Origin of the sequence: Streptomyces sp. NBC_01381 (assembly GCF_026340305.1) — a bacterium.
Taxonomy (GTDB): domain Bacteria; phylum Actinomycetota; class Actinomycetes; order Streptomycetales; family Streptomycetaceae; genus Streptomyces.
This window is the reverse complement of the sequence record NZ_JAPEPI010000003.1, coordinates 1-53,262: the sequence shown is the minus strand read 5'-3', so window position 1 is coordinate 53,262 and position 53,262 is coordinate 1. Positions and strand designations below refer to the sequence as shown.

Annotated in this window: 60 protein-coding genes and 10 pseudogenes (1 of these 70 only partly in view); 34 read left to right on the top strand and 36 right to left on the bottom strand. The window is 69.2% G+C overall.

What is annotated here, in order from left to right; translation table 11 throughout:
- On the top strand, window positions 1-392 hold the 3' portion of the coding sequence (locus OG453_RS38300; RefSeq protein WP_266873342.1) for a hypothetical protein. Its footprint begins 304 nt before the window's first position; the window shows 392 of its 696 coding nt (coding positions 305-696); the start codon falls outside the window, past its left edge; its stop codon occupies window positions 390-392.
- Window positions 393-608: 216 nt separating this feature from the next.
- On the top strand, window positions 609-1,127 hold the full coding sequence (locus tag OG453_RS38295; protein WP_266873341.1) for a DUF2716 domain-containing protein: 519 nt from the start codon (window positions 609-611) through the stop codon (window positions 1,125-1,127).
- Between the two features lie 12 nt (window positions 1,128-1,139).
- On the opposite strand, the gene OG453_RS38290 is transcribed toward OG453_RS38295, so the two are convergent.
- A complete protein-coding gene (locus OG453_RS38290; RefSeq protein WP_266873340.1) occupies window positions 1,140-1,925 on the bottom strand; it encodes a transposase in 786 nt (261 codons plus the stop codon).
- A 331-nt stretch (window positions 1,926-2,256) separates the two neighbouring features.
- Here OG453_RS38290 and OG453_RS38285 point away from each other — a divergent pair, with 331 nt between their 5' ends.
- From OG453_RS38285 to OG453_RS38275, 4 genes are all read left to right on the top strand, one after another.
- Window positions 2,257-2,778, top strand: a complete 522-nt coding sequence (locus OG453_RS38285) for a GNAT family N-acetyltransferase (RefSeq protein ID WP_266873339.1) — start codon at window positions 2,257-2,259, stop codon at window positions 2,776-2,778.
- 28 nt (window positions 2,779-2,806) lie between these two features.
- On the top strand, window positions 2,807-3,073 hold the full coding sequence (locus tag OG453_RS45430) for a transposase (protein WP_353962308.1): 267 nt from the start codon (window positions 2,807-2,809) through the stop codon (window positions 3,071-3,073).
- Between the two features lie 151 nt (window positions 3,074-3,224).
- Window positions 3,225-3,524 carry a hypothetical protein gene (locus OG453_RS38280; RefSeq protein WP_266873338.1) on the top strand — a complete coding sequence of 100 codons (300 nt, stop codon included), beginning with the start codon at window positions 3,225-3,227 and terminating at the stop codon, window positions 3,522-3,524.
- Window positions 3,521-4,108: a hypothetical protein gene (locus OG453_RS38275; protein WP_266873337.1), complete on the top strand. Its 588-nt coding sequence runs from the start codon at window positions 3,521-3,523 to the stop codon at window positions 4,106-4,108. The genes OG453_RS38280 and OG453_RS38275 overlap by 4 nt, the downstream gene beginning before the upstream one ends.
- A gap of 104 nt (window positions 4,109-4,212) precedes the next feature.
- Here the strand turns inward: OG453_RS38275 and OG453_RS38270 are convergent, their stop codons facing one another.
- Genes OG453_RS38270 through OG453_RS38260 form a run of 3 tightly spaced genes read right to left on the bottom strand, consistent with a single transcriptional unit; the run spans window position 4,213 to window position 5,522 of the window.
- Entirely contained in the window at window positions 4,213-4,656 is a 444-nt protein-coding gene (locus OG453_RS38270) for a hypothetical protein (protein WP_266873336.1), read from the bottom strand.
- A gap of 24 nt (window positions 4,657-4,680) precedes the next feature.
- Window positions 4,681-5,079 carry a hypothetical protein gene (locus tag OG453_RS38265; RefSeq protein ID WP_266873335.1) on the bottom strand — a complete coding sequence of 133 codons (399 nt, stop codon included), beginning with the start codon at window positions 5,077-5,079 and terminating at the stop codon, window positions 4,681-4,683.
- Between the two features lie 56 nt (window positions 5,080-5,135).
- Window positions 5,136-5,522: a hypothetical protein gene (locus tag OG453_RS38260; protein WP_266873334.1), complete on the bottom strand. Its 387-nt coding sequence runs from the start codon at window positions 5,520-5,522 to the stop codon at window positions 5,136-5,138.
- Between the two features lie 281 nt (window positions 5,523-5,803).
- On the opposite strand from OG453_RS38260, the pseudogene OG453_RS38255 reads away from it, so the two are divergent.
- Window positions 5,804-6,132: pseudogene (locus tag OG453_RS38255) on the top strand (IS5 family transposase); the annotation flags it as partial.
- Between the two features lie 78 nt (window positions 6,133-6,210).
- Here the strand turns inward: OG453_RS38255 and OG453_RS38250 are convergent.
- Together OG453_RS38250 and OG453_RS38245 are read right to left on the bottom strand one after the other, a co-directional pair.
- Window positions 6,211-7,605: a VCBS repeat-containing protein gene (locus tag OG453_RS38250; protein WP_266873333.1), complete on the bottom strand. Its 1,395-nt coding sequence runs from the start codon at window positions 7,603-7,605 to the stop codon at window positions 6,211-6,213.
- Window positions 7,606-7,735: 130 nt separating this feature from the next.
- Window positions 7,736-8,083, bottom strand: coding sequence for a hypothetical protein (locus tag OG453_RS38245; protein ID WP_266873332.1), 348 nt, complete (start codon window positions 8,081-8,083; stop codon window positions 7,736-7,738).
- Window positions 8,084-8,578: 495 nt separating this feature from the next.
- Here OG453_RS38245 and OG453_RS38240 point away from each other — a divergent pair, with 495 nt between their 5' ends.
- The gene (locus OG453_RS38240; protein WP_266873331.1) at window positions 8,579-8,887 is read left to right on the top strand and encodes a site-specific integrase; all 309 of its coding nucleotides are present in this window, start codon (window positions 8,579-8,581) and stop codon (window positions 8,885-8,887) included.
- 173 nt (window positions 8,888-9,060) lie between these two features.
- Here OG453_RS38240 and OG453_RS38235 read toward each other — a convergent pair whose 3' ends face one another.
- Entirely contained in the window at window positions 9,061-10,296 is a 1,236-nt protein-coding gene (locus OG453_RS38235; RefSeq protein WP_266873860.1) for a cytochrome P450, read from the bottom strand.
- Window positions 10,297-10,564: 268 nt separating this feature from the next.
- Here OG453_RS38235 and OG453_RS38230 point away from each other — a divergent pair, with 268 nt between their 5' ends.
- The 6 genes and pseudogenes from OG453_RS38230 to OG453_RS38205 all read left to right on the top strand — a co-directional run bounded on the left by OG453_RS38230 (window position 10,565) and on the right by OG453_RS38205 (window position 14,895).
- Entirely contained in the window at window positions 10,565-12,028 is a 1,464-nt protein-coding gene (locus OG453_RS38230; protein ID WP_266873330.1) for an MFS transporter, read from the top strand.
- A 190-nt stretch (window positions 12,029-12,218) separates the two neighbouring features.
- A complete protein-coding gene (locus tag OG453_RS38225) occupies window positions 12,219-12,371 on the top strand; it encodes a hypothetical protein (RefSeq protein WP_266873329.1) in 153 nt (50 codons plus the stop codon).
- Between the two features lie 920 nt (window positions 12,372-13,291).
- Window positions 13,292-13,657: pseudogene (locus OG453_RS38220) on the top strand (DUF2867 domain-containing protein); the annotation flags it as partial.
- 54 nt (window positions 13,658-13,711) lie between these two features.
- A complete protein-coding gene (locus OG453_RS38215) occupies window positions 13,712-14,215 on the top strand; it encodes an isoprenylcysteine carboxylmethyltransferase family protein (protein ID WP_266873328.1) in 504 nt (167 codons plus the stop codon).
- Complete coding sequence (locus OG453_RS38210) at window positions 14,212-14,712, top strand: hypothetical protein (protein ID WP_266873327.1); 501 nt, start codon at window positions 14,212-14,214, stop codon at window positions 14,710-14,712. The genes OG453_RS38215 and OG453_RS38210 overlap by 4 nt, the downstream gene beginning before the upstream one ends.
- A gap of 42 nt (window positions 14,713-14,754) precedes the next feature.
- Complete coding sequence (locus tag OG453_RS38205) at window positions 14,755-14,895, top strand: hypothetical protein (RefSeq protein WP_266873326.1); 141 nt, start codon at window positions 14,755-14,757, stop codon at window positions 14,893-14,895.
- A gap of 621 nt (window positions 14,896-15,516) precedes the next feature.
- Here OG453_RS38205 and OG453_RS38200 read toward each other — a convergent pair.
- Window positions 15,517-15,862 (bottom strand): annotated as a pseudogene (locus tag OG453_RS38200) (DNA polymerase III subunit alpha); the annotation flags it as partial.
- Window positions 15,863-16,272: 410 nt separating this feature from the next.
- On the opposite strand from OG453_RS38200, the gene OG453_RS38195 reads away from it, so the two are divergent.
- From OG453_RS38195 to OG453_RS38185, 3 genes are all read left to right on the top strand, one after another.
- Window positions 16,273-17,049, top strand: coding sequence for a hypothetical protein (locus OG453_RS38195; RefSeq protein ID WP_266873325.1), 777 nt, complete (start codon window positions 16,273-16,275; stop codon window positions 17,047-17,049).
- A gap of 22 nt (window positions 17,050-17,071) precedes the next feature.
- Complete coding sequence (locus OG453_RS38190) at window positions 17,072-17,212, top strand: hypothetical protein (RefSeq protein WP_266873324.1); 141 nt, start codon at window positions 17,072-17,074, stop codon at window positions 17,210-17,212.
- A 301-nt stretch (window positions 17,213-17,513) separates the two neighbouring features.
- On the top strand, window positions 17,514-17,966 hold the full coding sequence (locus OG453_RS38185; protein ID WP_266873323.1) for an SDR family oxidoreductase: 453 nt from the start codon (window positions 17,514-17,516) through the stop codon (window positions 17,964-17,966).
- A gap of 15 nt (window positions 17,967-17,981) precedes the next feature.
- Here the strand turns inward: OG453_RS38185 and OG453_RS38180 are convergent, their stop codons facing one another.
- From OG453_RS38180 to OG453_RS38165, 4 genes are all read right to left on the bottom strand, one after another.
- A complete protein-coding gene (locus tag OG453_RS38180; protein ID WP_266873322.1) occupies window positions 17,982-18,992 on the bottom strand; it encodes a clavaminate synthase family protein in 1,011 nt (336 codons plus the stop codon).
- 41 nt (window positions 18,993-19,033) lie between these two features.
- Entirely contained in the window at window positions 19,034-20,020 is a 987-nt protein-coding gene (locus OG453_RS38175; protein WP_266873321.1) for a hypothetical protein, read from the bottom strand.
- A gap of 362 nt (window positions 20,021-20,382) precedes the next feature.
- Window positions 20,383-20,583: a DUF397 domain-containing protein gene (locus OG453_RS38170; RefSeq protein WP_266873320.1), complete on the bottom strand. Its 201-nt coding sequence runs from the start codon at window positions 20,581-20,583 to the stop codon at window positions 20,383-20,385.
- Window positions 20,584-20,594: 11 nt separating this feature from the next.
- The gene (locus OG453_RS38165; RefSeq protein WP_266873319.1) at window positions 20,595-21,449 is read right to left on the bottom strand and encodes a helix-turn-helix transcriptional regulator; all 855 of its coding nucleotides are present in this window, start codon (window positions 21,447-21,449) and stop codon (window positions 20,595-20,597) included.
- A gap of 706 nt (window positions 21,450-22,155) precedes the next feature.
- Here OG453_RS38165 and OG453_RS38160 point away from each other — a divergent pair.
- Complete coding sequence (locus OG453_RS38160) at window positions 22,156-22,350, top strand: hypothetical protein (RefSeq protein WP_266873318.1); 195 nt, start codon at window positions 22,156-22,158, stop codon at window positions 22,348-22,350.
- Window positions 22,347-22,685, top strand: coding sequence for a hypothetical protein (locus OG453_RS38155; RefSeq protein WP_266873317.1), 339 nt, complete (start codon window positions 22,347-22,349; stop codon window positions 22,683-22,685). The genes OG453_RS38160 and OG453_RS38155 overlap by 4 nt, the downstream gene beginning before the upstream one ends.
- Window positions 22,686-22,817: 132 nt before the next feature.
- On the opposite strand, the gene OG453_RS38150 is transcribed toward OG453_RS38155, so the two are convergent.
- The 3 genes and pseudogenes from OG453_RS38150 to OG453_RS38140 all read right to left on the bottom strand — a co-directional run.
- The gene (locus tag OG453_RS38150) at window positions 22,818-23,159 is read right to left on the bottom strand and encodes a hypothetical protein (protein WP_266873316.1); all 342 of its coding nucleotides are present in this window, start codon (window positions 23,157-23,159) and stop codon (window positions 22,818-22,820) included.
- A complete protein-coding gene (locus OG453_RS38145; protein WP_266873858.1) occupies window positions 23,156-23,410 on the bottom strand; it encodes a hypothetical protein in 255 nt (84 codons plus the stop codon). Before OG453_RS38145 ends, OG453_RS38150 begins: the two co-directional genes overlap by 4 nt.
- A gap of 387 nt (window positions 23,411-23,797) precedes the next feature.
- Window positions 23,798-24,121: pseudogene (locus OG453_RS38140) on the bottom strand (N-acetylmuramoyl-L-alanine amidase); the annotation flags it as partial.
- 695 nt (window positions 24,122-24,816) lie between these two features.
- Here OG453_RS38140 and OG453_RS38135 point away from each other — a divergent pair.
- Window positions 24,817-24,951 carry a hypothetical protein gene (locus OG453_RS38135; protein WP_266873315.1) on the top strand — a complete coding sequence of 45 codons (135 nt, stop codon included), beginning with the start codon at window positions 24,817-24,819 and terminating at the stop codon, window positions 24,949-24,951.
- Between the two features lie 59 nt (window positions 24,952-25,010).
- Here OG453_RS38135 and OG453_RS38130 read toward each other — a convergent pair whose 3' ends face one another.
- Window positions 25,011-27,050, bottom strand: coding sequence for a hypothetical protein (locus OG453_RS38130; RefSeq protein WP_266873314.1), 2,040 nt, complete (start codon window positions 27,048-27,050; stop codon window positions 25,011-25,013).
- Between the two features lie 436 nt (window positions 27,051-27,486).
- Here OG453_RS38130 and OG453_RS38125 point away from each other — a divergent pair, with 436 nt between their 5' ends.
- Window positions 27,487-27,699, top strand: coding sequence for a hypothetical protein (locus tag OG453_RS38125; RefSeq protein WP_266873313.1), 213 nt, complete (start codon window positions 27,487-27,489; stop codon window positions 27,697-27,699).
- A 44-nt stretch (window positions 27,700-27,743) separates the two neighbouring features.
- Here OG453_RS38125 and OG453_RS38120 read toward each other — a convergent pair whose 3' ends face one another.
- From OG453_RS38120 to OG453_RS38110, 3 genes are all read right to left on the bottom strand, one after another.
- Window positions 27,744-28,214: a hypothetical protein gene (locus tag OG453_RS38120; RefSeq protein WP_266873312.1), complete on the bottom strand. Its 471-nt coding sequence runs from the start codon at window positions 28,212-28,214 to the stop codon at window positions 27,744-27,746.
- Window positions 28,214-28,498, bottom strand: a complete 285-nt coding sequence (locus tag OG453_RS38115) for a phage tail tube protein (protein WP_266873311.1) — start codon at window positions 28,496-28,498, stop codon at window positions 28,214-28,216. The genes OG453_RS38120 and OG453_RS38115 overlap by 1 nt, the downstream gene beginning before the upstream one ends.
- 268 nt (window positions 28,499-28,766) lie before the next feature.
- Window positions 28,767-29,198: a minor capsid protein gene (locus tag OG453_RS38110; protein ID WP_266873310.1), complete on the bottom strand. Its 432-nt coding sequence runs from the start codon at window positions 29,196-29,198 to the stop codon at window positions 28,767-28,769.
- A 37-nt stretch (window positions 29,199-29,235) separates the two neighbouring features.
- Between OG453_RS38110 and OG453_RS38105 the strand changes: the two genes are divergently transcribed.
- Window positions 29,236-29,796: an HNH endonuclease gene (locus OG453_RS38105; RefSeq protein ID WP_266873309.1), complete on the top strand. Its 561-nt coding sequence runs from the start codon at window positions 29,236-29,238 to the stop codon at window positions 29,794-29,796.
- Here OG453_RS38105 and OG453_RS38100 read toward each other — a convergent pair.
- The 9 genes and pseudogenes from OG453_RS38100 to OG453_RS38065 all read right to left on the bottom strand — a co-directional run.
- Window positions 29,793-30,142: pseudogene (locus OG453_RS38100) on the bottom strand (hypothetical protein). The gene OG453_RS38105 and the pseudogene OG453_RS38100 overlap by 4 nt on opposite strands.
- On the bottom strand, window positions 30,139-30,852 hold the full coding sequence (locus tag OG453_RS38095) for a hypothetical protein (protein ID WP_266873308.1): 714 nt from the start codon (window positions 30,850-30,852) through the stop codon (window positions 30,139-30,141). The pseudogene OG453_RS38100 and the gene OG453_RS38095 overlap by 4 nt, the downstream one beginning before the upstream one ends.
- A gap of 4 nt (window positions 30,853-30,856) precedes the next feature.
- Window positions 30,857-30,979: a hypothetical protein gene (locus tag OG453_RS38090; protein WP_266873307.1), complete on the bottom strand. Its 123-nt coding sequence runs from the start codon at window positions 30,977-30,979 to the stop codon at window positions 30,857-30,859.
- 20 nt (window positions 30,980-30,999) lie between these two features.
- Window positions 31,000-31,857: a phage head protein gene (locus OG453_RS38085; protein WP_266873306.1), complete on the bottom strand. Its 858-nt coding sequence runs from the start codon at window positions 31,855-31,857 to the stop codon at window positions 31,000-31,002.
- A gap of 64 nt (window positions 31,858-31,921) precedes the next feature.
- On the bottom strand, window positions 31,922-32,602 hold the full coding sequence (locus OG453_RS38080) for a hypothetical protein (protein ID WP_266873305.1): 681 nt from the start codon (window positions 32,600-32,602) through the stop codon (window positions 31,922-31,924).
- Window positions 32,603-32,747: 145 nt separating this feature from the next.
- Window positions 32,748-33,047 (bottom strand): hypothetical protein, encoded by a 300-nt coding sequence (locus tag OG453_RS38075; RefSeq protein WP_266873304.1) that lies wholly within the window; start codon window positions 33,045-33,047, stop codon window positions 32,748-32,750.
- Window positions 33,048-33,240: 193 nt separating this feature from the next.
- On the bottom strand, window positions 33,241-33,468 hold the full coding sequence (locus OG453_RS45255) for an Rmf/CrpP fold protein (protein ID WP_323178730.1): 228 nt from the start codon (window positions 33,466-33,468) through the stop codon (window positions 33,241-33,243).
- A gap of 2 nt (window positions 33,469-33,470) precedes the next feature.
- Window positions 33,471-34,541: a hypothetical protein gene (locus OG453_RS38070; protein WP_266873908.1), complete on the bottom strand. Its 1,071-nt coding sequence runs from the start codon at window positions 34,539-34,541 to the stop codon at window positions 33,471-33,473.
- 170 nt (window positions 34,542-34,711) lie between these two features.
- Window positions 34,712-35,344: pseudogene (locus OG453_RS38065) on the bottom strand (phage minor capsid protein); the annotation flags it as partial.
- A gap of 794 nt (window positions 35,345-36,138) precedes the next feature.
- Between OG453_RS38065 and OG453_RS38060 the strand changes: the two are divergent.
- Window positions 36,139-36,450 (top strand): hypothetical protein, encoded by a 312-nt coding sequence (locus OG453_RS38060; protein WP_266873303.1) that lies wholly within the window; start codon window positions 36,139-36,141, stop codon window positions 36,448-36,450.
- An 11-nt stretch (window positions 36,451-36,461) separates the two neighbouring features.
- On the opposite strand, the gene OG453_RS38055 is transcribed toward OG453_RS38060, so the two are convergent.
- Window positions 36,462-36,728 (bottom strand): phage capsid protein, encoded by a 267-nt coding sequence (locus tag OG453_RS38055; RefSeq protein ID WP_266873302.1) that lies wholly within the window; start codon window positions 36,726-36,728, stop codon window positions 36,462-36,464.
- A gap of 110 nt (window positions 36,729-36,838) precedes the next feature.
- Here OG453_RS38055 and OG453_RS38050 point away from each other — a divergent pair, with 110 nt between their 5' ends.
- Both OG453_RS38050 and OG453_RS38045 read left to right on the top strand, forming a co-directional pair.
- Complete coding sequence (locus OG453_RS38050) at window positions 36,839-37,051, top strand: hypothetical protein (RefSeq protein WP_266873301.1); 213 nt, start codon at window positions 36,839-36,841, stop codon at window positions 37,049-37,051.
- Between the two features lie 132 nt (window positions 37,052-37,183).
- The gene (locus tag OG453_RS38045; protein WP_266873300.1) at window positions 37,184-37,435 is read left to right on the top strand and encodes a hypothetical protein; all 252 of its coding nucleotides are present in this window, start codon (window positions 37,184-37,186) and stop codon (window positions 37,433-37,435) included.
- 96 nt (window positions 37,436-37,531) lie between these two features.
- Here OG453_RS38045 and OG453_RS45250 read toward each other — a convergent pair.
- Window positions 37,532-37,867, bottom strand: a pseudogene (locus OG453_RS45250) (phage portal protein); the annotation flags it as partial.
- A 246-nt stretch (window positions 37,868-38,113) separates the two neighbouring features.
- On the opposite strand from OG453_RS45250, the gene OG453_RS38040 reads away from it, so the two are divergent.
- Window positions 38,114-38,431, top strand: coding sequence for a hypothetical protein (locus OG453_RS38040; protein ID WP_266873299.1), 318 nt, complete (start codon window positions 38,114-38,116; stop codon window positions 38,429-38,431).
- A gap of 22 nt (window positions 38,432-38,453) precedes the next feature.
- Here OG453_RS38040 and OG453_RS38035 read toward each other — a convergent pair whose 3' ends face one another.
- Entirely contained in the window at window positions 38,454-38,690 is a 237-nt protein-coding gene (locus OG453_RS38035; RefSeq protein ID WP_323178729.1) for a hypothetical protein, read from the bottom strand.
- 11 nt (window positions 38,691-38,701) lie between these two features.
- Here OG453_RS38035 and OG453_RS38030 point away from each other — a divergent pair.
- Window positions 38,702-39,343: pseudogene (locus OG453_RS38030) on the top strand (peptidase dimerization domain-containing protein); the annotation flags it as partial.
- A 62-nt stretch (window positions 39,344-39,405) separates the two neighbouring features.
- Here the strand turns inward: OG453_RS38030 and OG453_RS38025 are convergent.
- Entirely contained in the window at window positions 39,406-39,723 is a 318-nt protein-coding gene (locus OG453_RS38025; RefSeq protein ID WP_266873298.1) for a hypothetical protein, read from the bottom strand.
- Between the two features lie 274 nt (window positions 39,724-39,997).
- On the opposite strand from OG453_RS38025, the gene OG453_RS38020 reads away from it, so the two are divergent.
- On the top strand, window positions 39,998-40,411 hold the full coding sequence (locus OG453_RS38020; protein WP_266873297.1) for a DUF6086 family protein: 414 nt from the start codon (window positions 39,998-40,000) through the stop codon (window positions 40,409-40,411).
- 51 nt (window positions 40,412-40,462) lie between these two features.
- On the opposite strand, the pseudogene OG453_RS38015 reads toward OG453_RS38020, so the two are convergent.
- Both OG453_RS38015 and OG453_RS38010 read right to left on the bottom strand, forming a co-directional pair.
- Window positions 40,463-41,846, bottom strand: a pseudogene (locus OG453_RS38015) (ISL3 family transposase); the annotation flags it as partial.
- A gap of 164 nt (window positions 41,847-42,010) precedes the next feature.
- Window positions 42,011-42,301 carry a hypothetical protein gene (locus OG453_RS38010; protein WP_266873296.1) on the bottom strand — a complete coding sequence of 97 codons (291 nt, stop codon included), beginning with the start codon at window positions 42,299-42,301 and terminating at the stop codon, window positions 42,011-42,013.
- A gap of 117 nt (window positions 42,302-42,418) precedes the next feature.
- Here OG453_RS38010 and OG453_RS38005 point away from each other — a divergent pair.
- Window positions 42,419-43,422 (top strand): annotated as a pseudogene (locus OG453_RS38005) (IS5 family transposase).
- 251 nt (window positions 43,423-43,673) lie between these two features.
- Here OG453_RS38005 and OG453_RS38000 read toward each other — a convergent pair.
- Complete coding sequence (locus tag OG453_RS38000; RefSeq protein ID WP_266873295.1) at window positions 43,674-44,954, bottom strand: S9 family peptidase; 1,281 nt, start codon at window positions 44,952-44,954, stop codon at window positions 43,674-43,676.
- Window positions 44,955-45,932: 978 nt separating this feature from the next.
- Between OG453_RS38000 and OG453_RS37995 the strand changes: the two genes are divergently transcribed.
- From OG453_RS37995 to OG453_RS37980, 4 genes are all read left to right on the top strand, one after another.
- Window positions 45,933-46,121: a hypothetical protein gene (locus OG453_RS37995; RefSeq protein WP_266873294.1), complete on the top strand. Its 189-nt coding sequence runs from the start codon at window positions 45,933-45,935 to the stop codon at window positions 46,119-46,121.
- Between the two features lie 740 nt (window positions 46,122-46,861).
- A complete protein-coding gene (locus OG453_RS37990) occupies window positions 46,862-47,272 on the top strand; it encodes a transposase (RefSeq protein WP_266873293.1) in 411 nt (136 codons plus the stop codon).
- 1,166 nt (window positions 47,273-48,438) lie between these two features.
- Window positions 48,439-49,236 carry an SDR family NAD(P)-dependent oxidoreductase gene (locus tag OG453_RS37985; protein ID WP_266873292.1) on the top strand — a complete coding sequence of 266 codons (798 nt, stop codon included), beginning with the start codon at window positions 48,439-48,441 and terminating at the stop codon, window positions 49,234-49,236.
- A 38-nt stretch (window positions 49,237-49,274) separates the two neighbouring features.
- Window positions 49,275-50,216 (top strand): aromatase/cyclase, encoded by a 942-nt coding sequence (locus OG453_RS37980; RefSeq protein WP_266873291.1) that lies wholly within the window; start codon window positions 49,275-49,277, stop codon window positions 50,214-50,216.
- A gap of 72 nt (window positions 50,217-50,288) precedes the next feature.
- Here OG453_RS37980 and OG453_RS37975 read toward each other — a convergent pair whose 3' ends face one another.
- Window positions 50,289-51,239 carry an MBL fold metallo-hydrolase gene (locus tag OG453_RS37975; protein ID WP_266873290.1) on the bottom strand — a complete coding sequence of 317 codons (951 nt, stop codon included), beginning with the start codon at window positions 51,237-51,239 and terminating at the stop codon, window positions 50,289-50,291.
- 304 nt (window positions 51,240-51,543) lie between these two features.
- Between OG453_RS37975 and OG453_RS37970 the strand changes: the two genes are divergently transcribed.
- Window positions 51,544-53,115, top strand: a complete 1,572-nt coding sequence (locus OG453_RS37970) for a DHA2 family efflux MFS transporter permease subunit (RefSeq protein ID WP_266873289.1) — start codon at window positions 51,544-51,546, stop codon at window positions 53,113-53,115.
- Window positions 53,116-53,262: the final 147 nt, after the last annotated feature.

Sequence of the window (53,262 nt, the reverse complement as noted above, 5' to 3'; positions counted from 1 at the left end):
TCCTGGCCAGTGACGATCAGGACCGCATTGGTCCTGGGCTGTGCTGGCCCGAGCTCGCCGCCCTGCTGGAGGCACCACCGGGCGCAGCGGGTGTCACCGACCCGCACGCCCGTCTCCTCCTTCTTCTGCCGGTTCTCGGCGACGGTGCGGCTCCGGAGGAGGCCGTGACCGCGGTGGTCCAGGCGCTCGTCGCTCAGGGTGCTCTTGAGCCGAGCGAGTCGTTGGCCAGGCACCTGCTCCAGGGACACCCCATGTGGGGCGCCGAGCGCTGGTGGTTCGACGAGGAGGAGCGGAGCTGGATCTGTGAAGGCGAGCACAGCCCCCGCAAAGTCCCTCTGGGCGATCAGCTTCCTCCACACCAACGGGCGGACCTCGAAGCCTGCCTCACGTGAGCTGAGCGAGAGTCAGTTGCAGTAGCGGCAGCCCGGCTGCTTTCGACAGACGTCGGGGCGGACGGGGTGGCTTAGAGGGCCCGGCCGTCTTCCGTGAGGGGTTTCGCATCGCTGTGCAGCTGAACGCTGATGGGAATCCGTGAATGTGGTTCTGTCCGCACTTCGGTGAGAGATCTATCTCCGATCCTCACTCAGGGGACTCGATAGGATCGCGGCATGATGGAGGATCCCGTGGCCGCGCTGCCAGAGGCTGAGTACCGACGCGTTTGGGACCGCTTCTACGAGGACTTCAACTTCCGGCCGAGTATGAGTTCGTTCAAGTGGCCAGCCATCAAGGAGCCCGTCGCGTCGGTCACTTGGAGCCTTTCTGCGCTTGACGACGATCCGGGTTACGAGCGCCTGGACCGCTTGGTCGAGGTGGTCGAGGAGGGGCTGGCCTCTTGCGTTGGCCCGCAGGGCACGCTTCTCGCGCTCGACTGGCAGCACACGTCGTATCGCTTTGCACCGCAGGAGGTCGGTGGTCCTGGACAGCCGGCTTGGCCTCTGAGCCCGTACCCCGACGGGGATTACTACATCTACCTCTCGGAAGACTTCCGCCACGGCAGTTTTGGCCACCCTTGGGAAGAGTCCCTCTGCCTGTTCGGTGAGGAACTCCTCGACGCCGTATCCGCGGAGGTCGACAAGGTCCTTGGCTCACCGATCCGCAGGTCCGGCAAGGCAGTAGACCCCGCCTGAGCTCAGTCTGGCTCAGGGGCTCGCGAGAATGCGTGCCCGCAGCAGGGCGAATGAACCCCGGCCGTACATGCTTCTCTTCAACGACTTCACTCGGCAGACGTGACCTTCGACGACGCCTGAGCTGTAGGGCAGGGTCAGGCCGGCCGTCACCGCGTCGATGTCCTGCCGCAGGAAGCTGCCGAGCGCCCGGAGAGGACCGATTGTGGACCGTTCTGCCTCTCGGATCCATTGTCCGAGCAGTGCGCCGCGGCGATGCCGCACCAGATCAGTGAAGGCACGCGCAAGGTCGCAGGATTCGGTGATGCCGGGGTACGCGATTCGAACCTCGTCGAGCCGAGCGGCCTCGCTCGCCGACAGGTTTCCTCTGGGGCGCATGATCCACGCCGTAATAGATCGAGGGCTGGGATTCTGTGCCGGTGCCGCGACGGCCTTTCCTTTCCTTTCCTTTCCTTTGCGAAGAGACAGGACGTAGCGAGACAGGGTTGAGTACCCGCCTTGGAACCCCTGCGCGCGAATCTGGTCGTAGAGCTCCTTCGCGCTGGTTGTGCCCGGTGCGAACTGTGCCTGGAGGAACGGCTTGTAGCGGTCGAGTGGAACATTGCGTCGGTCTCGGGCGGAGGCGATCAGGACGTCGAACTCGGTGTCGCGATAGCGACGGGCAGTCTTGCGGTCCAGTCCGCCTCTGCGAGCCACCTCGCTCAGCGGGTAGCCGTTGTCGAGCATGCGGTTGATGAGTTCGTGTCGCTGCTGAACGCGATGCACGATGAGTGTGGGAGGCAGCGCCTCCAGCAAGGGCATGCGAGGTGTCGGGGAAGGCTTCTGCTCCGCGTACTTCCGCAGGTGGTTATGTCACTTCCCGTGGGTGTCAATTCGACGCGAGTTCGGGAGTCACCTCCAGTTCGTCTGCATGATCAATGTCGATGAGAATTGACGCCACTCAGTCTTGGGGAACATCAGTGACAGCAGCTGCCGGCAAGATCGACCTTGAGGGCCGACTACGAATCTCCGTGTTCAGAACTGTCTTCTAGGCCGTGTCGTCAAGGTCCTGCCGGGTTGGCGGGCGGCTGACGCTACTTGCCCAAACTCCCGACTCTGCGGGCCCTGCTCGGGTGCGTGCGAGAATCTCCGGATGGGCTCGATCACGGACTCCGCGCCGCTCACCCTCCGCCCCGCGACCGCCGAGCTGCGGCCCGTCATTGAGCAATTGGCTCAGTTGTACCGTCACGACATGTCGGAGTTCCTCGGCCATCTTCCTGCGGTGGATGGAACGTTCGGATTCACTACCTTGCCGCTGTTCTTCGATGAGCCGGGGCGGGAGGCCCTGCTCATCCAGTACGGTGCGGCGCCGGGCGGTTTCATCCTGACCCGTCCGATGTCCGAGGGTGGGACTTCGATCTCCGCGTTCTTCGTCGTGCGGGCGCTGCGCAGGCGGGGCGTAGGCCGGCAGGCTGCTCTGCAGCTGCTGCGCTTCCGCCCTGGCGCGTGGGCAATCGCCTTCCAAGAAGTCAACGCGGGCGCCGCTCGCTTCTGGCGTGGAGTCGCCACGGCGGCCGTGGGCTCCGCCTGGCACGAGGAGACTCGCCCAGTTCCTCCGCCGGCCCCCGCGACCCTGCCGGAGGACAATTGGATCTTCCTGAGCACAGGCGCCTAGAGTCTGCTGATCAAAGTGATCTTGAATTGTGGACCGTGGAGCCGTGACACGACGCCATGAACTCTCCGACGCTGAGTGGGAACTCGTACGGTCGTTGCTGCCTCGCCCCGTGCTGGGGCGGCCACGGCTGGACGACCGGAGGGTCCTTGACGGGATCGTGTGGAAGTTCCGCACCGGGGTTGCCCGGCGGGATGTCCCCGAGCGATACGGCTCATGGGCCAGCCTTCACATCCGTTTCCGTCGCTGGGCAGCGGACGGGACGTTCGAACGGATGCTCCAGGCCGCGCAGGCGTAAGCAGATGTGGCGGGAGCCACCCAGTGGCTGGTGTCGGTTGACTCCAGCATCGTCCGTGCCCGCCAGCATGCGGCCGGAGCTCGAAAAGGGGGCTTCGCAGCCCTGCTCTGGGCCGGCCCAGGGGCGGGCTGACCAGCAAGATTCACCTGGCTTGCGATCGCTTTGGTCGTTCGGAACCCCCAAGGACGTCCCCTGGCTGTTTCCCGGCGGCCGCCCAGGACACCCCCTCGGCGATGACCGGATCGGCCAGCGTCTCCACAAGATCGGGATCTGGTCCCGGCAGGACCGCTCCACCGCACTGTTCACCCTCGCCGCCGAACTGCCCGCCGCCATCCTCGCCCGGGTACTCGGCGTCCACATCCAAGTCGCCGTCCAATGGCAGAAGGCGTCAGCCGGCGACTGGGCCTCTTACACCGCCGATGTCAGTCGCCGTGTCCCGGAGAACCAATGAAGCTACCCATCACCATCCACCAAGCACGCCTCGGATCCACGGAGTTCAAGGTCATCCGACCGGCCCGGCCCCTGGTCCACGCTGTGCTCATCGACCACGATCGGCACCTGGACACCTACCTCGATCAGGACGCCGCCCAGCGAATCGGTGGACTATGGAAGCTCGCTGCCTCTTCACCGCGCTCGCTGATCCACCTGCCGATGCGAGGGAACCGCGGCCCCTCCCGCGAGCTGCCAGATGACGGCACTGTCGTCGGCGACCTGACCAGCGACCCCGCCGGGGCCACAGCTCGCCAGGAGTGGATCACCGAACTCGGACTTTGGTACGACGAGCCAACCGACCTCGCCGACTGGGATTCAGTCATCGGGCCACTCGCCGCGCAGATCGAGGCCCGCTTCAACCAGACCTGCTGCCAGCTCGCCCGAACCCTCCATGCCACCGGCGTCATCGAAAGATCTGTCGGCCGCACCGTGCCGGTGATCGTCCACGAGCTGGAGTACTACGAGGCGATCGCCCGGCAGACCGAGGCCGCCAACCCGCCTGGCCTCGCCGACGCGTTCACCTCATGGGTCCGCAATGGCTGAGGCATTCGGACAGTTCCAATACCCGACTCCACCCTTAAACCGGCCCGGCGGAGCCCAGGCCAAGTTCCTTGCCGAGGTCGGCGAAGCGGAACACAACCGGAACCTCACTCTGACCCTGCAGGCATTCCGCGACTTCCAGGAAGGCCAGCAACCGGCCGGGCCAGCCAGCGCCTGGCGTCCGCTGTGAACCACCGTGAGTCGACACCTCCGTCGCCGAACGCGGCTGGTACGAACGCGTCGAGGAGGTGCTCTTCGATCCCGGCCGTCGTCCCGAAACGAGGATCGTCGAGGAGCTCTTGGGGGTCGCGGGACACGTCGCCGTAGACCGTGCGGGCCAGGGCCACCATGAGCGGGTTGGTCAGGATCTGCAGGAGCGCACCGGCTGCCGGGGCGCGTGAGTCCTCCTGCAGGGAGTCCAGCACCGGGCTCCACACCGTCGTGCGGCGATCGCGGGGACCAGGTAACGGACGCGCGGTGCGCTCCAGATATGACTTCGCCTCGGCGAACTCCAGCGGCAGCAGCTCAAGGACCTCCGCACCAGTGACCACGTCGCTGCACGCGACCGTGCTGCGTCAGGCCGTGGTCCGCGAGGTGAAGAGCACCGGCATGCCGTCGTCCAACTCGGCGTTGAGCCTGCGCATCCCGGTGCCGTACAACGCCGGGGGCAGTTCGTCGAAGCCGTCGAGGACAGGCGTGATCAGCCCGGCGTCGAGCAGCGCCCCGGCTAATACGGTGCCGTCGGTGGTGGCCGCCAGCGGCCGGTACTCCGCCACGAGCCGCTCGACGAGCCAGGCACGCAGGGCGGTGGTGCCCGGGTCCCAGGCCGCCAGGGGAAGATCACGGGCACCGCTGTGCCGGGCGTGCGCTTCCTCAAAAGGTCGAGCGTGCAGCACACGCTGGACCTTCGCCAGCAGCGGCTCGACTACTCCCCACAGCTCGTCGTCGGCTTCCCATGGCTTCGGCCGCGCCATCCACACCCCCGGATCTTCAACCCCGGAGCGATCCAACCACCTCGAAGATCATGCTGTTAGGAGTCCTCAGAGGCCCCGAACAGTCGGCGGAGGGCGCCTCGTGCGCGCTTCGGGCGGTAGTCGAACGGGACGCTCTCGGGCGGGCGGGCCGGATCGTCCTGCGGGTGGGTCCGGCGGAACGCGGCCTCGAACTCCTCCTCGGTCCGGGCCTGCCAGAGCGGCATGAAGTACGGGTTGCCCCCGGTGCCCCACACCGCGCCGGTCCGCTTGAGAACGATGGTGGGCCCCAGTCCCATGACGAACGCGGCCTGATCGCCCATCAGGTACGCGTCAGGTTGCGGCGACACGGTGAAGGCGAAGCCGATGTCGACGACGCGCCCGTCGTAATGACGCCATCCGTGCCGGTCTTTGAGCCAGGCGACCAACGTGTTCTCCGCGAGCATGCGGTCGATGATGTCACCGGACACAGGATTCGAGAAGTCGGTGGCCTGGCGGGTGCGGGGCCGGCAGCAGGGCCATGCGGGGGACCGCAGGTGCCTGCGGTGCGTGGGCGGCGGAGGGGTCCGTGGGGTTGCGCGGCGGTGCAATGGGTTTGCCCCATGCCGTCTCGGCGTCCGCCGGCCGCAGGGCTGGGCTTCATGCTGGGCTAGGGCCTGTCCGGCGCATCATGTGACTGACTTGGACGCGAGGCGTTGTACCCATCGTGGGGCGGGGGCGGGGAGATCTGACGAATAGCGAGTGGGCTCGGCTGAAACCACATCTACCCAAGACCGGCCTGCGAGGCGGACGTTGGGTCAGCCACCGCAGGGTGATCAACGGGATCCTTTCCGGGAGCGGACCGGGGTGCCGTGGCGGGATCTGCCCGCGCGATTTGGGAAGTGGAAGACCGTTTACGAACGGCACAGGCGTTGGCCGGCGGACGGCACGTGGGAAGGTGTCCTGCGGGCCGTCCAGGCAGACGCCGACTCCGAGGGACGCATGGACTGGTTCATGGTGAGTGTGGACTCGACCTGCTGCCGCGCTCACCTACACGCTGCTGGAGCACGCAGGAGACCACCGCGGATGCCGGGGAACGGTCACCCTTGCCGCGATCAGGCCATGGCTCCGTTGATGACCCGCCCGGACAGTCCTTCAGGAGGCGCGCGGAGCGAGACCCGTTGCCGCGAAGGCCGCTTTGTCCCGGTCTGTCGTGCCGTCGGTGATCCACCAGTGCGTGGGGTCCTCCCCGTACGTCCCGAAAAGGCCGTCGGACGCCCAGTTGAAGATCAGCTCGTGCTTGCCGTCACCGTCGAAGTCGGCGGCCCCCGCGGGGCGGGCACGGGGCGAGTCCGCGGGCGCTTTCCGCACGTTGCGCTGGACAGAGGTGCGCTTGTCGCCGTCGATGAGCGTGGCACCTTCGTACGTGGCGACCAGGATGCCGTCGCGGCCGTCGCCGTCCGGGTCGGCGGTCACGAAACCGCCGGGCCCATAGCCGGTGTCCGCGCCCTCGGGCACCTCGGGCACCTCGGGCAGCTGGTGAGTGACCGGTTTGCCGCCACTGCCGGGGTACACGTCGAGCGATCCGTCGACGTCGGGCGCCTCCGTCTCGGCGCCGGGCTCGTCATTGCGGCTGCCGTCGTCCCCGACGGCCACATCGCGCAGTCCGTCACCGTCGAAGTCGCCGAACGCGTGGGCGTTGCCGGCGCGCAGCCGCTTGCCGTTCGGCGACAGGCCGGTGCCGCGGCGGGCGGAGTAGAGGCTGTTGTCGGACTGTTCGCCGTCGCTGATGCCGTGGAGCAGCAGGGAGGTCGCGCGTGGTTTGCCGGACGGGTCGATGTCGTCCACGACGAGGTCGCCCTCTTCCGGCAACGACAGGCTGGTATCGGTGCGGGCCGGCACACCGGACCGCGTGAACGGGCCGTACAGCACCACCAGGGGCGACTTGTCCAGGGACAACTCGGTCCTCGCGTGCGCCGCGAGGTCGTGGTGCCCGTCCCCGTCGAAGTCGCCGCGCACCACTCCCGTGAGGCCCAGCTTTGACGCGCTCTGCGGCAGCCGCACCGGCGTCGGCTTGCCGCCTGCCTTGGGCCCGTCGGGGCCGCCCCAGGCCACGTACGGGGCGGTGCGGTGATCGTCCGCCCCGTTGTTCGGCACGTGCTTGTCCCTGACGGTCGTGACGAAGTCCGGGAAGCCGTCGCTGTCCAGGTCGGCTACGTCCAGGTCGATGACGGCTTTCGGTGAACCTGGCAGGTCGCGGTTGTTGTAGAGCGTGCGGGTCGAGGGGGCGAGCCCCTTCGCCGAGCCGTAGAGCACGGCGAACTGCCCGCCGTCGGGCAGTTTGCCGCCGGGGAGGGGCACCATGAAGTCGCGGTACCCGTCGCCGTTGATGTCGTCAGGATCCTTCGACCCCTTCCCCGGAGTCGGCGCCCGGCTCTCGGTAGGCGCGCTGGGCACCGGGACTTCGGGGCCCGATCCGCCACCGCCGCATCCAGTGATCGAGGCGAGAACGCTCACAGCGAAGGCCGACAGCGCAACACGAGACTTCATGCACCCACCCTCACACTCCCGTCCGCGCCCACTCCAGCGGGGTGGGTTAACTGTTGCCCAGTCGTTGACCGACGGAACTTGGCACGCCCGACCGGCCGGACACGCCCTAGCGCGGGCTGTCTGGAGTTCGCTACGCGCCGGGGCTGGCCCGTTCCAGGTCGGCGAGGACCTGTTCCACCGCGTCGAGGTCTTCGGCGCGGTCGGCGGGTGAGTCTCCAGCGATGCGCGCGAGGCTGTATACGGCGCCGAGTCGTTGTGCGAGGTTCAGGCTGCCCAGGAGTTTGGCGGCTGCGAGGTAGCCCTCGGTGGCCGCGGTCCGGTTCGCTCTTTCCGTCGACTCCCGATCCTTCTGCTGCTCGTATCTGAACTGCTCTTGTGCCAGCCGGAATTGCTCTTGGGCTTGTGCATACTGCTCGGCGAACTGCTGTCGGTCTTCTTCGAGTTGCTCGCGCTCCAGCACATGCTTCTTGTGCGTCATGTGGAATCGGGTGGGCCTGACCTGTGGTCATGGCCCCCATCCCGTGGGGCAAGTTCCCCACTGTCGCCGAGCATCAACTGGCTCACCGATGGCTGCAGTTCACGGCGAACATCGGTCGGGCCCTCAACGCCATCGACGCGTACGGGCGGGCGGTCGAGGACCACCTGCGGTTCTGCGCCGTGGAAGGCACGGAGCCACTATTGGCTCGCGCGGACGCCGTCGCAGCCTGGATCAGAGACATGCTGGACCGGCCGCTTCACCGGCCTGCGAAGGGCCCGCGACGGGCTGATGCGGGACTCGCGAACGCGACCATCCAACAGCGCCTGGTGGCCGTCCGATCCTTCTACGAGTACCTGGTGGAAGACGGGCTGTGTGAACAGAACCCCGGTCCGGCGAGGACAGGCAAGCCGTGGTGGTCGCAGACCCCGCCAGGGCCTCGTACGACACGTCGAACAGGCTCCCTGGATTCCCAACGAGGAGATCTGGCGACGGATCTTGACTGCCTCGGCCGAAGAACCACTGCGCAACCGGCTGATGGTCACGCTCGCTTACGACGGTGCACTACGCCGCGAAGAACTCGTGCAACTCGGCGTCGAGGACTTCGAGCCCGCACACCGGCTGATCCACTTTCGGGCGGAGACCACCAAGTCCCAGCGAGCCCGGGAAGTGGCCTTCGGCACAACCTCGTCCCGGCTGTTCGTGGCCTACCTCACCGAGCGCCGCACGATGTTCGGCCGGATCGACGGACCGCTGCTCCGTTCGGTCTCGAACCGCAACTACGGCGCCCCACTGGGCCCTTCTTGAGCCGCCGGAACGTGTCCCCACAGAGGCGTGGGACGTCACCGGCAGGGTGTTGGAGGAGTACGGGCAGGACGGGTTGCGGGTGCTTGTGCTGTGCCTGACGAGCTGGATCCTGCGCGCTTGGAGACCATGTCCGACGACTGACCGCTCCACTCGCTCACCGTACGGCGTCGCACTCACCACGCGACCGGCAGCGCCTCGGGACCGCGGATCAGGGCGTTGCGGCGCCAGGGGATCGTGTGCGGGGCGGTCGCGAGGCGCAGGGTGGGGAGGCGGTCGAGGAGGGTGTCGAGGAGAAGGTCGATCTGGAGGCGGGCGAGCGGGCCGCCCGTGCAGTAGTGAGTGCCGTGGCCGAAGGAGACGTGCGGGTTGTCCGGGCGGTCGAAGTCGATGCTTTCGGGGTCCGGGAAGACGGCCGGGTCGCGGTTGGCCGCCAGGTACGAGACGTAGACCGGGTCGCCCTTCCTGATGCGTCGGCCGCACAGCTCCACGTCCTCCGTGGCGATGCGGGCGAGGCCGACCGAATTGCGGTGCGGGATGTAGCGGAGCAGTTCGTCGATGGCCCGGGGGCGGATCGTGGGGTCGGTCCGCATGCGGTGGAGGAGGTGGGGGTGGGTGAGGAGCAGGAAGAACATCTGGCCGGTGTTGTTCGTGACGGCCTCGCCGCCGATCTGCAGCGGGCCCGCGACGCCGATGGCCTCCTCCTCCGTCAGATCGCCGCGGTCCACCCCGGCGGCCAGGAGCGACATGATGTCGCCGGCGGCGTGTTCGGCGTTGAGGTCGGGGTCGGGTTCCGTCGTGGGGGCGGGGGCGGGTCGGTCGGTGCGGCGGGCGCGGATCTCGGCGGCGAGCCAGCCGTACAGCTCGTCCTTCGCTCGGCCCGTGACCGTCGCGTCGCGTGACGGGAACACGATCTCCTGGGTCAGACGGTGCAGGCGCGGGCGGTCGGCCTCGGGTACGCCCATGACCTCGCAGTGCACCGCGATGGGGAACGGTTCGAGGACGCGGGCCGTGAGATCCGCCGGTGCGCCGTCCCGTACGAGGGTGTCCACCAAGGCGTCGAGGGTCTCCTGCGCCCGGGCGCGCAGCCGCGCCACACCACGCGCCGTAAAGGCGGGAGCGACCACGCGGCGCAGCCGGTTGTGGTCGGGCGGGTCGGCGAAGGCGAGCGCGCCGGGCCGGGGTTTGAAGTGCGGGGCCTGGCGGGTGATCTGACGTTCGGTGACGGGGCCACGGACGAAGCGGGGGTCGTTCGTCACGGCGCGTACGTCGTCGTAGCGGGTCACGAGCCAGGCCCAGCCCTCGCCGTACGGCAACTTGATGCGGGTGAGGGGGCCTTCGCGCATCAGCTCGGTCAGGACCGGGTCGAAGTCGGGGCCCTGGATGTTCTGGGCGGGCCAGTCACGGACGATGGGTCCCTGGGTCCGGTGTTCGTCGAGTTGTTCTTCGCGGTGTTCTTCGGGTGCGAGGCGGTGTTCTTCGGGTGAGAGGTCGTCGAGCACGTGTCCGTCTCCGTCTCCGTACGTACTTCGTACGTACGCATGTGGCTGTCGTATCCGTGGCTATGCCTGTGGGGGCTCTCTCCCACCGTCGGGCATCGTCGGGCGGAGCTCGCACCGGCGTACTCCAGATGGGCTCTCCGGCCCGCGGGACCGGACCCGTGCTGCCTAGCGTGGGCGCATGGACAGCATCGACACCCCCACGGCGCGTGCGTCCGCGGACAAAGCCGCAGATCAGAGGAGTTGGAGGGCGCTCGGGGTCCTGCTGACCGCCGGGTTCATGACGCTGCTCGACACGTCGATCGTCAACGTGGCGCTGCCCTCCATCGAGCGTGGCCTCGGCGCCGCGGAGGCGGAGCTGTCGTGGGTGGTGTCGGGCTATGCGCTGACGTTCGGGCTCGTGCTGGTGCCGGCGGGGCGCCTGGGGGATCTGTACGGGCGGCGGGAGGTGTTTCTGGGTGGGCTCGCGCTGTTCACGCTGGCCTCCGTGGCGTGTGGACTCGCGCCCGGGGCCACCTGGCTCGTCGTGTTCCGGCTCCTGCAGGGTGCCGCCGCGGGCATGGTGTCGCCGCAGGTGTCGGGGCTGATCCAGCAGATGTTCCAAGGGCCGCTGCGGGCACGGGCGTTCGGGCGGCTCGGCAGCGTCGTGGGGATCTCGACGGCGGTCGGGCCGCTCGCCGGCGGGCTGCTCATCGGGGGCTTCGGGGCGGAGCACGGGTGGCGCGCGGTGTTCTTCGTGAACCTGCCGATCGGGGTGGCCGCGTTCGTGGCGGCCCTGCGGCTGCTGCCCCGTACCGAGCGCGCCGGGCGCGGGCGGACCGGCTTCGACCTGGTCGGTGTGGTGCTGCTCGGCACCGGGGTCGTCGCAATCATGCTGCCCCTGGTGCAGGAGCAGCAGTGGGCCGGGCGGGGCAAGTGGCTGCTGATTCCCGCCGGGGTGACGCTGCTCGCGGGCTTCTGGGGGTGGGAGCGGCGAGCATCGCGACAGTCGGCGCGGGGCCGCGCACCGCTGGTCGATCTGCGGCTGTTCGGGCTGCGGTCCTTCTCACTGGGCGCGCTGCTCGGCCTGGCCTACTTCTCGGGGTTCACGACGCTGTTCTTCGTCTACACGCTGTTTCTGCAGAACGGGCACGGTCTCAGCGCCCTGCAGGCGGGCCTGGCCGCCACGCCGGTGGCGGTCGGGTCGGCGGGCGCTGCGGCGGCGGGTGGGCGGCTCGTGGTCAGGCACGGGCGGCGCCTGGTGGCGTACGGCCTGGTCGGGGTCGCGCTCGGACTGGCGGGCACGATGGCGGTGGTGCAGTTCGTGCCCGGACGCGCTGTGGCCCTGGTGGCGGCCGTGCCGCTGCTGTTGGCCGGGGTCGGCTCCGGGCTCGTGATCTCGCCGAACACCACGCTCACGCTGTCCAAGGTGCCGGTGTCCCTGGGCGGTTCGGCCAGCGGCGTCCTGCAGACCGGTCAGCGCATCGGCTCGGCGGCGGGCATCGCGATGGTCAGCGCCGTCTTCTTCGCCCACGTCGCCAACCACGACGACTGGGGGCGGGCCCTGCAGCTCGGGCTGCTCACGGCGCTCGCGTTCGTGCTCCTTGCACTCGCCGTCGCCGTCGCGGACGTGCGTGGCGAGCGGCGGGAGGCTCCGCCTGACTGACGGCCCGGGGGCGTCCCGGTCAGCGACGGCCGCGCGGTGACCCGCTCGGTGGTGGTGTGCCGCCTCCATTCGGGCTCTCCGGCCGCGCGGGGTCCGCCGTACAGCCGCAGGATGGCGGTGTTCAGCCGGGAACCGGGATCCACTCGGCGGTTCCGCCTCCCGTCGAAACCAGGGACCACCAGGAGCACTTATGGCCACAGGCTGGGACCCCCGCCCCACCGGCGCCGCCGACGGTGACGGCAATGGGGAGTGGCTGCCCGTCCTCGACATCGCTGCCCCCGAGCGCCAGCGGCGCTGGACCGTGCTGCTGCGCCGGCTCCTGCTGTGCGGTCCCCAGCCCTGACGACCGCCCGCCCGGTACAGCTCAAGGCCGCCTCCGAGCCCGCGCGCTCCCGCTGACGCGCGGCCCGACCTGCGCCTGCCACTTCCCGGTCGTGCGGCCCCGTCCTCTCGCTCCGTCTGGAGATCCATACGCTCCCCGCGCATCCGCCCCCGTACCAACTGGCCCGCGCTCTGGCCGACATGATCACGCCCGACATCGCGGTCCGTGACGTCCTCATCGGCTACAGAACCCGCCCGCGGGTCGCCTCCCATTTCGGCCACCGCAGTGGCGGCGGGTCCATCCACCACTACCTCGCCACGTTGCACCCCCGGCTCTACGGCCCGACTGCCGATCACGGTCCGCTACCACCGACCTGGACGAGCTGAGGCTGTGGGCCCTCACTCACGCCGGTGAGCATCAGCAGAAGGCTGTCCTCGACGGCCTTGCCGCCGAGTTGCCTCATACGACCCAGCTCCTTGAGCCGCCGCTGCACGAGCCGTCTTTGCCGGCACCCACCCGCGCCTGGCTGCAATACGCCGACCGATCGATACGCCAACTCGCCGGCCAGATCCACCGCGTGAGCCCCGCCTTCGCCCTGCCCCACGCTCTGCCGGAGCAGATGTCCCCGACCACGGCGGTGCCCGGCCCCGACCCTGCTCCGAAGGACATCACCCGAGCCCTCGCCGACTTCATCTCGCCGGACATCGCGCCGGACGACGTCCTGCTCAGCTTTCGCCCGCACCCGCGCACCGGCGGGCGCTTCACCGCGCGGGAGGCACCTGCGACGGCCTTCGGCTCACTCTGCACGCCCGGCTTCACGGCCTGGAAGCCGCAGCCGCTGCACGACCGGAGGCGTGGGAGGAGGCTGAACCGGTCCCCGCGCGCCGCAGCCGGCCAGCAGGCAGCAGCCCTCGTCCGGCTCTCCGGCCAGCTGCACAGCGCGGGTTGTCTCGCTGCGCGACCGCCTCCCACGCGACCTCGCCCAGACCGCGAACGACGCCACCCCCTGCACCGACCCGTTCACCGAGGTGTACCTGCTCCACACCGAGGCCGCCCGCGAACTGGCCAACAGGACCGTCCACGACATCATGCACCTGGGCTGGATACCGACCAGCGACGGCGGATACGAACTGCGCATGGCGGCCCTGGTCAAACCCAACGGACTGTTCGGACGGCTCTACATGGCCTTCATCGCACCGTTCCGCTACTTGATCATCTACCCGGCGCTGACCCGCCAATGGGAACACGCCTGGCAAGACCGCACCCGCCTGCTCGCCGGGACGGACACCGCCGACGGGCACCCCTGAATCACCAAGGACCAGCACCTCGACGCCCAGGAATTGAGTCCTCATGCTGCCTGTATGCGCAGATCAAGGGCGGCTGTGGGAAGTTCGGTGTTCTTGGCGCTCGCTCCGGGCACTGTTGCCGGTCTGGTGCCTTGGTGGCTGACGGGGTGGCAGGCCGGTCATGGGTGGCTGGCCGTTCGGCTGCTGGGCGGGGCCGTGCTGACTGGTGGTGCGGTGGTGTTGGTGCACGCCTTTACCCGGTTCGTACGTGAAGGGCTGGGCACTCCGGCACCGGTCGCACCCACCGAACACCTGGTGGTGGGCGGACTGTACCGCCATGTGCGCAACCCGATGTATGTGGCGGTCACGGCCGCGATCTGCGGGCAAGCCCTGCTGCTGGGGCGGCCGATTCTCCTGGCGTACGGGCTGCTCGCCGGAACAGTGATGTGGGCGTTCGCACGCTGGTACGAGGAGCCGGCGCTGTTACGTACATTCGGGGCGGAGTACGAAACGTACCGGCGGGCGGTACCGGGCTGGTGGCCGAGGCTCCGCCCGTGGCGCGGCGAGAGCCGCGCATGACCCAACATGCGCAGACCACCGCTCAGCAGGCGTCCCAGCAGGAGGTTGAACGCCGTCACCACGGCGACGCCGACCGGCAGCGCGGCCCCGGCGCCGGGCTGATGGAAGGCGACGTAGGTCGCCCCGCCTCCAGCCAGCAGCAGGAGGGCGGTGCGCAGGTCGAGGGGGCCGTCCGCGTGCGGCTCCTCGTGCTGCGGGCGCGGCAGGGGGGCGGCGGAGCGGTGGGGGTGCGGCTGGGGCGTCATGTGGCAGTCCTTGGGGCTCGGGTGCGTCCGCACACGGCGGTGCGCACGGGCGTGGGGCGGATCGGGCGGCCCGCCCGGTGGGGTGCGGGCGGTGGGCCGATGGGCGGCAGAATGCGGGAGCGCGGCCCTAGCGGCGCAAGTCGTGGCGGCGGAGGCCATCTTGGCCGCCCGGAGCCCTCGTTGGAGGGGCGTGAGCTGCGAATTTGTCCGGCGTTGGGCTTGATGGCGTGCGATACACGGGTGGTGGGCTAGTGCCGCAACCCGCCGCTGTGCCGTCACCGGGGGGCCAGCGGGTTGATTGCCCGGTGCCGGCGGTGGTGGAGCGAGGCCCGGGCCGTCGAGGTCGGCTTCCCCTACGGCTACTCCGATGTCCCGCTGCCGCAGCTCATCGGCAACGCGGCCGAGCTCCGCGAGGGGCACTCCTGCTGTTCGTGATGGCTATCCCGGCCGACCTGCAGGACAGCGCCGCCGCGTTAACGGCCACTGGGTGAGTCTCCGGCTCACTCGTTGAGGCGATCTCCAGCCCCGTCACGTTCTCATTTCCCGATCTTGGCAAGCCTCTTGGTCGCGTGGTGGACGACGACCGAGGGGGCTCATGCGACGTGGAATGGTGCTGGGAGACCTTCGAGTTCAGCCCATGAAACGGACTGGCGGAGGCTGGTCGTACACGATCATGGTTCGAGCGTCTCCGGGACGCCGGTTCCAGCCTCCGTTTCGCCGACAGCGCATCGCCGACAAGCGCATTGCCGGCCTCGAAGCCCGACCCCTGGAAGGGGACCGGACACAGCCGAGCAGCTGCCCCCGGTGTGATCCCGCTCGGCAGCCAGCAGGCTCAGGGCCTGGCCAATCTTGCCTGCCATCGACTAACGCCATGTTCATGCAGCAGGCAGCCCAGACGAGCGGCTCGTCCGCGAGCCTTAGGGGTGCAGAGACGGGACCTGAAGTACCGCGAGCCCGCCGCTGCGTTGATACCCCGCCCAGGGATTCTTTCCACCGCCTCCTGCCGCACCACCCGGCAGGACGACCACTCGCACTACCTGGCAGGACGACCGCCCGCACCACGCCGCACGGGTGCATGGCGTAGCCGCGCACGAGGGGCGTCCAGGTCCTCGGCGAGCTCGAACAGCGGCCCGAACTCCTGCTGCCGTGCGGAGAGCTGGCGCAGCTCGGGCAGCTCGGCGAGCGCATAGCGGATGTCGCAGGTGCGGATGTGCGGGAAGCTCTTGGCGATCATGTCGACGGTCTGCGGGTCGATCCCGAGCGCGAGACCGGTATCGCGCGGCGCGTGTCTGGCCCGGTACGTCTCGGGCATGCCGGTGACCGTGACCCGCTCCGACTCGAACCGTTCGAAGATGCGGTCGTAGACCTCCAGGCGGCGGGTGGACTCCACATCGACGTCGACGACCGTCAGCAACTTGCGCAGCGCCACTTGACCTGGGGGCGTTGGGCATGGTTTCGCCCTCCCCGGCGCCACCACAGCGCATGGATCGCAGCAGTACCGTCGAGAAGAACTCGGCATGCGGCCGACGTCGGCGGGATCCGGTCACTTCCCGGAACCCGGACGCCACCTGCCGCCTCACCTGTGAACATTCATCACGGACAGGTCAAGTGCACTGCCATCACACGGTGGAGGATGCATGACCCGTACGGCGCCGTCACCCCCAGCCCTCCCAGCACCCAGGGACCTCTGCCCCGTAGAGGGAATCGAGAAGGTGGCTGTGCGGTGACCGGACTCCGCGTGCTCCAGATACCCGAGACCTGCGGAACGACTACGTCGCACTCCAGGAGAGCCACCTCGCGGCCCAGGGGGCCGTGGTACTGCGCCCGGGGCTGTGCCGCGACGAACCACGGTTCGCCCCCGGACACCTCTCCCACCTGGTCGGTGCGGTGCCGGACATCGTGCACCTGCACTGGCCGGAAATGCTCGCCAGGTTTCTCGGCGACGCCGAGGCGATCGACCTTCTGCGGGAGCTTGCCGCCAGGGGTGCGCGTCTGGTCCAGACGGTGCACGACTTCGCCCCTCACGAAGAGGGGACACACGGCAATGCGGGGTTCATCGACGAGGTCGACTCGCTCACGCACGGCGTCCACTTCTTCACCAAAGAGCACGAGTTGGCCGCACGCCGGATCCGCAGCCGCCTGCCCGGCCCGGCGCTGCACCTGCCCCACCCCAGATACCCCCAACTCGTCCCCGACCGAGGGGGATCCCCGTACGGCGCGACGATCGGCTGCTTCGGCCGACTGCGCCCCTACAAGCGGACCGCCGCCTTCGCGCAGGCATTCGTCTGGCACGCCACCGGCGAACAGCGGCTGCTGGTCGCCGGACACCCGGACGATCCGGCCACCCACCACACCCTGACCGAGATCGCGGCCGCCCACGACTGGGTCAGCTACCTTCCGGGCTTCCACCCCGGGTCCGAGTTCGTGTGGCTGCTGGAGCAGGTGGACTGGTGGCGCTGCCCTACCAACGGGTGTGGTCCAGCGGCGTGCTGGTGGCCGCGCGGCACAGCAAGGCCGCCGCGTCCTGTCACCGCCGCCGGTGGGGGCAGACGCCTACGGGCCGGCGCTCGACGATTGGCGGATCGTTGAGCCGTGGGACGACGATGTGGCCGTGCTGCGCTGGCAGGATGCCCTGACCGTCCCGCCGGAAGGACAACGGAGGGCGGGCGGGCCGGGAGCGCTGACTCTGCCGCGGTGGGACGAGGCAGCGGACGCCCTGGGCGAGTTCTACCACCGAATCCTGGCGGCCTAGATGGTCCACCGCATCGTCGTAGGAGCGGTCGGCTTCATCGGCCGCCCGCTCGCCGCACACCTCGCCGCCCTGCCGGGACGTCTTCTTCTCGTCGACTCCGAACCGGCCCGGCCCCCACCGGCACGGTGCAGGGATGGCACCCCGTCGACTGCCGCACGGAACGCTTCATGCAACTGGTCGACGAGTTCCTCGACGGAGCCGAACGAGTGGAGCTCTTCCACGCTGCCGGCCGGGTACCCCACGTCGCGCGGATCGCCGTCAACGACGTAGAGCCTTTCGCGCGGTGATCGAGGACAACCTGGTGACCACCTACGCAGTCCTGCGTACGGTCGCGGCAGCCGCGGCAGCCCACCGCGTACCGGGCGCCATGCTCGTCCTCGGCTCGGTTGGCGGCACCCGGGCACACCGCTACAAGGCCGGCTACGACGCGGCCAAAGCCGCCGCTGAGAGCCTCACCCGCAGCTTCGCCCTGGAGTACGGACCGCTCGACATCTCGACGCGGGCCATCGCGATCGGCCCCATCGGCGACTCATCGACCACCTCCGCCGACGGGGCACGCCTCGACGCCCTCGTCCGGGACGTCCCGCTACAGCGCTACGCGACCCTTGCCGAGGTGGTCCACGCCGTCGCGGTGCTGGCGACACCGGTCTTCGACTTCGCCAACGGCGCGACCTACCTTTTCGACGGGGGGCTTGCCCAGCAACTGGGCTCCCAGGCCATCGAACGACCCCCTGAGGACTTGGGAGTCCGCTGAGTCACATGTGGCCGGTCAGCGAGCGAGTATGTGGCCGTCGTGGGGGCGGTGGTCGCGGGAGCGGCGCAGGTCGGTGGTGACGTAGGTGCGTTGCAGCCAGCGGTCTGCTCCGTCGTAACGAGGGTGGAAGGCGGTGCGGCCGTGGACGGTGACGCGGTTGTCGATGACGACCAGATCGCCGGGTGTCAGGCGCAGAGTACGGGCGGTCGCCTCGCAGGCGCGGCCGAATTCGGGCAGCGCCGCGGCGGCCCGAGGGGTGAGCGGGGTGGTGACGAGTTGGGCCATGCGTATGTCGGGATCCTCGGCTGCTCCCGACAGCACCGGTCGGGGCTTGGCATCGGGCTCGGTCGCGGCGGCGTCGGGGCCGAAGGAGGGTGGTGGCGTGGTGATGAACTCCGGTGCGAACAGGGCCTGGCGGCTGGCTGGGGTGAGGAGCGGCAGTGCTTGGCGGATGCCTGCGACGCGCATGCCGGCGATCTGGTCGTGGTCGGCACGCAGGCACAGGAAGATCACGTAGTCGGGTGGGTGCGGGTGGAAGCCGTTCTCGGTGTGGAAGGACAGCGGTACTGATCCGGCGTTGCCGTGGAAGGTCTCCTGTCCGGGCACGGGCACAACGTCCTGCACGAGGGCGCCGGATTTCTCCGCCAGGTAGGCGAGTGGCTCGCCGAGCCCGCAGGCGACCATGGTGAGCACCGCCGCCGAGATGGTGGCCTGGCGCTGGACCGAGCCGGGTACGGCCGGTGTCGCGGGCAGGGCCGCCTGATCGACGGGCAGGCCGCCGATCACCAAGGTGCCGTGCGGGCCGGAATGCCTTCGGAACCGGCGCACCTCACGGCGCAGCAGTAGCGGAAGGTCCTCCCAGGCGTCCCGGGCCCCTGCCACCCACTCGGGGCTGTCGACCTGGTCGTGCCCGCGGGTGCACAGGGTGCGGGCCAGCCGCTCGCACGCGCCGGCATCGGCCGGATCCAGCTCCCGATCTGCGGCGGCGACGGTGCTTTGGGCGGTGTCGGGCGTCGTCTCGGGCATCAGGGTCTCCTGCCGGGGGCGTGGGCGGCGGACGCGCGGACTCACGAGTGGCGCAGGCCGGCCACGGCGTCGGCGATGTAGTGGTCCCCGAATCGGATCAGCGAGGCGTACTGGGCCGCGCGGCGATGGCGCATGTGCCGTAGTTCGGCGACGGCGTTGTCGGGGCCTTCGGTTTTCTGAGCGATGGAACGATGCAGATGCACCATCGAGTACGCGAGGGTGACGTGCCGTTCACCGTCCACGATGTCGGCTTCCAGAAGAGCGCCCCGTGCCTCGGCCAGCTCCGGGGCGCGGGCCGCCAAGTGCTCGTAGGAGTCGGGAACCACGGACAGCAGGTCCTTCATCGCCGCCCGGAACAGCTTGTATCCGCGATGCTGGCGCCCGCTCAACGGGACGTCCACCGACGGAGGCGCCATGGTGTGGCGTACCGCCGCCATGTAGTAGTCGGCCGGGATCGTACTGGCGTGGGCCATCGCTGCCGGGAAGCCGCGCACGTACGCCGTCGCGTCTGCCAGCCGCGTCAGCGCGGCACCGCCGTCGCTGTGCCGCAGATGGTGGGTGGCGTCGGCCACGGCGACCGCGGCGCAGACGTTGAACAGGACATGGACCTGGTGACCGATGAGCCACCGAGCACTCCACACACTCTCCAACGACGATTCCGCACCAGCGTTGGGAACGGCCACCGGCGGGACGGAGCCAGCGTCGGAGCCCGGCGCTGCGCCGGTGAGATCGAGCACCGACTGCCGCATCCCGGCCACTTCCAGCGCCAGGTCGGAACCCGACAGTGGAGCATCACACAGATCTTCCAGACCGCGGTGGACGACCAGGACACCGTGCAGCGCAGCCTGCTGATCCGACAGTTCCCCCTCACGGATCCGAAAGAACGACTGACTGGTCGATTCCGCCGGCAGTCCCTCACCGACCACAGCCGGAGCCAGATCCGACAGAGCGGCCGCCAACTCACCGGCAACCGTGGAGGCCTGCCGCAGTGCGAGGGCGCGCTCAACAGGTCGGGCATGGGTCGACACCGCGGCCAGCACGCGCGAGGTCCGCTTCGCCTCAGCATCGACCTGCGGGCCCAACAGCGGGAAGGGCCGCCCGCCTAGGGGCTCTCGGAAGACAGCGACAGCAGGATGACCGGCAACCGGTGATAAGCCCATGGTTGAAGTACTTCGCCAAGAACACTCCACACGAAACCCTGATCTGCAAGACAATTCCTGTGCGGTGCACCGGAGTGTGCCATGGACGATGAACCCCCTTGTCCTGGCCCCCTGCGGGCCGTCCCCATGACGCTACGGGGACGGTCCGACAGGCGTCTATGCACACACGTGACTATGCGCGTACTCGCATAAAGAGAGTCCTTCTCCACCGAGGCAGACAAGGGGTGCCGCTACGCGATGAGGTGGTCGAACTCGCCGGCTTTGACACCTGCGATGAAGGCAGCCAAGTTGACTCGGCTGGTGACGATGACGCTGCCGGGAACGTCGCTCTCGCGCATCACGATCCCGCCCTCGTGCTGCGCCACCTCGACGCAGTTGGGGCCATCGCCACCCGAGAACGACGACTTCTGCCACTGTATGGATGCGCTCATGCCTACGTGTCTCACAGTTCTCGTGCGATGTGATGGATGATGCTTCGCGATTCGTCCGGATCAAGGGACGCATGCTCGGCGATGTCGAGCAGGGTCGTGTACTTCAACAGGTCGGCCTCGGCATCAAGGAACTGATTCCCCGAGGCACTGTCGAGCTGCACGGTGTCGAGTTGGGGCACAACTCCCGTGGCGTACAACACCGGTTGAGTGACCTCGATGAAGTCCTCGCTCGTGAAGGGGATCACTCGCACAGTGATGGTGGGGCTGTGCGAGATCGACATCAGGTGGTCAAGCTGCTCACGGGCAACCTTGCGGCCACCGAAACGCATGCGCAGTGCCGCCTCGTGGATGATCGCCATGAACGTAGGTGGGGACTCGCGCTCGAAGATGGCCGACCGTTTCATTCGGTGCTCGACGCGCAGCTCGACCTCGTCGGACGGCAGCTTGGGGCGCACGCCCGAGAACAGGGCGTGCGCATAGCGCTCGGTCTGGAGCAGGCCGGGAAGAGTGACGCTCTGCATCGACGTGAGTCGTACGGCATGGTGCTCAAGCTCGGCGATGTCCAGGAACCCAGGGACAAGGATGCCCCGGTACTCGTCGAACCAGTATTGCCCGCGACGCTCGCGTGCGATGGAGCACAGCGCATCGATCAGGGCCTCGTCATCGCATTGATAGAACGTGCATAGGCGGCGGATGCGGTCATCACCGATGCCGACGCGTCCCGCTTCAATGTGGCTGATCTTGGCCTGGTCGGTGGACAGCAGGCCAGCGGACTCGCGGGCAGTCTTGCCCGCGCGGTCGCGCAACTTCCGCAGCTCCGCGCCCAAACGGGCCTGACGTGCGGTGGGGTTGTCCCTCGGCGGCATAGTCCCTTCCCCTTGTCTGCCTTGAGTGTGTCGCGTAATCGTGCCGCCGGTCCACCTGTTAGGACCATAGTTTAGGAACACCCTTGCTCCAGGGCATAGTTGCCCCCCACCTTCCAAGGCGGTACCTCGCAGCACGCCGGTAATCCCGCAGTGCAGCTGCTGACGCACGCCCTCGTGCGTGCGTCATCCCCGGGGGCGGCCAGAGCCGCGGTGGCGAGCAGCGCGCGCTACAACCACGTTGGGAGACGACGAAATGCCTACAGCCCTAGCGCCGCCCGCACCTCCTGCATCGCACGAACCGAAGTCCTCTACGACCTACCGTTTGACCGCGGCGAACGTGCCAACAGCCGCTGTCGTGCTGCGGAATCTGGTCGTCACCCTGTTCTGCACGACGGGGCACGAGACGCTCGCGCAGACCGCGCGGCTTTTGACGAGCGAAATCGTCACCAACGTCTATCGCCACACGGCAGCGCGCATCGTGTACGTCGAGGTGACGGTCGACGAACGCCAAGTCTGGGTCTACGTACACGACGACAAGCCGCGCTACCGCCCGATGCCCCCCGGAGGTGGCAGACGGCGAGGGCGGCCTTGGCCTGTTCATCGTCGACGAGTGCGCCGATGCATGGGGAATCACGCACTACGGCGCCCTGGTTCCGACGTCAAAAGCCGTGTGGTTCCGGCTTGTTGAGGGCGGAAGGGGGTCCTCGTGATCACGCCGAGCATGGTGCATGTGTCCGCGAACGGACGCACGGGCACTCCGGATGAACTGTGGCTCCACTTCGACATGACTCTTCTTGTCGAACTCCCGCCAGATCTCGCTCGATGTCTCACCTACCAACTCGCCGACAAGGTCGGACTGTTGGTGAGTCAGCCGCTCGATGCGGGGGAGGCCGCCCCATGAACGTCGAACGGGTCATGTGGGGAATCGTCGCTCTGTCCATCGCCCTCGCGATCCTCGCGCTCGTGGCGATCTACTGGTCGATGCCGAGCTCACACCGCGCCGTGACGCCCCCGCCTCTCGACCGCGATGGGTACGTCTACACCTGCTACTGCTACCGCGATCCTGTGCGAGTGCAGATCCAAGATCCTCGGAGCCCCAGACGCACCGAGGCCCGGCGGCGCCATGCGCGGGGCATCCCCTGGCTAATACGCCACCGCGTCCGCCCAGATTCCCACGTCTCCCACGCGGGGGCGGGCGGCGGAGGGGGAACGGCTCCCGTACTCGTGGCCGCATAGGTCAACCGGCACGGTGACCCCCAGAGAGGACCCCCGACGCATGGGGTCGGCGGGGGTCCTCTCGCCTACGCCACAACGACAAAGGCGCCCCCGGTCACCGGCATTGAGCCGGTGACCGGAGGCGCTGGGTGTCTAGGTGTCGTCGTCAGGGGAGATACGGCGGGTGCGTCGGTCGACGCGGTCGACGGCATCGCGGAGGGATGCGCCGCTGTTGGGGTGCAGCTCGTGCTCGACACGGCCGATGCGGTCCTCGATGGCGCCGAGCCTGGTCATGACTCCGGGGCGGGCGGGGACTCCAGGGCGGGACTCGGTGCCTTGCCAGTCGTCGACGAGGTCCCCAACGCGACGCGTGAGCCGGCGTAGCGAACGGCTCGCCCGCCATGCGAGGGCGAGGGCGCCTGCCACTGCGACGAGGGCACCGCTCCACATGACCGCGGTGTCGAGCGAGGCGACGCCGGTCGTCGTGGGGCTCACTCCGTGGCGTCCTCCTTCCGGCGCAGGGCGAGCAGCTCGTCGTCGACGCTCGGCTCAGTGCGCAGCCACGCGGGCATGAACGTCTGGACGCCGGGGAGCGCCATCACGTGGGAGAGGCCGCCCGCGATGGCGAGGGCGCCGGCGACCCACGGCAGGGTTTCGGAGATGCCGGATGCCTGGACGAGGGCGGGCATTGTCGTGGCGAGGGCGATGGTGGTCTGTACGAGGGTGCGGCGTGTGGCATCGGTCATGGGGCGGTGCTCCTTACTTGGTGTGGGCGAGGCGGTGCAGGGCGGCCCTGCCGCGGGGGCCGATGGCCGGGTCGTGGGGCTTGCCCGCGGCGCGGTAGGCGGGGTGGGCGGGGTGGGCGTTGTGGAAGTGGGCCACGGCGGCTTGGGTCTGCGGGCCGTACGCGTCGGCCTCGGGCACGCTCTTGGCGAGGTATCCGGCGGCCTTGAGTGTGCGCTGCAGCGGCTTGGTGGACGGGTCTTGTGGCCTGGGGCGAGGCCCTTGGGGAAGGGCGGCGGGGTGTACGGCTTGGGCTTGTCCGGCGTGGTGCCGCTGTTGTCGCCCGCGAGCTTCTTTGCCCGGCGGACGATCTCGGGCAGCTGGGCGACGATGCGGGAGCCGGGGCAGGACGTGTGTCCGCCCCACGCGCTTCCGCCGAGGCCGTGATAGGCGAGGCCGCGGTCGCTGGTCGAGGTGGCGACCCTGAGGGGTACGCCGTAGGTCTTGTGGGCCCACGCGAGTACCTGGGCGTTGCGGTCGAGCTGGTCGTCGGTGAGGGTGTCGCCGCCCCTGCCCTCGTTCTCGACGGACAGCCACGCCGGGTTGCCTGCGGCCTGCGCCCACGCGCGGTCGCTGGTGTCGACCCACTGATACAGGGCGCCGCCCTTGCCCAGGGTGGGCAGTGCGTCGGATGCCTCATGACCGGTGTACGCGGCCGGTTTGATGCCGGTCATGGTGATGCGCATGGGTGCGGCGCCGGGCATCGCCGAGGCGAACTCAGTTGCCCCGGAGCCGTCTTCCAGCGGCCAGTACGCCTCGATGGACGTACGGGCGGGGTTGGAGAACTCGCGGCGCATCGCGGATTGCAGTGGCGCCGCGCCCTGCCCCAGGCGGCGCAGGATGCCCGCGGCCGTCACGGACACGCGCACGTCGTACGGGGTGCCCCACTTCACGGGCCAGCCGGGCACTTCGCCCAGGAAGCGGACCAGGCGCGGCCCGGCGGGTCCTTGTGGGGCGACGGAGAGGCGTACGGGGGTGTTGCGGCCAAGGCGCCCGTACAGGTCGGAGCGCGGGTTGCGCGGGCTGTAGCGGCCACTGGTGTTGTCCAGGATGAACGAGCAGGTGGCCGCGTCGGTGTGGGCGCCCTCGTCGGGGCGCCCGCGCGTGATCGTGATCGGGTTTTCGGTGAACACGTCGCCGGTGATGTCGAGCCACGCGCCGCCGAGGTACAGCTCGACGCGGACGCTGAGCGGGTCGTCGGGGAATGCCACGAACGGGACCTCCTCTCAGATGTCGAAGGAGATCGGCCGTGTGGACGAAGATCAGGCTGCATTCGAGTTGATCAACCGCATGCGTACGGTCCCCGAGCCACGTCCCGAGAACGCATATGGGCGTCGGACGGACTATCTGAAGGAGAAACACGATGCGTATGCGTTCAGTGCTGGCGGCCGTTACCCTGGCGGCTGTTGCCCTCATGGGCGGGGCCACCACGGCGGCCGCCGACGAAAGAGACAACTTTGACGGTATTGGGATCTACCAGATCGCCTTCTCGCCGCTCTGGTAGGGGCCGTACCGCACCGTGATGTCGGCGCCTGATGTTGGCGGGCTCTGTGCCCGTCGCCATCAGGCGCCGAATGCGGTCTGTACCGAGCCGCGGCCGTCGACGCGGACCATGCGGCGGATGAGGCGCTTGAACTCGCCGTCGGCGCCCGTGATGTCCAGGACGATGCGGCCCTCGCCTGGTCCGCCTGCGGGTGATGCGGTGTGGGCGGACCAGGCGGCGGCCGTGGCCTGCCCGGGGGTAGGGGTCGAGACGAGATTGCGCATACTGCGATCGACCGCGCCCTGTCCCGCCTCGATGCCGTCGACGACACCGGCGGGAATCCACTGACCGATTTCCTGCGCCATGACGCGGGAGGGGGAGTTGATGCCGAGCGCGTCGGCGATCGGCCCCGGAATCATCGCCTTGGCCCAGCTGATCAACTTGTCTTTGATCCACCCGCCCATGGCCTTGATGCCGTTCCACAGACCGCGCACGACGTCGCGGCCCTTGCCGGTGAGCAGGGAGCCGAGAGAGCCGATGCCGCTCGCGATGCGGCGGGGCATGCCCCGCACCCACGCAATGAAGTCCGATGCCTTCTGTCCCGCGGCGGTACGGAACGCCTGAAAGCCGCGTGAGGCGGAGGCGCGCAGACTGCCCGGCAGACCGGACAGGGCCGACGCCGTACGGCCAGGCAACCCGCCCAGCCACGAGGTCAGTTCGGTGATCTTGCCGACGGCGGCATCCTTCGCACTGCCGAACCAGCCGCCCAACCTTCCGGGCAGCGAGGCAAACCAGTTCAGCGCCGTTCCGATGCCGGATACGGCCGTATCGGTTGCCGACTTGATGAAGCCCCAGGCGGCCGACCACGCGGTCTGAAGCCACGTCGTCTTGGTCGCGATCAGTACGACGATGGCGACCAGCGCCACAATCGCCGCGATGATCCAGAACACCGGAGAGGCGAACATCGAGGCATTGAGGGCCCATTGGCTACTGGTCCAGATGGCGTTGCGGGCGGCCACGACCGTTTGCGCCAGTGCCCATGCCTTCGTGGCTACGGTCACGGATCCGATGACCACGGCGAGCGCTGTCAGTACCGGGGTCGGAACAGCACTGATCATCTGCGCCAGATACAGGGCGAGTTGAGCCGAGACGCCGAGCAGCGGAGAGAGGGCGACGAGTACCTCGATGGCCGCGCCGCCGAGACTGGCCAGGGTCGCGCCGCCCTGCTCGGCCAGGTCGAGGAAGGCCGCGAAGCCTTCGGAGTCGTCGAGGGAGGTGCCCCAGTCGGCGAACGCGGCGGACATGGTGACCAGTCCGCCGGTGACCCCGGCGGAGGCGGGCAGGAAGGCTTGCAGCATGCCCGCGAAGCCGATTGCGAAGTTCTTGACGATGTCGAGGATGTCGCGCAGCGCGGGCCCGGCCGCAGTACTCGTCTCGCTCGCCCACTCCTTGAACTCCGCGGACTTGATGCCCGCTGAGACGTCGTCGAAGAACCCGGAGAACGCGCCTGCGGCGGCCTCGACGAACGGCGTCAAGGTGGGAAGAAGGTCCCGGAGGACGGTGATGCCCTTGGTGACCACCGGCATGGTGGTCGTGGACAGGCTGTCGGACCACGCCTTGTAATCCGACTTCAGCCCGATGAACGCGGTAGCCGCATCCCGGGTAGCCGGGGGGAGTTGCGCGAGGGCGTCGGTGTACGCCTGCTGCTTCTCGGCTGCGTCCGCGGCGCCCTCGGCGGCGGCCTTCTCCGCATCGGCCGCCAGCGCGGCGACCTCCTGTACGGCCTCCATCTGCGGGCCGACCGCAGCAGAGAACGCTTTGACGGCCAGGCCCGCGGCGAGGCCGCCGAGCGCGGCCGTTCCGGCGGCCACGAGCGGGACCGCGCCGCCGACCAGGGCAAGGCCCTTGGCCGCGCGGACCGCGCCCGAGCGCACGCCGTCGCCAAGCGCCCCGCCCATGGCCGCGGACTCCGCAACGAACCGCCCGCGCAGATCACGCAGACGGCCATCGGTGCCGCGGGCGAGTTCATCGAGTCCGGCCCGTGTGCGGGCGAGGCCGCGGCGGGCCCCGGAGTCGTCGAGGTCGATGAAGCCGGTGAGTTCGCCGACAGTCAACGCCACGGGCACCCACCTCCCGTCGCGTGCTCGGTGGTGGGCAGGCCCGCTCAAGGAGGGCTTGTCATCCTCGCTCGTGTGGCTTCATCGGCCAGGGTGGCGAGATAGGGACTGCTTTCCGTGCTTGTGTGTGCCTCAATGCGCTGCCCCTGCTGCGTTCGAACGGGCATGCGCGGTAGCGGTGCTTGCTCGGGACTGGTTAGCGTCTGAGGCATAGGCAGGTGCCCGTGCTGAGACCCCGCATGGTGGCTTTGCCTTCTGGCTCCCAGACCTCGGGCCGCTGACAGGACAGAACGGCCGTAGACGGCCGGAGCCCTCGAATCCATTGCAGCGGACACAGGGGCTTCGGCATCCCGTCCTCCCAGCCGTTCCTGGGGCGACTCCCGCGCGCCCCAGCCAGGGAGGACAAACCGGCGCGGGGACACCTGCGGAGGGGAGCCGCATGTCCCCGCGCCGCGCGGCCGTCGTCGAGCGCCGACAACCGGGGGTGGTCGCGCTCACCGGTCTAGCGCGGGGGCTTATCCGGTGGTGCCAGGTGGCGGGCAAGGCGGGAGTCGGCCGAGAGAAGACCGAAGATGCGTACGCGCAGCCACCGCCAGGAGCGGGCGCGCATGAGGCGCCGGTCGCCGACGTCGACGCCGTAGATCTCGTGTAGATCGGCCTCGATCAGCGGCCACTGGTCGAGGAGTTGGGGCCAGGTCAGCGACGCTTGCGGCGTGCGCGGGCCGGTGCCGGGCGGGTACTCGTACCACTCCCAGAGGCCGGATTCTTCGTCGTATTCGCCCCGCCCGATCGGCGCGCTTGCCGGTTCGGGGCCAGTCGAGAAGGGTCGCCACCCGAGGACCACACGCGTTCGGCGGTGGCCTTGTCCTGCACCACCCACACGATCGCGACGCGCGCGCAGTGCTTGAGTGCCGGCCAGGTGACGCCGTCGGCGAGCATCTGGTCGTAGGCGTCGCCGAGCAGGTCGCGGTAGAGGTCGCGCTCGGCCGCATCGCCGAGGGAGTCGGTGTCCACCTCGCCGCCGTTCGCGGCGACCGCGGCGCTCTGCACGAGGGCCTGCACGGCCAGACCGGTTTCCGCCGAGGGCGCCGCAATGGTGTAGCGGCGACCCTTGACCGGGAGGACGAGTGTTTCGTCGAGCAGCTCGTCGTTGGGCTCGAATGCCACTACGCGGCCTCCTTCGTGGTGCTCGCGGCCGCGAGTGTGAGCGTGCCGCCGCCCGCGGGCGCGGCCGGGTTGGTGATCTTCTTGCGGGGGCCCTTGCCGGTCAGGGTGACCTTGACCGTGTCGAGGTCATCCGCGGCGCCGCCGTCCGGCTCCCAGGTGACCAGGGCGCGGCCCTCGTACGCCTCGTCGCGGCCCTCACGGTCGTAGTAGCGCACGTGCACGCGCGAGGCCACGCCGAAGCTCTCGGACGCGAGCCTGAGCTTCTCCTGCGCGGCGTTGAACACGCCGGTGATGGGGTGGCAGCGGGGGGGCGAGCTTGGCCTCGATCGACCAGGCGAGTTCGGTCACCGTGCTGTCCGCCCACCCCTCGTCGTCGTATGTCGTCGACTTCTGCTGGGTCGGTTCGACCTTGGGGGCGAACTCCTGGACTCCCGGGACCAGGGACCATACGGGGGTGGCGTCGGTGCCGATGCTGAGTTCGAGGCGGTACCGGCGGGCGAGCGCGGTCTCGGTCTCGGCCGGGGGCGTGGGCGTACTCAAGGGCGGGTCCTCCTATTCGAGGCCGGGGTGCGGGCGGTTCGCGCGCAGCCGGTAGTTGCTGGTGCGCTCCTGGCGGCCGTTGGCGTCGGCGCCGAGTGAGCCGGATGAGAAGCGGTAGATGAGCGTGATGCGGGCGGTCCCGAAGGTGTGCCGCCCGGAGGCGTGCAGGACGGCGAACACGTCGTCGTCCAGGGCGCCCACTTCGCGCGGGTCGGGCCCGGCGCGGGTGCGGACCTGCACGGCGAGCACGGTGTCGGTGAGTGCGGCCGACTCGGTGACCGGGTACGCGGTGAGCACGATGGCGCGGTCGGGTCCGTCCGGCATGACGGTGTCGGTGATGGCGGTCTCGCCCGCGGCATAGATGCCGTCGGGCCGGTAGACGCCGACCGCTCGCTCGTCGAGCAGGCGGGCCAGGCCGTCGACGATCTCGGAAAGGAAGCTCATCGGGTGGTTGTCCTTGCTGCTGCGTAAGGTCTGCGGCATGGCTGAAGGGCGACCAGACATCCCAACCGCGTTGAAGCGGGCCGTACTTGTAGAGGCAGGGCACCGATGTGCCATCCCTACATGTCGGCAGACACCGGTTGAGCTAGCGCACATCACGCCCTGGACGAAGGTGAAGGAGCATACGTTTGAGAATCTGATCGCGCTTTGCCCGACGTGCCATACACGCTACGACCGGGGCGATATCGACCGACGGGCGATGGTGCAGTACAAGGCGAATCTTGGACTCTTGAACAGTCGCTACACCGATACTGAGCGCCAGCTATTGAGGACGTTCCTCAAGAAACATCAGATACTCGAGAGCCGTAGCGGGCGGCATATGTTCACCCAGTACGAGGGGTTGAGTCCTTATGTCTTGCAGTTCGGTGGTATTCAGATTCATCAGACCATGTGGTGGATGATCTCGAATCTGCTTGACGATGGACTAGTGGAAACATCCACCCTGTATCCCGGCATGGACATTTGGGGGACAGTGGCGCTTTCTCTGACGGAAGAGGGGAAGAAATTTATTCAGCGGTGGGCGGAGGCCCAACCGCTCTAGCGCAGCGACCTCCGCACCTGTGCGGCGATGATCTCGGCGACGGTGTCGGCCTCCTCGGCGAGGGGGAGTTCGAGGTACTCGCGGTGCGGCCCGCGTCGTGGCGGTAGGTCATCTCCTCGTGCTGGCGGACCGCGTACGGAGTGTCGTAGGACACGGCGGCCGTGAGGCTGGCCTCGTCGACGGCGGCGACTCCGGAGCGTTCGAGGGTGGCCTCTTCGATCGGAACGCGGCGCCGCGACACTTCGAGGACGTGCTCGGCGCCGAGCCGCAGACCGCGGGCGGCGCCCTGGCGCTCGGCAGCGAGGATCGCGTCGCCGTTCCAGCGCAGACGGGTGCGCTGCGTCATTCGCACATCACCTCCGTACTGGCGGGCACCGGGAGGCCCGGGGCGGTGTGGTGGGCGACGGTGAGCGCGATCGTCTTGCGGCCGTCGGGCAGCGTGATCCGTGAGCCGGTCGGGCAGGTGAGATCGGGGGCGGCGATGATCTGCGCCGTCGATACGGTCTCGGCGCCGGTGCGATCGCGTACGCGCTTGACCGTCTGGGACACCAGGGCGGGCGCGGTGGCCGCGGGCCCGTAGCGGGGCCCGTAGGCGGACGTGCCGAGGTAGGGCTCGACGGCGACCTCGTGGCGGAGCAGCCAATCGGGGACGCGGCTCACCAGATCACCCCCGGCAGCAGTCCCGCCCTCGTGAGGGCGCGGTGCGGTGCGGTGCGGGGGGGGGGCGAGGTCGACCTCGCCGGGCGTGGTCGGGCCGTCCTTGCGGCCGGACAGGGCCACGGGCCCGATGCTCACGGAGTCCCAACGGCCGGCCGCGCCGGTGCCGTCGTCGCCCGTGGCGAGTTGGTACTCGACCTGAGCACAGACGGCGTCCCGGAGTGCGGCGATGATGGTCGGGTCAGTGGGCATGCCCGCGTCGTCGGTGAGATAGACCGCCCAATTCAGCGCGTCGTCGATGTCCTCGGACGCGCGGGCGAGCAGCCGCTCGGCATCGGCGGGCGCCGGATTCCCGGTCCACGCCGTGAGCTGCTCGGGGGTGGCGCAGACACGGGACACCGGGCTACTCCTTCTTGGGCTTGGTGCGGGCAGCAGAACGCCCCGCGGGCTTGTCTGCCTGCGGGGCGTTCTCGGCGTCGTCCGGCTCGTCGTCCGGCGGGGTGGGGTGGTAGCGGCGCAGCATCATGGGGAACCGCTTCTTCTCGGTCAGGTGGTGGCGAGGGTGCCGACGCACACGCCGCGGTCGCTCAGGCGCTTGACCGCGTAGTGCAGGGTCGTGGTGACCACGGTCGAGCGGGCGAGGATGTCGCGGTCGTCCTCGACCAGCGGGCGCCGCTTGTAGAGCAGGCCGAGCGCGCCGCGCTTCATGATCAGGAACTTTCCGGCGGTGACGCGGTTCGTCAGGAACACGGGCACGCCACCAATCCGGCCGATGCTGCCCGCGACGGCGGCCGATGGACCGTTGCCCAGCTTGGACGCGTCAACGAACTGCGGGTCGGCGAGCGCGTCGGCGTACTGCGCACTGTTCAGGAACAGGCCCGCAAAGTCGTCCGGCTCCCACTCATCGCCGAACTGCGCGATGCCCGGAACCATGGCGCCCATCCACGTGAACTTGGTCGCGCCCGCGGCGGTGGTGAACTTCAGCGGATTGCCCCCACCGAGGGTCGTCTCGTCGGCCTGCGCCTGGGTGATCAGGTCGGCGTCGACCTTGCGGGCGGCCAGGACACCGAACTGACGGCGCGCCTCGGCCTCGGGGTCGCCGAGACTGACCAACTTGGCCTTATGGGTGATCTCGACGGCCTTACCGGCCTCCTTGATCACGGCCTTGGCGAAGCTCGTCGACATGGCAACCGGCGTCATCGGCGTTGCCTCGGTCAGCTCGTCCAGCTCGCCGAGACTGCCCCACTTGGGGAACTCGCTCTCCTGGCCGGGCGCACCCTCAAGGGTGTTGTCCTCGACGACCGCGGCCGATCCGGCTACGCGGACCTTGCCGAGGAACTGAGCCTGCGCCATATCGCCCCACACCTCGGGGACGATCATCTGTGCGGACGTGGTCTTAGCCATGGGTGGGTGCTCCTTCTCCGGCGCGGTGGCCGGGCGTTAGGGGGCCCGGCGGGCGGCCGGGCGGTCAGTGGTTGGCGAGGCGCCGGTAGGTCTCGGGGTCGGACTGGAACAGGTCGGCGCGCTCGGCGTAGGACATGGCGCCGAACTGCTCGGCGGTGAAGGCCCCCGGTCCGGGGTCGCTGAAGTCGGCGCCCGACTTGGCGGGGGTCTGCGGGACCGCGGCGAGCCACGGCTGAGCCGTAACGGCGTTCTTGATTGCGTCCGCGACGGCGGTCGTGTCGGCAGGGTCGATCTGCGCCACCGCGGCCGTGAACGACGCGGAGTCGAGCAGGCGGGCGATGTCTGCCCCGGCGGTCGGCGCGGCCTGGACAACGGCGGACTGAACGGCGGCCCGCCGGGCGGCGGTTGAGCTGTCGGCGAGAGCCTGCTGTGCCCACTTCGGCAGACGGGTCACGTCGCCCTCGGCGGCCTCGACGGGCGGCGCGGCCGGGGCCTGCGGAGTCGGCGGCTGCGGGGCTGCCTGCTGGGCGCGGGTGCGGTAGTCGGCGGCCTCGGCGCGCCTGTCCTTGATGAGCTTCTGGGCCCAGTCGGGGAGCGACGCGAGATCCTGCGGTTCCCCCGGCTGCGGGGGCTGCGGCACGGCGGGTGCCTGCGGCTGCTGCGGCGTCGAGCTGGTGCTCGGCGTGGCCGGTGCCGGGGTCTGCGGATCGCCGGTCGGAGCGGGGGCGGTGGTCGGGGTCGACACGGGGTCCTCCTGGGACGGTGTCAGGGGCCGTGCGTGCCTGGCGCTCGGCCGGATGCGGGCAAACGGAAAGGGGGCCCGCTCCTGGCGGGCCCCCTTGGGGGTGGTGCTCGTTGTCCAGTTGGGCACTTGGTGCTTGTGCGTTGATTCAGACGGTGTAGGCGGTCCAGCCGATGGTCTCGGCGGTGTGCTTGCCGTCGGCGCTGACGCCCCCTCCGTAGATCTCGTTGAGACGGATGAGGAAACCGGTGACGCTCACGTCGTGCAGCCGGATGCCGGGCGTTTCCGGACCGTTGAAGGTCTGCACTGTGGTCTGCACGATGACGTCGGAGCCTGCGGGGAAGGGAGTGGGGAAGTTGACCCGCGTGAAGGTGTTGGTCTGGCCAGCGACCTTCTCCGTGGGATTGTCTGAGCTCAGGACCAGCTTGCCGTTCTGAATCATGCTCATGGCATTGCCCCTCGTTCCTGGCCTCCGAGAGGCGCCGACTGGCGCCCTCGGCCCGCGCTGCCGTGGGGTGCCGATTCAAGCGTTACGGACGATGCACCTGTAAGTCGTTTTCCCGACAGATCCGGCGTTTGTGGCAAGGGGAGTATGGCCGGGATCGGCCTTACCGGGGAGACCGCCGAATCGGAAACGCTGGTCAACTGCAGTTTCTGGCCCACGAAGCAAGCTCGATCACGAGGCTCTCGCACAGCCCCCTAGTCGGCGACTGGTCGGGGGGGGCAGGGCGCTGCTCGGCGTATCCGCGTATCCACGCGGTCCGCAGCGTCGACGTGCTCGGGTACGGGCACGTGGTCGGCTCGTCGCCCCTGCGGCCTGCCTCGCGGCCTGCCGTGACTGCCTTAACGATGTCCTCGCGCGTGCCCATGGTCACCTCTTGTTCTGCTGGTCGGCCTCGTGCTTACGGGCGCCGTCGGCCCACCGTTGGGCCTTGCCGGTCACTTGCTCGATGAACTCGGCCTGCGTGAGCCTGCCGTGCTGGACCCACCACTCTTTCAGCTCGTCGCTCGCGCGGGCGTGCGCGATGTGTGCGGGCCCGCTGAACAGGGATACCGGGGCGTGCCCGGCGGCCTGGGCCTTCTTGTTGAGCAGGTAGCCGCGGCAGTCTGCTTCGGCCTGTAGGTACTGCCGGTAGACGTACTCGTCGTACAGGGCGCGGGCCTCGCGGCGGGTGATGAGATGCCGCTCGTCCTGGTCCTCGTCGTCGCTGCGGTGCTGTGCGGCGGCGGCGTCGCCTAGGTCGGCCCAAAACGCGTCATCGTCGAGGGCCTGGTCGGCGGCAAGGGCGCCCCATGCGGCCGGTCCGGGCACATGGTCGCCCATGGCCTCGGCGAGGGCGTCACGGTCGGCGAGCAGGTCGTCGACCGCGTTGACGGTGCTGGCGGGCGGGGGGAGGTCGACGGCCTCGCGGCGGTCCATCTCCGCGGCGATGCACAGTAGTTCACCGTTGTCGGCGTACTGCATCGCCCATGCGAGGTCGTCGTCGCCCACCCCCGCCAGATCGGCGAGCAGGTACCCACCCGGGAACAGGCGGGAGAGCAGATCCCGGCGGGCGGCCTCCGCGGAGATCGCGGCGGCCTCCGGTCCGGTACCGGCGTCTCGGTAGCGGGCGGCGAGTTGAGCGTCGGACAGGCCGACCAAGCCGGGTCGCACATCGGGCCGTTGACCGGCGCGGTCGCGTCGGCCGGACTCGGCCATGATGCGCACCTGGTCGGCCTCGTCGACGTGGGCGACCAGACGGGCGAGGTCGTCGTCGGACAGGCCGAGCAGATCCTCGACCAGGCGCCCGCGGGGCGCGGCGCGGTCGAGCAGGGCGGCGAGGTCCCAGCGGTCGGCCTCGGCCTCGATCTGGCGGCGAGTTGGTCGTCGAGCGGCGTACGGAGTGCAGCGGCGAGTTGGTCGTCGCTCATCTCCCGTACAGACCGCTCGTCGCCGGACCACACGCGGGCGCGCTCGACCTGATCGGGCGCGGGCGGGCGAGGCGAGGCGGGGAGATTCCCCGCCCCTTCCTGCTCGCGGTGTCTGAGTCGGCGTAGGTCCGGATGGGCGGTGAGGTGGTCGCGCATGGCGCCCTGCCACTGGCGGACCTTGACCCGTGCGGCGCGCTTCGCCTCGGGGATGACGGCGGCGGCCTCGCGCCTCTTGTACTGCCGGATACGGCGCTCGATGGTGCGCTGCCGTTGTCCGGCCTCGTACCCGGCGGGGTCGCTCTCGGCGGCCTCAATGCGGGTCAGCCCCGGCGTATAGGCGCTCACGGAGTGACGGCAATTGGGGTGCTGGAATCCCGCGAGGCGAGCCTCGTCGAGCGTTCCGGCCACACGCACGGGGACCATGCGGCCGCCCTCGATGGCGTGCTCGACCTCGACCGTGCGCTCGCCGCTCGGGCCGTCGATGGCCAGTACGCGGCCCTCCCACGGACGGCAGAGCGGGCACTCGCGCGGCGCGTCGGACACGACGACCAGGTCGATACCGGCGTCGGACAGGGTCCGCATGTGCGCCTCGCTCGCCGCACGTCCCACGCTCGTGCGCACAGCCATTTCGGCGTAGCTGGTGAGCTGCCACCGTCGGCCGGCGCGGTCGGTAAACGCTTTGATGCCCGCGTCGGCAAACCGGCGCATGGCGTCCTGCGTGGCCTGGCGGCGGCTGCCGGTGCCGAGCAGGGGCGTTGCGGTGACCTCGGCGACGATCGCCCGGAAGGCGTCGACGACCGCCCGCAGAATCGAGCGGTGCGTCGAGGTGACCACGTCGACCGTTTCCTGAGCGAGCCTGTCCGCAGCCTGTGCGTTCGGTGTGACGTCGTCGACCAGGGCGCGCGCCTCGTCGGACAGGGCGCCGATCTCGGCGACTGCGGCCCGGTGCCCGACGTTGTATGCCTCGGCAACCGCGTCGAACACGTCGAGCTGAACGGCCTGCCCAACTCGTCGACCACAGCCTGTGAAGCGCGGCGCAGGGACTGAACGGCGGCGAGCTTTCGCTCGGCCCACCCCGGAGCGTCGAGCCCCTCGGCCAGCTGCCGCGCGATGATGCCGAGTAGACGTTCCTCGGCTGCGGCGTACAGGTCGCGGGAGCGCTCGGCGAGGGGCTCGAACATGCCGGGATGGACAGCCATTCCACTCCCTAGGTGTTGGTGAAATGGGCTCTTTAACCGCTATTTGCTATTTCATGAGCGTGGTTGGCGTGTAGCTAACCGGATTGCCGCAGTTGGTGAGAGTTGGTCTTCTTGGTTACCAACTTCACTTGAGTTATCCCCACTTGGTGAGCAGGTAGACAGCGGTTAGGGCGAAATCGACGCCCTGGCCTCGGAGTTCGCAGGTCGCAAGGAGTTGAGTCCTGCCTGCCTTGGCAGCCAACTCGCTGTGCCGGACACCGGCAACGCCGTGCGTAACTTCACCCGAAACAGGCGAGAGGATTTCAGATGGGAGCACGTTGCTAAATCGGACTCTTCGACCCAGTACGGTGCTCGCCAACCCCAACACCTCTGCCCTCTCCGGGCGTTGCCCTGCGCGCATGACCGCGCAGAAGAACAGGATGGCCAGCAATGAAGTACGAAGAAATCAGCGTGATCGTCATTGTGGTCTTCGCTCTGGTGTGCCTGGTGCTCCAACAAGTCGAGGTGCTGTCCAACCAGATTGCCCGCACACTCGACAGCCTCGGCAAGGTGCGGGACGCCGTGAAGAACCTCGTGCAGGGACGGAAGGAGCGACGGGACTCAAAGACTTTGGCGCAGCGTCCTTTGACCCCGAAGCTGCCTGAACTGGGATTCCAGGATGGCTCGAATGCCGAGCCCGGAGGGGATGTGTCGGGCGCAGAGGTCGCGCCCGAACTGCCCGACGAGGAGCACACAACCTGAGTGGAAATTGGCTAGAGCGGGAAGCTGCCGACAGGGTCGGGCGCGCCTGCTCCGGTCTCCGTGAGGATGGCGGACACCTCGGCCTGTACGGCGGTGTCGTCCCAATCGGGGTGCAGGATCTTGACCTTTGTCGAGGTCGACACGGCCCCGGCGCGGGCGAGCAGGTCGAGAGTGGTCGCCGTGCTCTGCTCGCTCTCGGCGACGCCGTCGCCGAACTCGACGCGGGGGCGCTCGGGCTTGATGCGGCGGCCGAAGTGCACGGCGTCGAGCTGCAACAAGACGTGCAGAATGTGGGCGAGGGGCTGGCGCACATACCCGGCCTTCTGCTTCCGGGGACCATGGACAGGGCGTCGCGGCTGTCGACCTCGGTCGCGGTGATCGGGGCGCCGTGGGCGTCGAGGCCGAACGACTGAGCCGAGTAACCGGCCGACTGGACGGCTTGCCGAGTCAGGGCCTCGCCGCTCCTCTGGTGCTCGTCGACCCTGATCTCGAACTGAGCCAGGGTGATGCCCGCGCCATCGTTGGGCGGCATCTTCAGGGAGTGCCAGACTTCGCGGTCGTCGTCGAACGATGCTCCGTTGCCGGGGCCGTGATCGCGTAGGTATCCGTCGGGGACGATCAGCCTTGCGCGGGCGAGGCGGATATCGCGCATCCATGACGTCCACACGTCGTCGAGAGCGTCGAACACATCCCTGATGCCCTGGAAGTCGCTACGCCCCATCGGGGATGACCGGTGCAACCGGTTGGGCCCGATGTTTGGGACGTAGGCGACCGTGAGTTCGGTGATGCCGGTCTCGACGCTGACACCGTCCTCGCCGAGACTGCCCGCAAGATCGGCGGTCTCGGAGTGCTCGGCCAGCGGAACGGCGCGGCCGAGATTGTCGGGGGTGCCCTCGTACAGGCCGTGCAGGATGCGGCCGGGCTCGTGCCGCTCGACGTGCCGGAACACGGTCGACTGAGTCGAGCCGAGGAGGTCGCGCCATAGGGTGGCGGCCCGCAGCATCCCCCAACGGAATTCCGGGCTCACGTTGTCGGGCTGGACGATTGAGAAGATCGGCCGGTCGACTAGGTCGCGGTCCCATGTGGCGCGGTAGTACGCCCCGGACAGGGCGGCAGCCTGCTCTGCGGCGGCGTGCAGCGCCTGTTGTATCTGGCCTTCGTCGACCAGGGTTTCGAGGCGTTCCTGTGTGGCCTTGTCCTCGACGCTCAGGGACGGCATGTCGCTGAAGAGCAGGTGCGCGCTCACGGCGGCGATGTCGGACGCCAACGGCACGTGCAGTCGGTGACGGCGCGGCCGGGCGGGCTGCTCGCGGTGCCGGTTGAACGGGCCCCGGCGGGACGGAGCGGCGTCGTGATCGCCGTAGTAGCGGGCGAGGCGGCGCCGGTCACCGGAGTACCACGCGTCGTCGAGGCGCATCTCGGCGTAGTACGGCGCCCACTGCGGGGGCGGCCACGCTGCGCCGTTCTCGGGCAGTGCCATCGTGGCTCACCTCCTGGTGGTGGTGTCGGGTTCGGGGCGGTCACCTTGATGGCAGTGAGATACGCGTCAACCCGTGGGACTCCGCTGAGAATTGCCGGTTGCAGGAAAGTGGTTATTGATGCACGGATATTCCGATCACATCTCATATCGTGATATATCTCAGTGGATGTGCTAGGGGGTTCCGTGGTCGCGCATGCGGTTGTTGCTGTTGGTGTTGCTATCGGTCAATTCTTGATCGGTGAAGGCGTCGAGGAACTGAGCAGAATCGAGAACGAATGGGTTCGAAAAAGGTCGATCGATGGCGCGATCGAGAAGATAACTGCACGTCATGGGGCTGAGCACAGGGCGACTTATGTTCACATGCTGTGCAAGAAGTGTATGAGTGCCGGGTGGGCTCGCGAGCTGCACAAGCGGAACCATAAGAAGAAGAAAAAGAATCGAACTAAGTATTGCCGCTGCTGCGGCTCGGGTGACTGGCCTTACAGCGCCTTCAAGAAGTAGCTCCCATCTAATGCTTCACCCGTCATGCCGAAATGCCCGCCGCGAAGTTGTGGGGAGTGGTGAGCAGGTGGCGCCACTCGTGCGCGGTGGAGTGGATGACGTAGCGCAGGGCGTCGGCGCTGTGGTCGTCGACCTTGATCGGGGCGTCGTCGCCGCGCTCGGTGGCTTTGGGGTCCCAGGAGTAGCCGGGGAGTTCGGCGAGCAGTCCCTCGCACGAGTCGTGTACGAGCAGGCGGTCGGCGGCGAGCAGGCTCGACACGGATCGGATTGGTGCTGGAGGACTGGCTCGCGGCCCGCGAGTTGCCGCACCGGCGCCTGCATGACGCGGCGGGTGCCCTGGTGGGGCTGCTGGTGGAGATCCCTGGTGGGCGGCCCGGTCCTTGGTGGGCGCTGGACGCGTGCGTGGACACTGCCCCGTACGGCGACGAGACCGCCTGGTCCTTCCCGTCGGCCTGCGGCGACATCGTCGACGGATGGCTGCGCGGCCGCGGGGCGGCCGACTCCAAACTCGCCGCGGCGATGTGGCGGGCCAGCATCGCCGTACATGCCCCCTCCGGACACTCAGGGTCCAGCAAGACCGTGGTCGGCGCCATCTCCCGCGCCGCGCACCTCGTGCGGCTCCTGGACGCCGCCGACCTTCCCGGCGTGGACGACGGCTCAGGGTTCCCGCTGCCGCCGAAGCTGTCGGTCACCGCTTTCCACGGCGGACAGGGCTTCTCAGTCACCCCCGACCGGGTCGACATCAACGTAGATGTCCGCACCACCCCGGCCTTCGACGCACACGACGCCGAGACGCTCATCCGCAAGGCCGTCGCCGAACTCGACGCGGAGCTGCCCGCCCCGGTGCCCACCGAGGTCGCCCCGGTCGCCACGTGGCCGCCGTTCCGCCTCGCCGAGGACGAGCAGCCCGCAACCACCCGAGCCCGCGCCGAACAGCAAGCCGCAGGCTGATCCACCGCCCGCACCACTCGACGCTACCGGCTGTTGGCGTTTCCGAGTTCGACTGCCAACGCAGCCATGTCCCGCAGGTGTTTGTAGTACTCGGTCGCGCCGTCCTCATCATCGATCGACGGCAGGACCTTCTCAACGGCCGCGAGGCAGATGAGAAGGCTTTTGCGGCGCTTCTCATCAAGGGGCCCTGACAGCGACGAAAGGACACAGCCGGCGATGTCCGCGTCGAGCAACACCATGTCTTCGCCTTCGATCTCTCGACCGCGCATGTGTGGTGGGAAGGGCGCGCGCATGTGCTCTTCCCACATCCGTGACAGCAGGTCCAGTTCCGATTCGCTCATGTTCGCGATCATGCCTTACAAGCCAGGCTCCGCAGGAGAGAGCTCCGGCAGAGCTGTCGGATGACCGCTTGACCTGCTTCGGCCACGGCGAGAAACTCTGTCTGCCAACGCGCCGGTGCTGCTAGATCTCGACAACATTCTCCCGGTGCCAGGTCATCGTCCGCTCTCGGACCTCGCCGACAAGTGCTCTCCGTTGTCAGGCTCTGGTCCACTTTTCGTGGAGGGCCGACAGACCGTAATGTCGGCCTCCTATGACCAGCAGTGAGAGGCTGACGTGAGCCAGTACTACGACTTGGGCGACCGAACCCTGTGGAACCCGTCCAACGGGGCGTCCCGGCTGTTCATGAGCCAGGTCACCGTCTATCAAGCCGAAGTGGGTCTGCCATCCGGCATCAGCCCCATGGAAGCTGATGAGTGCCAGATCGACCCCATCTCATTCGCAGTGTTCGTCGACGCCCTGCTCGACTGGCATAGCAAAACCAGACACGCCGTCATGGCCACACTGTCCGAAGGGTTCGTTGCCACGGTGCTGGCCTTGGCTGAGACAGCGAACATCGAGGTGAACTGGCAGACGGCCGAGCGCGCCGAGAGCCATTATCACAAGACGGCTTCGAACCCCCATGCAAAGGAGTGGACAGCCGCGCTGCAGCAGAAGTCACGGGAGCTCGTCCGACACATGGCGCCCTGAGCTTCGTCTGCCCGCACCTTTTGGCAACTCGCGAACGTGGCCCTACGTGTAGAGCAGGACACGCTTGCGGAGGAGACCGAAGCTGGCTCGGCCGAACATCTGGCGCTTGAGCATCTTGATCCTGTTGACGTGGCCTTCCACGACGCCGGAGTTCCAGGGCAGCCGTGACGGCGTCGAGGTCGCGCAGGAGGTGCTGAGTGAAGTGGCGAAGGCTGGGCAGTTCGGTGGTGGCGCTGGCTGCTTCGATCCACTCGGGGAGCCGGTCGCCGTGTAGGTGGGTGAGCATGTGGCCGAAGAAGCGCACGTGCTCGGCGAGTGCCGTCAGTTCGGGGCAGTTGGCCAGGGCTGCTTTGAGCTGGATCCGGTCGCCCTCCGGTAGGGCGTCGGGGTGGGTGAGGATCCAGCGCGTGACCGCGCGGGCCGATGGCGGCCGGGGGCCGACCAGTTGGGGCTTGCCGCGAAGAGTCCTGCTGACGTAGTCGCGGACGCTGGCGTATCCGCGTGGATAGCCCTGTTCCTTGATCTCCTCCCACAGTTTCCAGGCGTTGGTGCAGCCTTCCTGCCAGCGCTGATCGAGGTAAGGCTTGTAGGCGTCGAGCCTGGTCGCACGGCTTTGCCACTGACCGGTGAACATCTCCTCCGGAGTCGTGGCTCGGGAGAAGCGCAAGATCGTGTTGAGGGTCATGCCGAGCTGCCGGGCGACGGACCGCTTGCTGTGACCGGCGGCGAGGAGGGCGTGAATGGTCGCGTGCTTGGCGGGTGCGCTCGGCGAACCGGTGCCCTGTTGGCCAGGGCGACGATCCGGTCGGCTCCGCCTGCTCTTGCAGTTTCTCCGGCCGTGCCGGCATGGGACGCAAGCAGCCTCGGTGCCGGTAGACGCATTTTCGGCGGCCTCGCCCAGGTTGTGCCACAGGTGCCATCGGTCGGCGACCTGGAGGGCCTGTGGGGCGCCGCGGGTGGCGCCTTCGGCGAAGAAGGTGGCCCGGTCACGACAGATGATCTCGATGCCGGGCCGCTCGGGGAGCCAGACCGCGAGCGTGTCGGCCTCCCGGTCGGGAAGTAGGTCGATCGGACGTCGTGTTTCGACGTCGACAAGCACGGTTCTGTAGACGCGGCCCTTGCGCTGGGCGTATTCGTCCACGCCGACCACGCGGGGCGTGGTGGCGGCGGGATCCGGAAGGGAGGCGATCAGCCTCAGCAAGGTATTCCGGCTCACCGGCGCCCCGAAGGTAACCGTCATACGGGCGCCTGCCCGGCCTGCGAGCGCAAGGCCGACCGACACCAGCGTCGATCGCAACCGCTCCGTCCGTCGTCCGAACCGGCGAGTGAGCCCTGGGACTTGCTCAGCGAAGGTCTTGCGCGGGCAGCAGTCCTTGGCGCAGACGACCCGCCGCACCCGTAACGACACCACGACGAACTTGCCCGCCGTCGGCAAATCATGAGGGAATCGCAGGTAGGAGCCATGTATTCGCCCCGAACCAGCATCCGCACCCCGGGCAGGCCGCCCGGGGTGCGGTCGTACGAGCCTCGATCCGGACGACCGTGTCGGTCACCTCGACCGATTCCACCAATACGCCCTCGACCGAGGAGAACAGCAGCTCATCCAGCTGTGGCAGCACTTCGTTCACGGCGAAGAACTGTCGACCACACCACCGTCCAGCCCGGCGATTTTCGGGCGAACTCAACCGGCATCACGCGAAGATCAACGGTCACCCTGCGTACGCGACCACACGAAGTGGACCAGAGCCCGTTGTCACCTACGCAGCCACAGTCATCCCAGGCGGCGAGGAAGTCGGTCAACTCGGCCTGCTCCAGCTGCTCGTACAGGGTTCCGGCGAGCTGCCGGTCGGTGGGAGCGGTGAGGTAGTCGCCAAGGCGGATGGTGGGCATCGGGGGCCTCCAGTGTGTGGTCGGTGGCCGTGCCCGGGGCGGCTAGGGCCTGTGTGACGTCGTGATCAATTTCGGGTTCTGGTCCCGTGCGGGGTAGGACCTGGTAGGACGCTGGGTGTGACACGTAGGCAACTCACCGACGAGCAATGGGAGTTCATCGAGCCGTACCTGCCGATAGGCGAGTACGGTCCGTAGCCCGAGCGGCTGCGGGAGCAGTTCGAGGGGGTGATCTGGCGGTTCCGGTCCAGCGCCCAGTGGCGCGAGGTGCCCTCCGAGTTCGGACCGTGGCCGACGGTCTACGGGCGCTTTCGCGTCTGGCGGGACGCCGGGGTCTTCTCTGCTCTCCTGGAAGGCACGATCGCGGAGGCCGCCCGCCGCGGACAGACGGACTTATCCCTGGTCAGCGTGGACTCCACCACCGCCCGCGCCCACCACGACGCCGCCGGGATGTACATCGGCAAGGAGGTCATGGACGCCCTGGAGGAAGCCGCCGCCGACCAGGAACGGGCCCGGTAAAAGGGGGCGCCGCGCCGGAACAGAACGGACAGGACGGAAGCGACGCCCTCGACCGGGAAAAACGGCGGCACCTCAGACGACGGCACAAGCTCCGTCTGAAGGAAGCCCTGCTCGGGAGATCCCGTGGCGGGCTGACGAGCAAGGTTCATCTCGCCGCGGACCGCAAGTGCCGTCCGTTGTCGTTCGTCCTGACCGCGGGACAGGCCGCCGACAGCCCGCAGTTCGTCCCCGTGTTGCAGAAGGTGCGGGTCCGTCTGCCTGTCGGCCGTCCCCGGACCCGGCCTGGGGCTGTCGCCGCCGACAAGGCCTACTCATCCCGCGCCAACCGTTCTTACCTGCGCAAACGAAACATCAAGGCCGTCATCCCGGAGAAGAAGGACCAGGCAGCCAACCGGAAGAGGAAAGGCAGCCGGGGCGGCCGGCCCACAGGTCACGACGCCGGTCTCTACAAGGAGCGGAACACCGTCGAGCGTCTGATCAACAAGCTGAAGGCCTGGCGGGGCATCGCGACTCGATACGACAAGACGCCCCAGAGCTACCTCGCCGGCCTCCACCTCCGCGCCTCCATGATCTGGATCAACGACCTGCTGAAGGCAACTGATTGATCACGACGTTACACAGGCCCTAGTTCGGTCCTAAATTATCTCGGCGGGTACGTGACAATGCCGGGGCCGGGGCGCTTGTGCACGGGGAGGGTGCGCCGATGGGGGTATGTTCCGCGTGGCGTCTTGCAGGTCGCGGTGGTGCTTACCGGGGCCGGGAGGTGATGGCTGTCTCGAACTCCTGACCGTAGCTCACGGCAGGTCGGGGCGAGCGTCCAGAGGGGCTGGGCTCTGGTGGTCGGGGTGGGGGCGGGTCATGGGTTGCTGCGCGTGGGGAGTGTGCTGAACCAGCGCACGACCTTTGCTGTTGCCTTCACGTTTGAGCCGAGGTGTTGTGACTTCTGGTGGTCGGCGGTGCCGAGGTCGATGACCGGCACTCCGATTTCTCTTTCCTGGAAGGCTGCGGCGCAGTTGGCGGTGTTCTGGACGGTCGCCTGTTCGTCGCCTTGTGCCCTGTAGAGCCGAATGGGTGCCGTGGGCTTCCAGTGTTTGCATACGCTGTCGGTGGTCCGCAGCCCGGCCGTGAGGCCGCTCTTGGGCCGGGTCAGCAGATCGCGCCCGTATGGCGTCAGTAGTTCGTCCGGCGTGCGGGGCAGCGCGTTGATCATCTGCGGGCCGGTGTGCATGCCGTCGAACAGTTCCTCCACGGCAGGGTCGCGGAACACCTTGCCCGGGTTGTCGTACACATCGTGGACGCGGTCGAAGGCGACCAGGGTGTATGCGGCGTACACCACGCGCCATCTCGGCTCCAGCTCGCTGTCGCCCGCGAGCAGCGCCGGGATCTGGGCACCCCCGAAGTCGTAGGCCCCGCTGATGGGGGCGAGGGCGCCGGGCCTGAAGTGCCGGTCCTCGCCCGCCTGGAGGGCCCTGGCGAGCCCGAGCGCAGCCGATGCGCCTTGGGAGAAGCCGGTGGCCAGGACGTCACGGTTAAGGGCGCGTCCGGTGGTCGGGGCGAACTGGCGGGCGGCGCGGAGCAGGTCGAGGGAGGCTGTGGCTTGGGACGGCACGTCCATCCAGGGGTGCTTGGCCGGGCCTGTGCCCATGGCGAGGTAGTCGGGTGCGACGGTGGCGAAGCCTGCGGAGGCGTAGGTGATGGAGGGGCCGGTCAGGAACACCTTCCGCTGCATCGAGGGCGCGTCGATGCGGTGGACGCCGGTGCCGTGGGCGAACGAGACGGTCCGCAGATGTCCTTGGACCCCGCGCGGGACGGTGAACAGCCCGCTGGCGGTGGTGGGTTGGCCCTTCGTGTCGATGGTGCGGTAGAGGAGTCGGTAGGCGTCCACGCCGTGGCGGGCGGCGCCGGGGTCGTACCCGCAGGCGGTGAGCTCGGCTGCGGAGTCCTTGGCCGAGGTGAGGGTGTAGAGCGACTCGGCGGAGAGCAGGGTGCCGCGCTGGGTGGCGGCGTTGGGGGAGGGCGCGGCGGACGTCCCTGATGCAGCGCCGGTGCTGACGACGCCCGCGCCGGCGAGGATCGTGGCGGCGACGGCGGCTGTGGTGACTCGGCGGTGGCGGTGCGGGGTTCGAGTGACAGGCACGGTGCGTTCTCCCTCGACTCTGGCTGATCCGAAGCGGGTTCAGCCTCCATCGGGGGCGGCGCTGGACGCACTGGTGCACACCCCCGGGCGTGGGGGAGGGGTAGACCCCGGGTGCCGTCTTGTGATGGTGGGCATGGGGGCCGCCCTCTGCTCTTCGATGTTGGGTGGGGCTCTTGTGCCGGGAAGGGCGGAGCCGGCAGGACGGTGATGGGCCCAGCTCCTTTGGAGGGTCGTCTTGACCTGCCGTGAGCTGTGGTCGGGAGTTCGAGGCGGTGATCACCTTCCGGCTCCGGTGGGCGCCTCGGTGACCTGGAGGGTGCCACGGGGAGCGTGCGCCCATGGGCGCACGCTCCCCGTGTAGAAGCGCCCCGGTCCCGGCTCTTGGTGGGGCGGGTGACTGTGTGGTTTCTGTGTTCCCCGTCCGTGTGGCGCCGGTCCCGTGGTCGATGCAGCCGTGGGGGCCGGACGGGCTGTTCCCGGCGTGGCCGCTTGGCTTTCCGGGCGTCGGCGTGTGAATGCGGTTGTGTGGCGCGGTTTCGGGGTGAGGCCGGTCTTCTCACTTGTCGACGAGATCTGCATGTGTCTCGTCGTGCACGCCGGTGTGCTCGGGCGGCGTTCAGTGGTTTTGGGTGGGGTCGGCGGCTGCGGACGTGTCCTCGGTGGCTGTCTGGGCGGTGAGCGGCTGGCGTCGTGGGCCTGCGCGGCAAGGTCGGTACCGGCGCGGATGCAAGAGGTTGAAGAGTGGTGCTGTGGGTCGCCTGGGTCGTTGGTGGTTTGTCCGCGCGGGGAGTGCCTGGCTCAAGGCGGCTGCCGGGGGGCTCGGCCGCCCTGGCTCGCGGGTGGTCTGCGGGTCTGATGTCAAGGAACTGTGGGTCGACACTGCGTCCCGCCACCCGAATGGATCTTTATTCGTTGCGGCGAACGGTGTGCCCGGTAATCGTGCTTATGAGATCAACCGCACTCTCAGTTGGAGGCAAAATGCGTATCCGTCTTTCTGTCACCGCTCTCGGCCTGGCCGCGCTCGCGCTGCTGGGCTCGGCGGCCACCGCCACGGCGGCGCCCAGCACTCCCGCGGTCGGCCAGAGCAGGCTGGCGCCGATCGGTGATGACAACAATCAGGGGGCTGTGGACTTTTCGGTCGGTGACATGAACGACAACCACGCCTGAGTGTTTGTTTCCGTCGCCTCGCCCGGGTCGAGAGGTCCGGGCGGGGCGACGGGTTTGTGGTGTGAGGGGTGGCATGCCGTCGTGAGGGCTTCGAAGCGGGGGCATGCTGGGCCTGGGCGGGCGTGACGTGTGGGGGCTGTCCCTGTTCGGGGTGGTGGGTGTGTGCTGGTGGGTGTGACTGCTGGATTGCCGTCCTTGCGCCTGCCGGGTGCGGCCGCCGGCGGTTGAGGGGGTACCGCCTGTCGGGGATGTGGTGGTGCTGGTCTCGGGGTCTCAGGGCCGGGGGCTGTGGCGGCAGGCGGTGGTGGCCGGGCTGCCGGGGTTGGATGAGGCCGGGAGGCCGGGAGGCCGGCGTTGGTGCATGTGGCGATTGCGGCTGGGGTGGCGGGGGTGTCGCGGCGGACGGTGTGGTGCCGGCCGGCGGTGGCCGGCCGGTGGGGGTGCGCCGAATCTGTTGCGCGGCGCGGCGGGTTCGTGTTGACGGATGAGTGCACGGATGAGTGGTGGGCCCGTCTCGAACAGCTGGGGGATGTCGCGCGGTGGCACCGCCGGCTGGTCCGGGGTCAAAGCGCTGTTGTGCTGGGGCGGTTGGTGTCGTTGGTGTCGTTGGCGGCGATGCATCGGGCGCTGCGTGAACACCTGCGGGCGGGCCGGGGGGGGCGACCCCGCTTCGCCAATGCCCTGGCCGTCCAGTCCTTGCGCCCTGACCGGCGCCCGGGGCCCGGCGCCGTGGCGGAGGCATGGGCGCACGCTGTCGCCATCTTGGCGGCCTGTCCGGCGCCCGCTGGGTGCCGGCCGGGCCGCTCCTGACGGGCTGGCGGGGGGGCAGGGTCGGCCGTGGCCTCGGCATCGGCCATCCGCCCCGCCGCGGTCTGCGCGGCCTCCTGGATGCGGTGCTCTGGGTGGTTCGCACCGGGATTGCTTGGCGCTGCTTTCCGCACACTGGCCCGCACTGGAACGGGGTGTGGCACTGCTTCGGCCGCGGGGAGAAGGGCGGCATCTTGGAGCGGCTCGACGCCCTGATGCGGCGCCGGGTGCGCGAGGGCGGGAGCCGCCTGGCGGAGCCGGCCGCGGTGGTGATCGACGCGCAGAGCATCATGGCTTGCGCCGGCGTCCCCGCCGTCGAACGGGGCGCCGACGCCAGGCGGTGATCGTGTTGAAGGGCAGTACGCCGGCGGTGAACGGGCCGGCCCCGGTGAGGAGTCGACCGGCCGGGGTGCCTTGGGCAGGGACGGTCAGGGCCGCCGCGGCGGTGGCGGCCAGGACGCCGGGCGGCAGGATGACCGCCGCGCGCGGGCTGGGCGGCGGGGACTGCGGGTTGGGCTGAGGCGCCGTCAACTCCCTGTAGGGGCGGGGGGTGCGCCCGTGACGCCGGACGTGTCTGATGCTGGAGGCATGGGCGGGCAGCAACCCCCTCACCCCCGATGACGTGAATCACTCTCCATGACGTGAATCGCTCTGCGTTGCCGGAAGTGTTGCGGGCAAGGCCGGGGGGGGGAGGGCCGCACGCCGTGTCTGGGGCGTGGGCGACGCGGTCCGCGCGGGGCCGCCGGGGCCTGCCGCGGATGCTGGGCGTGCTGCGGATGCCGGGGAGCGGGGTGTGCCGGAGGCGGTCGGCGGTGGCGAGAACGCTGCCTGCCCGCCTTCGTGCCCCGGCTCGGCTGTGGCCGGGCCCCGTGCCCGGGTGTGCTGTTGCCGGGGTGGTGTGGCTTGGGGGTGTGGTGAGGAGGATGGTGTGGGTGTCCGGGCCGATGGCTTCGTTGTGCCCGGCGCTTCGGTGTTGTTCTCTGCGGAGGCGTTCGAGTGCCTGGTGGTGGATTGCGGCGGGCAGTGGCCGGTGCGCGCGCGGGGGGCGGTGTCGGCCGGCGCGCTGTGCCTCGATGCCGCTCTGGGCCGGGGCGGTGTCCTGGGCCGGGTCCGGTTCGAGCCGCCCGTCATCGGGAGGGGACCGGTGTCCGGGGGGCGGTGTTCTTGGTGACACCCCCGGGTGGTGAGGTGACACCCCCGGGTGGTGAGGTGCTGCCCGGGGGTGTCTGGGGGGTGTCTGGGGCGGGCGGGCTGTGTTGGGGGCCCGTGGTGAGACCCTCGCTGGCGTTGTGCCTGTACGGGGTGGAGCCCGGTGCGGGGGCGGCGGGTCTCGCCGTGCTCTGCCGCGGGGTGGGCCGGGCGGGACTCGGGGTGCGGCAGGGCTCGTGGCCGCGGGCGGTTGTCTGTGGCGGGCCCGTGTTCGCACTCCTGGGTCTTCAGTCATCCTCCAGGGCCGCCCTCCAGGCTCGGACCTGTTCAGGCAGTGTCGGGCAGGTCGGGAGGGAGCATCATGACGGCGGAGCCGCAGAGCGGGGAGTCTCGGGTCGCGTTGGTCACGGGGGCCACGCGGGGCATCGGCCGTGCGGTGGCCGAGACGCTGGGCAGGGCCGGTGTCAGGGTCTTCATCACGTCGCGCAGTGCCGAGGATGTGGCGGCGGTGGTGAAGGAGCTGACGGAGTGCGGCATCAGCGTCGACGGCGTCGAGGCCGACGTGCGCTCGGGCCAGGACGTCGCCCGTTGCGTGGCGGCGGCCGTCGATCGCTTCGGGCCCATCGACATCCTGGTCAACAACGCGGGACGCAGTGGCGGCGGGGTGACCGCGCAGATCACGGACGAGTTGTGGAACGACGTCGTCGAGACCAATCTGACCAGTGTCTTCCGCGTCACCCGTGAGGTGCTCAACGCGGGCGGGATGGGGTCCAGGTCTGTTGGGCGGATCATCAACATCGCCTCCACGGGCGGCAAGCAGGGAGTGGTGCTCGGAGCGCCGTACAGCGCCTCCAAGCATGCGGTGGTCGGCTTCACCAAGTCGCTCGGGCTGGAACTGGCCAAGACCGGGATCACCGTCAACGCGGTGTGCCCCGGCTATGTGGAGACCCCCATGGCCCGGTCGGTCCGGCAGGGATATGCGGGCCACTGGGAGATCGCCGAGGAAGAGGTGCTCAAGCGGTTCGAGGCCAAGATCCCGCTGGGCCGCTACACCGCCCCGGAGGAAGTGGCCGCGCTGGTGGGCTACCTGGCCTCTCCCGCCGCCGCTCCGATCACCGCCCAGGCCATGAACGTCTGCGGCGGCCTGGGCAACTACTGATGCCCGCCCAGTCCGACCGAAGGAGAGCCGGATCCACCATGGCAGTGACGCATCACGCTCGGCACACGATCACCATCGACGCCCCGGCGCAGGCGGTGTATGCAATCATCGCGGACGCCGCCGACTGGCCGCGCGTCTTTCCCCCCTCGGTGCACGTGGAGCAGACGCCGCTCGGTGAGGGTGAGGAGATCCTGCAGGTCTGGGCCACGGCCAACGACGAGGTCAAGTCCTGGCAGTCGCGGCGCCGGCTCGACCCGCAGGCGCTCACGATCGGTTTCCGGCAGGAGAGGAGCACGGCTCCGGCGACGTCGATGGGGGGCCAGTGGCAGATCCGCCCGCTGTCCAAGGCCCGGTGCGAGGTCGTGCTCCTGCACGACTTCACGGCCCTGGACGACGCCCCCGAGAACGTCGAGTGGATCAACCGTGCGCTGGACCACAACAGCGAGGCCGAGCTGGGCCGGATGAAGTCCACCGCGGAGTCGGCCGGGCAGCTGGGGGAACTGCTGTGCACCTTCGAGGACCGGGTGCGCATCGAGGCGCCGAGCGCCGAGGTGCACGCGTTTTTGTGGCGGGGCGAGCAGTGGCAGGAGCGGCTTCCGCATGTGGCCCGGGTGAAGCTGACGGAGCCGCAGGAGGACATCCAGGTCCTGGAGATGGACACCATCGCCAGGGACGGCTCGCGGCACACCACCGAGTCGGTGCGGGTGAGTCTTGGCTCCTCCCGGATCGTCTACAAGCAGCTGCGTGTGCCGCCGTTGCTCACCGCGCATGTGGGGGCCTGGCTCCTTGAGGAGTCGGAGGGGGTGACGACGGCCGTGGCGCGCCACACCGTCGTCATCAACCCGTCCTCGGTGACCCTGCTGGGTCCGGAGACCACCGTGGCCGGCGCGCGGGCCTTCATCCGGGACGCGCTGGGCACCAACAGTCTGGCGACGCTGCGCCACGCCAAGGAGTTCACCGAGCGCAGTCCCGCCCGCTGACCGCGCAGTGCGGCCCCCGTCCACGCCGGTGGCGTGGACGGGGGGCCGCTCGGGTGTGTCTGCGCCCCTGCCTCAGGCGTGGCATGCCACCGGACGGCCGCCGTTGTACTGCGCCATCTCCCCGAAGACCGGCGCCGAGCGGATCTCGGTGTCCCGCGCCGGCGAGGACTCCTCGGCGTAGGCGCGGTGCAGGTTGGCCACCAGGCGCTCGGGGTCGCGGAGCCCGGCGTAGGGGCCCAGGTCCGCCTCGCGCGCGGTCTGCAGGGGGGAGAGTCCGGCGGCCAGGCCGGCCCGGGCTCTGTCGCGTACCCACAGCAGGTAGTCCCGGGTGGCGTCGAGGACCTCGGGGCCCGCGACCGGACCGTGGCCGCCGACGATGACGGCCGGGTCAAGGGCGCGCAGCCGCTCGATGGCCTTAAGGGTGCCGCTCAGCGAGCCCATCAGGACGAAGGGCGTGCAGCCGGGCAGCAGGACGTCCCCGGCGAACAGGATGCGCTGCCGGGGGAGCCAGGCCACGATGTCGCTGGTGGTGTGCGCGGGGCCGACGTGCATCAACTCGGCGGTCAGGTCGCCGACATGGAGCGTGGTGCGTTCGCGGAAGGTGAGGGTCGGCAGGGCGAGGCTGATGTCGCCCCACTGCGTGTCCGGCCAGACCTCGCGCATCGCCAGGCCGCGCCGGGCCATCTCGGTCCGGGTGACCTCGTGGGACACCACGGTGGCGTGCGGGGCGAGCACCGAGTTCCCGAAGTGGTGGTCCCCGTGGTGGTGGGTGGTGACGATCGTGCGCACCTCCAGGGGGGTGCGGGCGGCGATGGCCGCGCGCAGGGCGCGGGCCCGCCGCTCGGTGGCGGCGGTGTCCACCACGGCCACCGCGTCGTCGCCGATCAGCACGCCGGCGTTGTTCAGGCACCAGCCCCCGTCCGGCTGGATGTAGGCGTGGACGCCCGGTGCGAGCTCCTGAAGACGGGGCGGGGCCGGCGCGGGCGGGGCGCCGGGGCGGGGCGTGGCCGATGGCTGGGTCATCGGGGAATTCCTTCCCGGGGCAGGGGTGGGGCAGTGCGCGTGCGGTCCTCACGATCTGCCGTCCCGCTGGAGCGGTGGAGGTGGCGCGATGGCCGCGGAGAGGAGGACCGGCGCAGGAGCCGGCTCCGCTGTGTGGCACACCTTGCACCGGAGATCTCTGCGGGACATACTGTTCCACAGTTGTGGGGCAAGTTGTTCCGTATCTCGTCGGTGGGCCGGTGCCCATGGGCCGGGATCCGCGGATCCATGTGACGGCCGGCCCCGCATCCCCCCATTTCCACAGCTCATCGGCAGGAGAGATCTGGTGTCCGAACGATCCCTGGGGCAGGCTCACGCGACCCCGCCCGCTTCCCCACAGGCCGGCGCGGCGGCAGGCGCCGGTTCCCGCAAGGGTCTTGCGCTGGCCGCCATCGCGGTCGCCCAGCTGATGGTCGTCCTCGACGTCTCGATCGTGAACGTGGCACTGCCGTCCATCCAGAGCGCCCTCGACTTCTCCGCGACCAACCTGGAGTGGGTGGTCAACGCCTACGCGCTCGCCTTCGGCGGACTGCTGCTGCTCGGCGGACGGATCGCTGACATGTACGGCCAGCGCCGTACGTTCCTCTTCGGCGTCGCCCTGCTGACGGTGGCCTCGCTGCTGGGCGGCGTGGCGACCAACCAGGGCTGGCTGATCGCCGCCAGGGCCGTGCAGGGCATCGCCGGAGCGCTGGTCGCCCCCGCCGCGCTCGCGCTGATCGCCAGCACGTTCTCCGAGGGCGGCGAGCGCAACAAGGCCATGGGCATCTACGCGGCCATGGGCGGCGCGGGCGGCGCGCTGGGCAACGTACTGGGCGGCGTCTTCACCGACGCGCTCAGCTGGCGCTGGGTGCTGTTCGTCAACGTGCCCATCGGCATCCTGCTGTTCCTGGCCGCCGTCAAGGCGTTCCCCGCCGAGCGCGTCACCACCGAAGGGCGGCGCCTGGACCTGCCGGGCGCCGTCACCTCCACCGTCGGCATGTCGCTCGTGGTGTACGGGCTGATCCACGCGGCCACCGAGGACTGGGGCAGCGCCGGTACGCTCACCCCGCTCGTCGTCGGCGCCGCCCTGCTCGTCCTCTTCATCTTCATCGAGGTCCGCAGCAACTCCCCGCTCATGCCGCTGAGCATCTTCCGCAACCGCAACCGCTCCGGGGCGTACGCGATCATGCTGGCGCTCGGCGCCGGCATGATCGTCCTCTTCTACTTCCTCACCCTCTTCATGCAGATCGTGCTCGGCTTCAGCCCGCTCAAGACCGGCTTCTCCTTCCTGCCGTTCGCCGTGGGTGCGGCCGTCTTCGCGACGATCAGCAGCCAGGTGGTGGGGCGCGTCGGCCCGCGCATCCTGCTCGGCGCCGGGACACTCCTGGCGGCCGTCGCCTTCTTCTGGTTCTCCCGGCTCAGCGAGGACGGCAGCTACAGCGCCGACCTGCTCGGCCCGCTGGTCCTCTCCGGCTGCAGCGTGGGCCTGTGCTTCGTGCCGCTGACCCTCGCGGCGGTGGCAGGGGTGCGCAAGGCCCAGGCCGGTGTCTCCTCCGCCCTGCTCAACGCCGGACAGCAGGTCGGCGCCGCGCTGGGGCTCGCCGCACTGGGAACGATCGCGGTCACCGCCACCAAGGACCGGCTCACGGAGCTGATGGGCCCGGCCGCCGCCAAGGCGGCCGAGGGCTACGGGCCCGCGGACGCGGCGCACATGCCGCCGCAGGTCCGCAAGGCGGTCTTCGACTCGCTCGCGCACGGATACGGCACGGCGTTCCTGGTGACGGGCTTCGTCCTGCTCGGTGCGTTCGTCCTGGCCGTCCTGGTGATCCGGGTCTCCTCCAAGGACGCGGAGAACGCCGAGATGGGCGTCGTGATCTGAGCCGCCCCGATGCCCGCCGGGCCCGCAGACCCGGGCCCGCACGCCGTACCCGACCCTGAGGAGTCCGCAGTGAACGCCCCAGCGCAGACCGGCGGCGCACCCGCCGTCGACCTGACGATGATGTACGCGATCCACCACGCCTTCCGG

What these genes read in the sequence shown, in the direction of transcription:
- OG453_RS38085 (WP_266873306.1), bottom strand. Translation starts at nt 31,857, where the DNA reads ATGGCTAAGACCACGTCCGCACAGATGATCGTCCCCGAGGTGTGGGGC.
- OG453_RS38090 (WP_266873307.1), bottom strand. Translation starts at nt 30,979, where the DNA reads ATGATGCTGCGCCGCTACCACCCCACCCCGCCGGACGACGAGCCGGAC.
- OG453_RS38230 (WP_266873330.1), top strand. Translation starts at nt 10,565, where the DNA reads ATGGACAGCATCGACACCCCCACGGCGCGTGCGTCCGCGGACAAAGCC.
- OG453_RS38215 (WP_266873328.1), top strand. Translation starts at nt 13,712, where the DNA reads ATGCGCAGATCAAGGGCGGCTGTGGGAAGTTCGGTGTTCTTGGCGCTC.
- OG453_RS38225 (WP_266873329.1), top strand. Translation starts at nt 12,219, where the DNA reads ATGGCCACAGGCTGGGACCCCCGCCCCACCGGCGCCGCCGACGGTGAC.
- OG453_RS38025 (WP_266873298.1), bottom strand. Translation starts at nt 39,723, where the DNA reads ATGAGCGAATCGGAACTGGACCTGCTGTCACGGATGTGGGAAGAGCAC.
- OG453_RS38180 (WP_266873322.1), bottom strand. Translation starts at nt 18,992, where the DNA reads ATGCCCGAGACGACGCCCGACACCGCCCAAAGCACCGTCGCCGCCGCA.
- OG453_RS37980 (WP_266873291.1), top strand. Translation starts at nt 49,275, where the DNA reads ATGGCAGTGACGCATCACGCTCGGCACACGATCACCATCGACGCCCCG.
- OG453_RS38275 (WP_266873337.1), top strand. Translation starts at nt 3,521, where the DNA reads ATGAAGCTACCCATCACCATCCACCAAGCACGCCTCGGATCCACGGAG.
- OG453_RS45255 (WP_323178730.1), bottom strand. Translation starts at nt 33,468, where the DNA reads ATGGGCACGCGCGAGGACATCGTTAAGGCAGTCACGGCAGGCCGCGAG.
- OG453_RS38295 (WP_266873341.1), top strand. Translation starts at nt 609, where the DNA reads ATGATGGAGGATCCCGTGGCCGCGCTGCCAGAGGCTGAGTACCGACGC.
- OG453_RS38265 (WP_266873335.1), bottom strand. Translation starts at nt 5,079, where the DNA reads ATGGCGCGGCCGAAGCCATGGGAAGCCGACGACGAGCTGTGGGGAGTA.
- OG453_RS38155 (WP_266873317.1), top strand. Translation starts at nt 22,347, where the DNA reads ATGAACGTCGAACGGGTCATGTGGGGAATCGTCGCTCTGTCCATCGCC.
- OG453_RS37990 (WP_266873293.1), top strand. Translation starts at nt 46,862, where the DNA reads ATGGGCGCACGCTGTCGCCATCTTGGCGGCCTGTCCGGCGCCCGCTGG.
- OG453_RS38165 (WP_266873319.1), bottom strand. Translation starts at nt 21,449, where the DNA reads ATGCCGCCGAGGGACAACCCCACCGCACGTCAGGCCCGTTTGGGCGCG.
- OG453_RS38290 (WP_266873340.1), bottom strand. Translation starts at nt 1,925, where the DNA reads ATGCCCTTGCTGGAGGCGCTGCCTCCCACACTCATCGTGCATCGCGTT.
- OG453_RS38210 (WP_266873327.1), top strand. Translation starts at nt 14,212, where the DNA reads ATGACCCAACATGCGCAGACCACCGCTCAGCAGGCGTCCCAGCAGGAG.
- OG453_RS38105 (WP_266873309.1), top strand. Translation starts at nt 29,236, where the DNA reads ATGGCTGAAGGGCGACCAGACATCCCAACCGCGTTGAAGCGGGCCGTA.
- OG453_RS38135 (WP_266873315.1), top strand. Translation starts at nt 24,817, where the DNA reads ATGCGTTCAGTGCTGGCGGCCGTTACCCTGGCGGCTGTTGCCCTCATG.
- OG453_RS38145 (WP_266873858.1), bottom strand. Translation starts at nt 23,410, where the DNA reads ATGACCGATGCCACACGCCGCACCCTCGTACAGACCACCATCGCCCTC.
- OG453_RS38285 (WP_266873339.1), top strand. Translation starts at nt 2,257, where the DNA reads ATGGGCTCGATCACGGACTCCGCGCCGCTCACCCTCCGCCCCGCGACC.
- OG453_RS38010 (WP_266873296.1), bottom strand. Translation starts at nt 42,301, where the DNA reads ATGCCCACCATCCGCCTTGGCGACTACCTCACCGCTCCCACCGACCGG.
- OG453_RS38075 (WP_266873304.1), bottom strand. Translation starts at nt 33,047, where the DNA reads ATGAGCATGATTCAGAACGGCAAGCTGGTCCTGAGCTCAGACAATCCC.
- OG453_RS38125 (WP_266873313.1), top strand. Translation starts at nt 27,487, where the DNA reads ATGTCCCCGCGCCGCGCGGCCGTCGTCGAGCGCCGACAACCGGGGGTG.
- OG453_RS38110 (WP_266873310.1), bottom strand. Translation starts at nt 29,198, where the DNA reads ATGAGCTTCCTTTCCGAGATCGTCGACGGCCTGGCCCGCCTGCTCGAC.
- OG453_RS38250 (WP_266873333.1), bottom strand. Translation starts at nt 7,605, where the DNA reads ATGAAGTCTCGTGTTGCGCTGTCGGCCTTCGCTGTGAGCGTTCTCGCC.
- OG453_RS38245 (WP_266873332.1), bottom strand. Translation starts at nt 8,083, where the DNA reads ATGACGCACAAGAAGCATGTGCTGGAGCGCGAGCAACTCGAAGAAGAC.
- OG453_RS37985 (WP_266873292.1), top strand. Translation starts at nt 48,439, where the DNA reads ATGACGGCGGAGCCGCAGAGCGGGGAGTCTCGGGTCGCGTTGGTCACG.
- OG453_RS37975 (WP_266873290.1), bottom strand. Translation starts at nt 51,239, where the DNA reads ATGACCCAGCCATCGGCCACGCCCCGCCCCGGCGCCCCGCCCGCGCCG.
- OG453_RS38260 (WP_266873334.1), bottom strand. Translation starts at nt 5,522, where the DNA reads ATGCTCGCGGAGAACACGTTGGTCGCCTGGCTCAAAGACCGGCACGGA.
- OG453_RS37995 (WP_266873294.1), top strand. Translation starts at nt 45,933, where the DNA reads ATGCGTATCCGTCTTTCTGTCACCGCTCTCGGCCTGGCCGCGCTCGCG.
- OG453_RS38170 (WP_266873320.1), bottom strand. Translation starts at nt 20,583, where the DNA reads ATGAGCGCATCCATACAGTGGCAGAAGTCGTCGTTCTCGGGTGGCGAT.
- OG453_RS38060 (WP_266873303.1), top strand. Translation starts at nt 36,139, where the DNA reads ATGAAGTACGAAGAAATCAGCGTGATCGTCATTGTGGTCTTCGCTCTG.